This window comes from Paraburkholderia sp. EB58 (genome assembly GCF_050436665.1).
Taxonomy (GTDB): domain Bacteria; phylum Pseudomonadota; class Gammaproteobacteria; order Burkholderiales; family Burkholderiaceae; genus Paraburkholderia.
In genome coordinates this window covers 1-55,990 of the sequence record NZ_JBNDMQ010000023.1, presented here as the reverse complement: position 1 = coordinate 55,990, position 55,990 = coordinate 1, and the positions used below count along the sequence as shown (strand labels likewise).

The 55,990-nt window shown below is 62.8% G+C and carries 56 protein-coding genes (1 of these 56 cut by a window edge); 27 read left to right on the top strand and 29 right to left on the bottom strand.

Features of this window, described 5'->3' with window-relative positions; genetic code table 11:
• The 5 genes from P3T40_RS28570 to P3T40_RS28550 form a co-directional block, all read right to left on the bottom strand.
• A protein-coding gene (locus tag P3T40_RS28570; protein ID WP_429271068.1) for an ABC transporter permease crosses the window boundary here: on the bottom strand, positions 1–742 show its 5' portion. 62 nt of this gene lie to the left of the window's left edge; only the first 742 of its 804 coding nucleotides appear in the window; its start codon is at positions 740–742; its stop codon lies off the left edge, out of view.
• On the bottom strand, positions 739–1,677 hold the full coding sequence (locus P3T40_RS28565; RefSeq protein WP_429271067.1) for an ABC transporter permease: 939 nt from the start codon (positions 1,675–1,677) through the stop codon (positions 739–741). Before P3T40_RS28565 ends, P3T40_RS28570 begins: the two co-directional genes overlap by 4 nt.
• 219 nt (positions 1,678–1,896) lie before the next feature.
• Positions 1,897–3,009, bottom strand: a complete 1,113-nt coding sequence (locus tag P3T40_RS28560; RefSeq protein WP_429271066.1) for an ABC transporter substrate-binding protein — start codon at positions 3,007–3,009, stop codon at positions 1,897–1,899.
• 105 nt (positions 3,010–3,114) lie between these two features.
• The gene (gene ugpQ / locus P3T40_RS28555; RefSeq protein ID WP_429271065.1) at positions 3,115–3,900 is read right to left on the bottom strand and encodes a glycerophosphodiester phosphodiesterase; all 786 of its coding nucleotides are present in this window, start codon (positions 3,898–3,900) and stop codon (positions 3,115–3,117) included.
• Positions 3,901–3,975: 75 nt separating this feature from the next.
• Complete coding sequence (locus P3T40_RS28550) at positions 3,976–4,110, bottom strand: hypothetical protein (RefSeq protein ID WP_429271064.1); 135 nt, start codon at positions 4,108–4,110, stop codon at positions 3,976–3,978.
• Positions 4,111–4,327: 217 nt separating this feature from the next.
• On the opposite strand from P3T40_RS28550, the gene P3T40_RS28545 reads away from it, so the two are divergent.
• Positions 4,328–5,101: a DeoR/GlpR family DNA-binding transcription regulator gene (locus P3T40_RS28545; protein WP_429271063.1), complete on the top strand. Its 774-nt coding sequence runs from the start codon at positions 4,328–4,330 to the stop codon at positions 5,099–5,101.
• Between the two features lie 4 nt (positions 5,102–5,105).
• Here P3T40_RS28545 and P3T40_RS28540 read toward each other — a convergent pair whose 3' ends face one another.
• Positions 5,106–6,773, bottom strand: a complete 1,668-nt coding sequence (locus P3T40_RS28540; RefSeq protein ID WP_429271062.1) for a Na/Pi cotransporter family protein — start codon at positions 6,771–6,773, stop codon at positions 5,106–5,108.
• A 207-nt stretch (positions 6,774–6,980) separates the two neighbouring features.
• Between P3T40_RS28540 and P3T40_RS28535 the strand changes: the two genes are divergently transcribed.
• The gene (locus P3T40_RS28535; protein WP_429271061.1) at positions 6,981–7,664 is read left to right on the top strand and encodes an HAD family hydrolase; all 684 of its coding nucleotides are present in this window, start codon (positions 6,981–6,983) and stop codon (positions 7,662–7,664) included.
• Between the two features lie 60 nt (positions 7,665–7,724).
• On the opposite strand, the gene P3T40_RS28530 is transcribed toward P3T40_RS28535, so the two are convergent.
• The 3 genes from P3T40_RS28530 to tauA all read right to left on the bottom strand — a co-directional run bounded on the left by P3T40_RS28530 (position 7,725) and on the right by tauA (position 10,522).
• Complete coding sequence (locus tag P3T40_RS28530; protein WP_429271152.1) at positions 7,725–8,537, bottom strand: ABC transporter permease subunit; 813 nt, start codon at positions 8,535–8,537, stop codon at positions 7,725–7,727.
• Positions 8,538–8,626: 89 nt separating this feature from the next.
• The gene (locus P3T40_RS28525; protein WP_429271060.1) at positions 8,627–9,424 is read right to left on the bottom strand and encodes a taurine ABC transporter ATP-binding protein; all 798 of its coding nucleotides are present in this window, start codon (positions 9,422–9,424) and stop codon (positions 8,627–8,629) included.
• 75 nt (positions 9,425–9,499) lie between these two features.
• The gene (gene tauA / locus P3T40_RS28520; protein WP_429271059.1) at positions 9,500–10,522 is read right to left on the bottom strand and encodes a taurine ABC transporter substrate-binding protein; all 1,023 of its coding nucleotides are present in this window, start codon (positions 10,520–10,522) and stop codon (positions 9,500–9,502) included.
• A gap of 131 nt (positions 10,523–10,653) precedes the next feature.
• On the opposite strand from tauA, the gene P3T40_RS28515 reads away from it, so the two are divergent.
• Positions 10,654–11,247 (top strand): hypothetical protein, encoded by a 594-nt coding sequence (locus P3T40_RS28515; protein WP_429271058.1) that lies wholly within the window; start codon positions 10,654–10,656, stop codon positions 11,245–11,247.
• Positions 11,248–11,298: 51 nt separating this feature from the next.
• The gene (locus tag P3T40_RS28510) at positions 11,299–11,439 is read left to right on the top strand and encodes a hypothetical protein (protein ID WP_429271057.1); all 141 of its coding nucleotides are present in this window, start codon (positions 11,299–11,301) and stop codon (positions 11,437–11,439) included.
• Positions 11,440–11,554: 115 nt separating this feature from the next.
• Here P3T40_RS28510 and lipA read toward each other — a convergent pair whose 3' ends face one another.
• The 3 genes from lipA to P3T40_RS28495 all read right to left on the bottom strand — a co-directional run bounded on the left by lipA (position 11,555) and on the right by P3T40_RS28495 (position 13,809).
• Positions 11,555–12,559: a lipoyl synthase gene (lipA, locus tag P3T40_RS28505; protein ID WP_429271056.1), complete on the bottom strand. Its 1,005-nt coding sequence runs from the start codon at positions 12,557–12,559 to the stop codon at positions 11,555–11,557.
• 13 nt (positions 12,560–12,572) lie between these two features.
• Complete coding sequence (gene lipB / locus P3T40_RS28500) at positions 12,573–13,385, bottom strand: lipoyl(octanoyl) transferase LipB (protein ID WP_429271055.1); 813 nt, start codon at positions 13,383–13,385, stop codon at positions 12,573–12,575.
• A gap of 97 nt (positions 13,386–13,482) precedes the next feature.
• Positions 13,483–13,809, bottom strand: coding sequence for a DUF2917 domain-containing protein (locus P3T40_RS28495; protein WP_429271054.1), 327 nt, complete (start codon positions 13,807–13,809; stop codon positions 13,483–13,485).
• A gap of 98 nt (positions 13,810–13,907) precedes the next feature.
• Here P3T40_RS28495 and P3T40_RS28490 point away from each other — a divergent pair, with 98 nt between their 5' ends.
• Complete coding sequence (locus P3T40_RS28490; protein WP_429271053.1) at positions 13,908–14,864, top strand: transcriptional regulator GcvA; 957 nt, start codon at positions 13,908–13,910, stop codon at positions 14,862–14,864.
• Positions 14,865–14,925: 61 nt separating this feature from the next.
• On the opposite strand, the gene P3T40_RS28485 is transcribed toward P3T40_RS28490, so the two are convergent.
• The 9 genes from P3T40_RS28485 to P3T40_RS28445 form a co-directional block, all read right to left on the bottom strand.
• Positions 14,926–15,195 (bottom strand): DUF493 family protein, encoded by a 270-nt coding sequence (locus P3T40_RS28485; RefSeq protein ID WP_429271052.1) that lies wholly within the window; start codon positions 15,193–15,195, stop codon positions 14,926–14,928.
• Between the two features lie 88 nt (positions 15,196–15,283).
• On the bottom strand, positions 15,284–16,507 hold the full coding sequence (locus P3T40_RS28480; protein WP_429271051.1) for a D-alanyl-D-alanine carboxypeptidase family protein: 1,224 nt from the start codon (positions 16,505–16,507) through the stop codon (positions 15,284–15,286).
• A gap of 323 nt (positions 16,508–16,830) precedes the next feature.
• Positions 16,831–17,475: an alpha/beta hydrolase gene (locus tag P3T40_RS28475; RefSeq protein WP_429271050.1), complete on the bottom strand. Its 645-nt coding sequence runs from the start codon at positions 17,473–17,475 to the stop codon at positions 16,831–16,833.
• An 8-nt stretch (positions 17,476–17,483) separates the two neighbouring features.
• Positions 17,484–17,807: a (2Fe-2S) ferredoxin domain-containing protein gene (locus P3T40_RS28470; RefSeq protein WP_429271049.1), complete on the bottom strand. Its 324-nt coding sequence runs from the start codon at positions 17,805–17,807 to the stop codon at positions 17,484–17,486.
• Positions 17,808–17,917: 110 nt separating this feature from the next.
• Positions 17,918–19,069, bottom strand: coding sequence for a VanZ family protein (locus P3T40_RS28465; protein WP_429271048.1), 1,152 nt, complete (start codon positions 19,067–19,069; stop codon positions 17,918–17,920).
• A 31-nt stretch (positions 19,070–19,100) separates the two neighbouring features.
• Complete coding sequence (locus P3T40_RS28460; RefSeq protein ID WP_429271047.1) at positions 19,101–19,736, bottom strand: ABC-type transport auxiliary lipoprotein family protein; 636 nt, start codon at positions 19,734–19,736, stop codon at positions 19,101–19,103.
• A gap of 18 nt (positions 19,737–19,754) precedes the next feature.
• Positions 19,755–20,717: an MlaD family protein gene (locus P3T40_RS28455; RefSeq protein WP_429271046.1), complete on the bottom strand. Its 963-nt coding sequence runs from the start codon at positions 20,715–20,717 to the stop codon at positions 19,755–19,757.
• Between the two features lie 16 nt (positions 20,718–20,733).
• Positions 20,734–21,612 (bottom strand): ABC transporter ATP-binding protein, encoded by an 879-nt coding sequence (locus tag P3T40_RS28450; RefSeq protein ID WP_429271045.1) that lies wholly within the window; start codon positions 21,610–21,612, stop codon positions 20,734–20,736.
• Positions 21,609–22,742 carry an MlaE family ABC transporter permease gene (locus tag P3T40_RS28445; protein WP_429271044.1) on the bottom strand — a complete coding sequence of 378 codons (1,134 nt, stop codon included), beginning with the start codon at positions 22,740–22,742 and terminating at the stop codon, positions 21,609–21,611. Before P3T40_RS28445 ends, P3T40_RS28450 begins: the two co-directional genes overlap by 4 nt.
• A gap of 117 nt (positions 22,743–22,859) precedes the next feature.
• Here P3T40_RS28445 and P3T40_RS28440 point away from each other — a divergent pair, with 117 nt between their 5' ends.
• Genes P3T40_RS28440 through P3T40_RS28430 form a run of 3 tightly spaced genes read left to right on the top strand, consistent with a single transcriptional unit; the run spans position 22,860 to position 24,909 of the window.
• A complete protein-coding gene (locus P3T40_RS28440; RefSeq protein WP_429271043.1) occupies positions 22,860–23,765 on the top strand; it encodes a biotin--[acetyl-CoA-carboxylase] ligase in 906 nt (301 codons plus the stop codon).
• On the top strand, positions 23,762–24,622 hold the full coding sequence (locus P3T40_RS28435) for a type III pantothenate kinase (RefSeq protein ID WP_429271042.1): 861 nt from the start codon (positions 23,762–23,764) through the stop codon (positions 24,620–24,622). The genes P3T40_RS28440 and P3T40_RS28435 overlap by 4 nt, the downstream gene beginning before the upstream one ends.
• A gap of 47 nt (positions 24,623–24,669) precedes the next feature.
• Positions 24,670–24,909, top strand: a complete 240-nt coding sequence (locus P3T40_RS28430) for a hypothetical protein (RefSeq protein WP_429271041.1) — start codon at positions 24,670–24,672, stop codon at positions 24,907–24,909.
• 38 nt (positions 24,910–24,947) lie between these two features.
• Here the strand turns inward: P3T40_RS28430 and rfaE2 are convergent, their stop codons facing one another.
• From rfaE2 to P3T40_RS28400, 6 genes are all read right to left on the bottom strand, one after another.
• A complete protein-coding gene (rfaE2, locus tag P3T40_RS28425; RefSeq protein WP_429271040.1) occupies positions 24,948–25,430 on the bottom strand; it encodes a D-glycero-beta-D-manno-heptose 1-phosphate adenylyltransferase in 483 nt (160 codons plus the stop codon).
• 153 nt (positions 25,431–25,583) lie between these two features.
• Entirely contained in the window at positions 25,584–26,456 is an 873-nt protein-coding gene (locus tag P3T40_RS28420; protein WP_429271039.1) for a ferritin-like domain-containing protein, read from the bottom strand.
• Positions 26,457–27,096: 640 nt separating this feature from the next.
• Positions 27,097–27,852, bottom strand: a complete 756-nt coding sequence (locus P3T40_RS28415; protein WP_429271038.1) for a PhaM family polyhydroxyalkanoate granule multifunctional regulatory protein — start codon at positions 27,850–27,852, stop codon at positions 27,097–27,099.
• A 106-nt stretch (positions 27,853–27,958) separates the two neighbouring features.
• Positions 27,959–28,798 (bottom strand): enoyl-CoA hydratase/isomerase family protein, encoded by an 840-nt coding sequence (locus P3T40_RS28410; RefSeq protein WP_429271037.1) that lies wholly within the window; start codon positions 28,796–28,798, stop codon positions 27,959–27,961.
• Positions 28,799–28,884: 86 nt separating this feature from the next.
• The gene (locus tag P3T40_RS28405; protein WP_429271151.1) at positions 28,885–30,006 is read right to left on the bottom strand and encodes an ABC transporter substrate-binding protein; all 1,122 of its coding nucleotides are present in this window, start codon (positions 30,004–30,006) and stop codon (positions 28,885–28,887) included.
• Positions 30,007–30,286: 280 nt separating this feature from the next.
• Entirely contained in the window at positions 30,287–31,279 is a 993-nt protein-coding gene (locus tag P3T40_RS28400; protein ID WP_429271036.1) for a fumarylacetoacetate hydrolase family protein, read from the bottom strand.
• 187 nt (positions 31,280–31,466) lie between these two features.
• Here P3T40_RS28400 and P3T40_RS28395 point away from each other — a divergent pair, with 187 nt between their 5' ends.
• The 7 genes from P3T40_RS28395 to P3T40_RS28365 all read left to right on the top strand — a co-directional run bounded on the left by P3T40_RS28395 (position 31,467) and on the right by P3T40_RS28365 (position 39,883).
• On the top strand, positions 31,467–32,348 hold the full coding sequence (locus P3T40_RS28395) for an IclR family transcriptional regulator (RefSeq protein ID WP_429271035.1): 882 nt from the start codon (positions 31,467–31,469) through the stop codon (positions 32,346–32,348).
• 145 nt (positions 32,349–32,493) lie between these two features.
• Positions 32,494–33,984, top strand: coding sequence for a DUF3108 domain-containing protein (locus tag P3T40_RS28390; RefSeq protein ID WP_429271034.1), 1,491 nt, complete (start codon positions 32,494–32,496; stop codon positions 33,982–33,984).
• Between the two features lie 208 nt (positions 33,985–34,192).
• Complete coding sequence (locus tag P3T40_RS28385; protein WP_429271033.1) at positions 34,193–34,981, top strand: alpha/beta fold hydrolase; 789 nt, start codon at positions 34,193–34,195, stop codon at positions 34,979–34,981.
• Between the two features lie 117 nt (positions 34,982–35,098).
• Positions 35,099–35,356 (top strand): BTH_I0359 family protein, encoded by a 258-nt coding sequence (locus P3T40_RS28380; protein ID WP_074263200.1) that lies wholly within the window; start codon positions 35,099–35,101, stop codon positions 35,354–35,356.
• Between the two features lie 288 nt (positions 35,357–35,644).
• Positions 35,645–36,715 carry a homocysteine S-methyltransferase family protein gene (locus P3T40_RS28375; RefSeq protein WP_429271032.1) on the top strand — a complete coding sequence of 357 codons (1,071 nt, stop codon included), beginning with the start codon at positions 35,645–35,647 and terminating at the stop codon, positions 36,713–36,715.
• A gap of 51 nt (positions 36,716–36,766) precedes the next feature.
• Positions 36,767–39,493 (top strand): methionine synthase, encoded by a 2,727-nt coding sequence (gene metH, locus P3T40_RS28370; RefSeq protein ID WP_429271150.1) that lies wholly within the window; start codon positions 36,767–36,769, stop codon positions 39,491–39,493.
• Positions 39,494–39,679: 186 nt separating this feature from the next.
• Complete coding sequence (locus P3T40_RS28365; protein ID WP_429271031.1) at positions 39,680–39,883, top strand: acid-shock protein; 204 nt, start codon at positions 39,680–39,682, stop codon at positions 39,881–39,883.
• A 252-nt stretch (positions 39,884–40,135) separates the two neighbouring features.
• On the opposite strand, the gene P3T40_RS28360 is transcribed toward P3T40_RS28365, so the two are convergent.
• Positions 40,136–40,462 (bottom strand): DUF1840 domain-containing protein, encoded by a 327-nt coding sequence (locus P3T40_RS28360; RefSeq protein WP_429271030.1) that lies wholly within the window; start codon positions 40,460–40,462, stop codon positions 40,136–40,138.
• Positions 40,463–40,847: 385 nt separating this feature from the next.
• Here P3T40_RS28360 and argS point away from each other — a divergent pair, with 385 nt between their 5' ends.
• The 5 genes from argS (at position 40,848) to P3T40_RS28335 (ending at position 46,902) form a co-directional block, all read left to right on the top strand.
• Positions 40,848–42,638, top strand: a complete 1,791-nt coding sequence (gene argS, locus P3T40_RS28355) for an arginine--tRNA ligase (RefSeq protein ID WP_429271029.1) — start codon at positions 40,848–40,850, stop codon at positions 42,636–42,638.
• A gap of 79 nt (positions 42,639–42,717) precedes the next feature.
• A complete protein-coding gene (locus tag P3T40_RS28350) occupies positions 42,718–43,470 on the top strand; it encodes an SPOR domain-containing protein (RefSeq protein ID WP_429271028.1) in 753 nt (250 codons plus the stop codon).
• Positions 43,471–43,632: 162 nt separating this feature from the next.
• Complete coding sequence (locus P3T40_RS28345) at positions 43,633–44,271, top strand: thiol:disulfide interchange protein DsbA/DsbL (protein ID WP_429271027.1); 639 nt, start codon at positions 43,633–43,635, stop codon at positions 44,269–44,271.
• Between the two features lie 16 nt (positions 44,272–44,287).
• Entirely contained in the window at positions 44,288–45,058 is a 771-nt protein-coding gene (locus P3T40_RS28340; protein ID WP_429271026.1) for an SDR family oxidoreductase, read from the top strand.
• A gap of 248 nt (positions 45,059–45,306) precedes the next feature.
• On the top strand, positions 45,307–46,902 hold the full coding sequence (locus tag P3T40_RS28335; protein WP_429271025.1) for an ABC transporter substrate-binding protein: 1,596 nt from the start codon (positions 45,307–45,309) through the stop codon (positions 46,900–46,902).
• 95 nt (positions 46,903–46,997) lie between these two features.
• Here the strand turns inward: P3T40_RS28335 and P3T40_RS28330 are convergent, their stop codons facing one another.
• Positions 46,998–48,068, bottom strand: coding sequence for an MBL fold metallo-hydrolase (locus P3T40_RS28330; RefSeq protein WP_429271024.1), 1,071 nt, complete (start codon positions 48,066–48,068; stop codon positions 46,998–47,000).
• A gap of 146 nt (positions 48,069–48,214) precedes the next feature.
• Between P3T40_RS28330 and P3T40_RS28325 the strand changes: the two genes are divergently transcribed.
• From P3T40_RS28325 to P3T40_RS28295, 7 genes are all read left to right on the top strand, one after another.
• A complete protein-coding gene (locus tag P3T40_RS28325) occupies positions 48,215–48,640 on the top strand; it encodes a MerR family transcriptional regulator (RefSeq protein WP_429271023.1) in 426 nt (141 codons plus the stop codon).
• Positions 48,637–50,484, top strand: a complete 1,848-nt coding sequence (gene aceK, locus P3T40_RS28320) for a bifunctional isocitrate dehydrogenase kinase/phosphatase (RefSeq protein WP_429271022.1) — start codon at positions 48,637–48,639, stop codon at positions 50,482–50,484. The genes P3T40_RS28325 and aceK overlap by 4 nt, the downstream gene beginning before the upstream one ends.
• Before the next feature lie 82 nt (positions 50,485–50,566).
• Positions 50,567–51,343: a carbonate dehydratase gene (gene can, locus P3T40_RS28315; RefSeq protein ID WP_429271021.1), complete on the top strand. Its 777-nt coding sequence runs from the start codon at positions 50,567–50,569 to the stop codon at positions 51,341–51,343.
• Entirely contained in the window at positions 51,336–52,541 is a 1,206-nt protein-coding gene (locus P3T40_RS28310; RefSeq protein WP_429271020.1) for an acetyl-CoA C-acetyltransferase, read from the top strand. Before can ends, P3T40_RS28310 begins: the two co-directional genes overlap by 8 nt.
• A 99-nt stretch (positions 52,542–52,640) precedes the next feature.
• Positions 52,641–53,318, top strand: coding sequence for an SDR family oxidoreductase (locus tag P3T40_RS28305; protein ID WP_429271019.1), 678 nt, complete (start codon positions 52,641–52,643; stop codon positions 53,316–53,318).
• A 75-nt stretch (positions 53,319–53,393) separates the two neighbouring features.
• Positions 53,394–53,846: a YchJ family protein gene (locus P3T40_RS28300; RefSeq protein WP_429271018.1), complete on the top strand. Its 453-nt coding sequence runs from the start codon at positions 53,394–53,396 to the stop codon at positions 53,844–53,846.
• A 600-nt stretch (positions 53,847–54,446) separates the two neighbouring features.
• The gene (locus P3T40_RS28295) at positions 54,447–55,748 is read left to right on the top strand and encodes a dienelactone hydrolase family protein (protein ID WP_429271017.1); all 1,302 of its coding nucleotides are present in this window, start codon (positions 54,447–54,449) and stop codon (positions 55,746–55,748) included.
• The last annotated feature ends 242 nt before the right edge of the window (positions 55,749–55,990 follow it).

Genomic DNA, 55,990 nt, shown 5'->3' with positions numbered 1-55,990 from the left:
GCCCCATCGAGGCCCAGGTGATGGCGAACGCGATAATCGCGAGCGCCGACGGTTCATACGCGCGGTTCGCGCCGATTAGCTGCAGGTACGGTCCGAACGCCGGCCGGTCGAGCAGGCTCGCCAGCGTGAACTCGCCGATCACCACCGCGAAGGTGAGAAAGGCGCCGGACAGAATGCCGGAACGGATATTCGGAAATATCACCTTGAACAGGATGGTCGGCCAGCTCGCCCCAAGACATTCGGCGGCCTCGGTGAGCGAACGCACGTCGACCGCCGCGAGACCCGCGTCGACCGCGCGGTACATATACGGCAGCGACAAGGTGACGTAGCCGAACACCAGCAGCAGATCGGTGGCGCGCTCGTTGCCGGTGAGCGGCAGGATCGAGCTGCTGTTATAGATGCGTAGATAGCCGAACACGATCACGATCGCCGGAATCACCAGCGGCAACAATGTGATGAACTCCACCACCGGCCGCAGCTTCGGCAGACGCAAGCGGACCCAGTACGCCGTCGGCACCACCAGCAGCACACCGACCACGATCGTCAGGACTGCCATCAGCATCGAGTAGCCGAACGAGGCCTGAAAACGCGGATCGGTCAGCACGACACGATAAGCGTCAAAGCTGTATTCGCTGCGCCGCATGCGCAGACTGAACTCGAGGGTGGCCGCAAGCGGAATCAGAAAATACAGCGAGCCCACGATCATTGCGGTCCATGCGCCCGCACGCGATTGGCTATTCATCGACGTCCCCTCTCAGCACGCGAGCGCAGCCAGATGTAGCCGCCGTTCGACAGGCCCGTCACCAGAATCATGCCAAGCGCCAGCGCGTAGCCGAGATTCTGGTTATGCAATACGTCGCCGCGAATCTGTGCGTACAAGAGAATGGTCACGATGTTCAGCGAACTTCCCGTGAGCGCATAGGCCGTCGCGACCGCACCGAACGAGTTGGCGAACAGCAGCAGGGTCGCGCCCAGCACGCTCGGCCACAGAACCGGTAACGCGACATAGCGCCAGTACTGGAACGACGTGCCGCCGAGGCAGTCGCAGGCCTCGCGCCATTCGCGCTTCAGACCGTCGAGCGCCGGCGTGACGATCAGGACCATCAGCGGAATCTGGAAGTACAGATACGTCACCGTCAGACCGGTGAAACTGAGAATGCTGAAGCCCGTCGAGTACAGATTGATGCCGACGTATTTCTTCAGCAATACCGTGACTAGACCGACGCGCCCCAGCGTGCAGATGAAAGCAAACGCGAGCGGCACGCCGGCAAAATTCGAGGCAACGCCGGAGAACGTCATCAGCGTCGGACGAATCCAGACCGGCAAGCGACCTTGCACAGCCGCCCATGCCAGCAGCGAGCCGATCACGGCGCCGCCGATCGCCGACGCTGCACTCACCTTGAAGCTGATCCAGTACGCGTCGAGGACGCCCGGCTGGAACAGATCGAGGAAGTTGACCAGCGTGAAGTGCCCCTGGGGATCCTGAAACGCGCCCACCATCAGGAAGCCAGTGGGCAAGATCAGGAACAGCAGGGCAAAAATGAAGAATGGCGCGACGCCTAGCCAGGTCAGGAGCTGGGACGACTGTCCCGGCCCCTTCACGTCGGGCGCAGGCGTGGGCACCGGCGGAACCAGTAGTTCCGGCTGCGCCGACCCGATATCCGATGAAGCGGTCATAGGTCACCCTTGGAGCAATCAGGCTAAAGCCGGGGCCGCGCAGGGCGACGCTCGAAAGCGTTCAGGCGGGTCCGACACACAGCATGCTGGAGCAATAAAAAAATATCCAGATGGAGCGAGGCGGCCACCTTGCACGGCGCCTTGCCGCCATCCGGATTCGAACATCACACTTACTTCAACTTCTTGCTTCGCCTCTTTAAACCAGCGGGATACCCAACCTTATTTCACGTTCGCGCCAACCACTTCGTCCCAGTGCTTCGTGATTGTGTCCTTGTACGCATCCTGCTGCGACAACGTCGGGAACACGGCCGTCTTGTAGGCAGCCGCTGGCGGCAGCTTGTCGAGCAGCGCCTGCGGCACCTTCTTTCCGGCAACCAGCTGGTTGTAGCGGATCGGGTGGCAGTAGCCGGTCAGCCAGCCGATCTGGCCTTCGTCCGAGTACAGGTATTCCATCCACAGCTTCGCGGCGTTCGGATGCGGTGCAAACGCACTGATCGCCTGCACGTAGACGCCCGCTACGACGCCCGTCTTCGGCACCACGACCTGCACCTTCGGATTGCCCTTGAGGGTGTCACGGTCAGCCAGTGCGTTGTAGTCCCAACGCACGATGATCGGCGTCGTGCCTTGTGCGAGGGAAGCGGCCTTACCGATCACCGGCACGAAGTTGCCGTTCTTGTTGAGGTCGGCGAAGTACTTCAGACCGGCGTCAGCGGCCTTGGCGGTATCGCCCTTGCCCGTCGACAGACCCGCCGCGTAGACCGCCTGGATGGCCTGGTTGGCCGAACGCGGATCGCCTGCGAGCGACACGGCGTTCTTGTAGTCGGACTTCAGCAGATCGCTCCAGTCAGCCGGCGCCTTGTCGATCATGTCGGCGTTCACTTCGAACGACAGCACGCCGTAATAGTCGCCGTACCAGTAGCCGTCAGCATCCTTGGCCGAATCGGGAATCTCCTTCCACGTCGACACCTTGTACGGCTGCAGCAGGCCTTCCGTCTTCGCGGTCGGGCCGAACGACAGACCCACGTCGATCACGTCCGGCGCTTGCGGTCCCTTGTTGCCCTTGTTGGCCTTGATGGCTTCGACTTCGTCGCCCGAACCGGCATCCGGATTCAGCTCGTTGATCTTGATGCCATACTTCTTTTCGAAGGCGGCGATCATCGGACCGTAGCCGCACCAGTCATGCGGCAACGCGATCACGGTGAGCTGACCTTCCTGCTTGGCGGCAGCGACCAGCGCATCGGGCGGCGCGGCGGACGCGCTGCCTGCGCCTGCTGCGGCCACACCCGCAACCGCTGACATCGAGATAACACGGCTTAGCCACGTGCGGTTCATAGTATTCCCCATCCTTTGCCTAAAGTTGCTACGTTAGGAAAACTGCCTTTGACGATTGTCTTCGGCGCGCGAACTCTGCAGCGCGCCTGCCATGCTTCTCACACGTTAAGCCAGGTTGCGAGGCGTGGACAGCATGTCGTGCGCAAGCATATCGATGCGATCGGTACAAATCATGTCAACACCCCATTGGGCGAGCAGCCTCGCGCGGTCCGGATCGTTCACCGTGTAGACGAGTACGCGCAAACCCTGGGCGCGAATCTCGGCGACGCGCTCCGCGGTGAGATGCTTATGGGATGCATGCAGCGAGACGCACTCGAGTTCACGCACGATGCGCAGCCAGTCGTCGGGCACCGCTTCGAACAGCATCCCGCGCGGTAGCGTGGGGGCTGCTTCGCGTGCAGCGGCGAGCGCCTCGAATGAGAACGACGACAGCAGCGGCGGTGGCGTCTGATCCTGCCAGAGCGCGAGCGCAGCCCCGGCGACGAGCTGGCCGGTGATGACGTCGCGCCCGGGGCAAGGTTTGATTTCGATGTTCGCGGCGATACCGTCCCGTTTGCAGCGGGCGGCCGCATCTGCGAGCGTCGGCAGGCGCTCGCCTGCGAAAGCCGCGTCGCGCCACGAACCGGCGTCGAGCTTCGCCAGCTCTTGCCACGTATGCTCGGCGGCAGGACCATGGCCATTGGTCGTGCGATCGAGTGTGTCGTCGTGCAGCAGGAAGAGGTGGTCGTCCGCCGACAGCTTGGCGTCGAATTCGACCATGCGATAGCCGTAGCGCTTGCAGGCGTCGAACCCCGCAAGCGTATTTTCCGGCGCGAGCGTGCCGCCACAGCGGTGCGCGACCAGCCGCGGATACGGCCAGTCGGCGCTAGTACGATCAATCCCAGTTCCCACGTCTGTACACCTTAGAAATAGAACGCTGCGCACTTTCGCCATGCCGTCATCGTCAGGATGACGAACCGAACGGTATTATCCCGTCGTCTGGTTGTCATGTTGCAGCACCGCATCGAAACGTGCGGCAACGCTACCCGCCGAGCTTAGTATGGAGCCAGCATACGGCAGATTGCTTGCCAAAAGCGACATCCAGTGTTCGAAACTGGACATTTCAATTCCTTTTCGAACATTCCATGTTCGCATTCGCTACGCATCATCCGATCTGCGAAGGCTAAATTTAAATACACAAATTTGCAAGGCACCAAAAAAATACAACACGAAACGAGTAAAGTAGCGCCGATGACATAGGCCCGACACATAACCGTGTCAGTGATGTCATAGGCGAAAAAACACTGTCCAGACCGACTCACTCGCAAAGGGAAAATGCATGTGGCAGGAAGACCGTCATCAGAGAATTCGCGCGCTGCTATCGACACTGCAACGGGTGTCGACCGAACGGATCATGGCGGATCTCGGGGTGTCGCGCGAAACCGTACGGCGCGACCTGCTCGACCTGGAGGCACTCGGTGAATTGCGGCGGGTGCATGGCGGCGCGATCAAGCCCGCCGACGAAGCGCCCATCGCAGAACGCGCCCACACCCGCGTCAAGTCCAAGACGGCGATCGCCAAGGCGGCGATCGGTGTCATCTCCAGCGGCCAGACGCTGTTTATCGATGCCGGTACGACCACCTCGGCGCTTGCGGAGGAGCTGGCGAAGCTCGCCAATCTCACGGTGGTGACCAATTCGATCGACGTGGCGCTAAAGATGCGTGGCGCGACCGAGCAGCAGGCAGAGGCCGCCAATGAAGTCATTCTGCTGGGTGGCTCGATCAGCGACCGGGCCATGGCGACAGGCGGCAGCACGACGATCCTTGAGATTCATCGCTACCGGGCGGATGTGGCGTTGCTCTCGCCAGTCGGCATCGACCCGCGGCACGGGGCTACCAACTACGATCACGAAGAGACAGAGGTGGCGCGGGCGATGGTCGCCAACGCACAGCGTGTGGTCATCCTCGCCGATTACAGCAAGATCGGCCAGCGCAGCCGCATTTCGTACTGCCAGCCCGAGCAGATCGACGTGCTGATCACCAACAAGAAGGCGGCTGACGCTGCGGATTTCGCGGCCCTGAAGAAGAAGGTCGCGCGGATCATCCTGGCTTAGGCGCTTATTCCGGCGCGTGCAACGTATCGAGGACGCGCTTGCGCAAGCGTGTATCGTGCAGCGCGCCGGCGGCATCGAGCACCGGGTAGGCAGTCGAGCAGAATAGCGAGTTCAACCGCTTCATGTCGCTGATCATGTCCAGGTGCAAGGCGCTGGTCTCGATGCTGCGCAAGGTCTGCCCGGCCAGACGGTCCAGGTGAGCATAGGAGTACAAGCGTTCGAGGTCGCGAAAACGCTCCTTCTCCGCCAGCAAGCGCTCCGCGCAACGCAGATCGTTGTTGAGAAACACCGATAGCCCCAGCTGCAGATTGCTGACGAGGCGCGCGTGCAGATCCTCCAGCTCGCCTAGTCCCTGCTCGGAAAACGACAGCCTATGGGCGATCTTCTTCTCTTCGATGTCGCTCACAATGCGTTCGATGATGTCGCCCGCATGCTCGAGGTTGATAGTGAGCGCAATGATGTCCGTCCAGCGGCGGCTGTCCGCCTCGTCGAGCTGCTCGCGGGAAATGCGCGCGAGGTAACCTTTAACTGCGGCATATAGATGATCGACATCGTCGTCCATCCGGGTCGTCTCGCGCGCCTTGGCCAGATTGTTGTGATGAATCAGCTCGGCAACGTTGTCGAGCATGGTCCGCACGATGTCGCCAATGCGCAGCACTTCGCGTGCTGCGTTCGCCAGCGCCAGCGAGGGCGTGGAGAGGGCTGCCACGTCGAGGTGCAGCGCGCGCAGTTCGCCGTTCTGCGCCGGGCGGTCCGGCAGCAGCCGCGTGCAGACGCGCGCAACCGGGTCGATCAGCGCGAGGCATGCGCAACAGCGCAGCGTGTTGTAGATCAGATGGAACCCGACCACCGCCTCACGCGGATTGCTGATCAGCACCGGCAGGCCGCGCGCCAGCAAAGGCGCGAACGGCAGGATCAACAGTGCGCCGGCCAGCTTGAACACCAGGCTGCCGAGCGCAAGGCGCCGCGCCGCCGCGTTTTGCGCGAGCGTGCCGCTCAACGCCAGCAGGCCGCTGCCGAGATTGGCGCCGATCACGAGACACAACGCCACCTTCAGCGAAATGACGCCGGACGATGCCAGCGTCGCCGTCAATAGCACCGCCGCAAGGCTCGAGTAGGAAATCACCGCGAAGGCCGCACCGACCAGCGCATCGAGCATCGTGTCGCCGGTCAGCGCGCCGAACATCACGCGCACGCCCGCACCCTGCATCATTGGCTGAGCGGCTTCGACTATCAGATGCAGCGCCAGCAGGATCAGCCCGAGGCCGATCGCCGTGCGGCCCGCCTGACCGACGCGCGTCTGCTTGCGGGTGAGGAAGAGCGGCACGCCGACCAGAACGAGGATCGGCGACAGCCACGAGAGGTCCAGCGTCAGCACGCGCGCCATCAGGGCCGTGCCGACGTCCGCGCCGAGCATGATCGCAAGACCGCTGGTGAGGGGCAGCAAGCCCTGAGCCGCGAACGACGTGACGATCACCGCGGTCGCATTGCTGCTTTGCACGAGGCTCGTCACCAGGACGCCGGAACCGAACGCGCGCAAGCGACTGCCGGTGCTGCGGCCGAGGGCACTGCGCAAATCCGCACCGAGAACGCGCAGGATGCCTGTGCGAACGATGTGCGAACCCCACACGAGCAGCGCCACACCGGAGAGAAGGTTAAGCAGAATCAACATAGGCCACTACTCTTCTCAAACCTCCAACCATGACCGGACCCGCGTGCCGCCGCCCGACGACACCCGGAGAAATATGACAGTAGTGTTGCACAATTTTGCCTTATTGTATTTTTGTGTACTTAAATATACGATCTGCCAACATGCGGACATGTGCGCCACACACCGGCAGCGAGCCGGTTTCGAAGCGTTGATGCAAGGAACCCTTAGATGAGTCGTAACCTCGCGCTGTTCGATCTGGACCACACACTGCTGCCGCTCGACAGCGACCAGGCGTGGGCCCACTTCATAGCGAAGCTCGGTGTGGAAGGCGCCGAGCGCCACGCGGAAGAAATCGATGTGTACTACCGCCAATACGTGGCGGGCACGCTCGACATGAACGATTACCTGAACTACACGCTCGCGCCGTTGGCACGCCACTCCCGCGCGCAACTGGATGCATGGCATGCCGCGTTCATGAGCGAGGTGATCGTGCCGGCAATCCGGCCCGCCGCGCGCGAACTGATTCAACGACATCTCGATGCTGGCGACCTGTGCTGTATCGTGACCGCGACGAATGTGTTCGTGACGGCGCCGATCGGCAAAGCACTGGGCTTCGAGCATCTGCTCGGCATCGAACTCGGCACTGAAGGCGGCGATCCGCTCGCGCGTTATACGGGCACTGCAGTGGGCGTACCGACTTTCCGCGAAGGCAAGATCGTGCGTACGGAGAACTGGCTCGCTTCGCTGGGGTATGCGCTGAAGGACTTTCCGAAGAGCTACTTCTATAGCGACTCGATCAACGACGTGCCGCTGCTCGAGCGTGTCACGCATCCGGTGGCGACCAATCCGGACCCACGGCTGCGCGCGATTGCGCAGGAGCGGGACTGGCCGATTATTGAGTTGTTTGCGTGACGGTTGCGCGATTGAAGGGCGGTTGAACGGGCGCCGTGCCCAACCGCTTGCCTGGTGGTCCTACACGCGTCCCTTCCACGGTACCAGCCGCCGTTCCAGCGCACGCATCCCCAGGTCGAAGATCCATGCGATCAGACCGATCAGCACGATCCCCATCACCACCACATCAGTGCGTAGAAAGCTCGATGCGTTCAACACCATCTGCCCCAGGCCCGCAGTCGCCGCCACCATTTCTGCGGCAACCAGAGTGGTCCAGCCAAAGCCGATCGCAATCCGCAGTCCGGTCAGAATCTCCGGCAACGCGGCCGGCAACACCACGTAACGCACGATCTGCGTGAACTTGCCGCCGAGCGAATAGGCCGCATGAATCTGCTCGACGGTCGCGCTGCGTGCTCCGGCGCGCGCCGCCATGGCGATTGGCGCGAAACAGGCGAGGTAGATGACGACGATCTTCGCCGTCTCGTCGATGCCGAACCAGATCACTACGAGCGGCAAATACGCGAGCGGCGGCAATGGCCGGTAAAACTCCAGCGGCGGATCCAGCAGCCCGCGCGCCACCCGGCTCACGCCCATCAGAATGCCGACCGGCACAGCGGTGACGGTGGCCAGCGCAAACGCGCCGAACACGCGCAGCGCGCTCCACGCGAGATGCTGCGATAAGGGCAGTCCGCCCTGGATGCGTCCATGGCAAGCGTCGATGAATGCGGCCCACACGGCCTCAGGCGTCGGCAGGAAAAGCGGCGGTAACCACTGCAGGTGCGTGGCGATCCACCACAACGCGGCAAGCGCGCACACTGACGCAATGCTCAACGCAGCAGTCGGCCCTTCGCCCGGCATGCGCCATGCACGCACTGGGCGGCCTTTCTTCGTCACCGCCGACGCAGCCGGGACAGGAAATGCCTCCGTCACGGTGGCGCCCGATTGAGCCACCGGTATCTGGCTAAGCGAATCATGTGAAACAGTCACAACAGCACCTCTTCCGGCGCACGCTGATGTAAGCGACGCACCAGCCGTTCACGCCACTCGATAAACTCGGGCGACGACTTCACCGCCCGCGCATCACGCGTCTCGAGAAAGCGTCGGGCGAAAGGCAAGTCGTAGCTCTCGGCGATACGGCCCGGCCCCGGTGTCATCACGACAAGGCGCGTCGCCAGAAACAGCGCTTCTTCAACGCTGTGCGTGATGAAGAACACCGTCTTGTGCGTGCGGCCCCACACGTCGAGCACGAGTTCCTGCATCGACTCGCGCGTCATTGCATCGAGCGCGCCCATTGGCTCGTCCATCAACAGCACTTCGGGATCGCTCGCCAACGCGCGCGCAATGCCCACGCGTTGCTGCATGCCGCCCGACAACTCATAAACGCGTGAGTGCGCATGGTGCTCCAGACCCACCAGCGCGAGCATTTCGCGTGCGATACGGTGGCGCTGCGCTTTCGGCACGTGCTGAAAGCGCAAGCCGAGCGCGACGTTGTCGAGCACGTCGAGCCATGGCATCAGCGCGTACTTCTGAAACACCACGCCGCGATCGGCGCCGGGGCCGTTAACCAGTTCGCCGTTCAGACGAACTTCGCCGCCGGTCGGCTGGATAAAGCCGGCAATACAGTTGAGCAAGGTCGTCTTGCCGCAACCCGACGCGCCGAGCGCCACGACGAACTCGCCGGACTCGATACGCAGATCGACATCGGCAAGCGCAACGTTCGGCGCCGCGCCTCGTGCACCTTCGTAGGCGACATGCAGTCGCCGGATCTCTAGACCACTCATCTGAAAACCTGTTGGTTCGGAAAACCAGGCGGCGCCGGTGCTGCATCCAAACGACACACGGCGCGTCCCGTCTTCCTAGTGTGCCGCCTGCTGAACAAAGCGCGGATCGATGCCCGCCGAGTAGTCCGGCAGCACGTTCTGAATCGTTCCTTGCGTCTTCAGGAACGCCGCCGTCGCAGCCAGCGATTTCGCCGCTCCGGATTGCGCACCGCCACCCAGCCAGGTGTTCGACGCCTGCTGAGCCGGCGACGGGAATGCGTATAGCGCAAGGCTCGCCGGCACGTCCTGGGCATTCGCTCCGGACTCCTTCGCGACCGCAGCGACTTCCGGCGAAGTCGCGTTCCACGTCGACGTGTGATCGCGATAGTTGGCATCGCTCGCTGCGAGCACCTTGACGAAGCGCGCGACAAATTCCGGATTCTGCTGTGCAAATTTGCGATCGACCACGAAGCCGTCGAAGGTCGCCTTACCCGTTTCCTGCGCAACCTGGCCCGAGGTAATCAGGACCTTGCCGTTCTTCTTCACCTTGGCGAGAACGGGATCCCAGATGTAGGTTGCATCGATGTCGCCGCGGTCCCACGCGGCCGCGACTTCTTGCGGGCGCAGGTTGACGATTTTCACATCATTCGGGTTGACGCCCGCGGCCTGCAGCGCAACCAGGGTATGGAAATGCGAGGTCGACACGAACGGCACGCCAATCTTTTTGCCCTTGAGCCCGGCGAGACTTGTCACACCGGAGCCGTCGCGCGCCACCAGCGCTTCTGCATCGTTGATGTTGTCGAGAATCCAGAACAGCGAAATATCGACGCCTTGCGAAAGACCTGCTGCGATCGGGCTGGAACCGGCCTCACCGAGTTGCACCGAACCCGAGGCCAGCGCGCGGACCACCTCTGCGCCGCTGCCAAGCTGACGGTAGACAACCTTGTACCCGGTCTCCTTCTCCACTTCGCCGGTGGCCTGCGCGTAGCGCCATGGCACGACCATGTCCTGATAGGCGATCACAACTTCTTTGGTGTCGGCGTGGGCGGCGCTCGCAAAGGGAGCGGACACGGCAAGCAGCGTCACGAGCGCGGCGAGCGGGCGGAAGAATCGGTTCATCGAGAAGCCCCGTTTTAATAAGGTGTTAGCGAGGCTTTCGACTATAGGGAGTTTGGACACGGGTGGTTCTAATGAATTCGAGATTGCTAATCACGCTGTTTGAGCATTGCTTTTCACGCTGAGTCGGATGAATGCGTCTGCTGGAACACGCGCGCGGGGGTTTGCAACGGAGGGTGGCAGAGTCGCGTGCGGAGCACAAGTTGGCCGTTCGGTCGATTGACCGGTTTCGGCTGTGGACGGGATCATCGGCTGGTTCTCTTTACTACGCCGCTGAACCCATGGTCGATCTTTTAACTCACTTAAGCTGGTTTCTGTCCAACGTCGGTGTGCCGGTTCTCGCGCCTATCGCCCTGCTGCCGCTACTGAATTTCTCGCTCGCCTATCGTGAGATTGCCGGCGATGTTTTGAAGACGGCCTTGCGGCACGGCCAGCTGTTCTGGACGGTCATCGCGATGAGTGCCGCCGCGTGCTACGAGTTGGGTTGCGCGCTCAATCAATCCACGTACACGAGCAGCCATTCATGGATATGGGTTGGACTGGTATGGCACGCGGCTTTCATCGTCATATCGTCTGTTGTCGTAGTGTTTGGCGCTGCCGACGCAAGGAAATATTTCAGTGAGCTGGAAAGCGCTGACACCCCTGACAGAAGGCTGGTGTGGGCGCCGATCGTTACAACGGCAATCGTCGCGACAACCTTCTCCGTATCTCATTTTTCGCTAACCTAAATATTTATCCTGATCGAGCTATAATGACACCCGATTAAGGGAGAGCCTAACATGCCTAATCTTATTGACTACCTCCTCGAAAACGACGATGTTCGACGTCGCATCATGATGTACCTCATCTACTTCATGTGTATCGGTGGTGCGACTTACTCGGTCAGCCTGCTGATTGCCCGGCTCTTCTTCTGGCACTAACGAGCGCAGGCAGCAGCGCTCTGAGCGGCGGCTCACCATCTCGGGCTAGCCACAGCCGCAAAAAAGCCCGCATCAAGTGCGGGCTTTGCATCAAACCAAACTACCGGGAATAAGCTCAGACCACGCCAGCCCCATGTGCCTGCAGGTCTGCGTGATAGCTCGAACGCACCATCGCGCCAACGGCCGCGTGCGTGAAGCCCATCTTGTACGCTTCTTCCTCATACATCTTGAACGTATCGGGATGCACGTACGAACGAACCGGCAGGTGATGCTCCGACGGTTGCAGGTACTGGCCGATCGTCAGCATGTCGACGTCGTGCTCGCGCAGATCGCGCATCACCTGAAGAATCTCTTCTTCCGTCTCACCCAGGCCGACCATCAGACCCGACTTGGTCGCGACATCCGGATGCAGCGCCTTGAAGTCCTTCAGCAGCTTCAGCGAGTGTGCGTAGTCCGAACCCGGGCGCGCTTCCTTGTACAGGCGCGGCACCGTTTCCAGATTGTGGTTCATCACATCGGGCGGAGCGGCATTGAGAATGCCAAGCGCGCGATCCAGACGGCCGCGGAAATCCGGCGTCAGGATTTCAATGCGCGTTTCCGGCGACAGCTCGCGGGTCTGACGAATGCATTCCACGAAGTGGGCGGCACCGCCGTCGCGCAGATCATCACGGTCCACGCTGGTGATCACCACGTACTTCAGCTTCAGCGCCGCAATCGTGCGCGCCAGATTACCCGGTTCGTCTACATCCAGCGGATCCGGACGGCCATGGCCGACGTCGCAGAACGGGCAACGGCGCGTGCACTTGTCGCCCATGATCATGAACGTGGCCGTGCCCTTACCGAAACACTCGCCGATATTCGGGCAGCTCGCCTCTTCGCAGACCGTATGCAGGTTGTGCTCGCGCAGAATCTGCTTGATCTCGTAGAAGCGCGAATTGCCGGTGGCCGCTTTTACGCGAATCCAGTCCGGCTTCTTCAGCTTTTCGATCGGGATGATCTTGATCGGAATGCGCGCGGTCTTGGCCTGCGCCTTCTGTTTCGCCGTAGCGTCATAAGCGGCGGTCGCTGCAGCAGCATCAGTGGCGGCAGAGCCGGCGAGGTTCGCGGTAACGTCAGTCATTCGTTCGATCCAGTCAGGCGGTCACGACACCGGCCTGCGGTTGGGCGACGGCCGCGGGAGTGCCGTCGATGTTTGCGGTGAGGCATGCAGCAAAGGTCCGAGCCACCTCATCCCAGTCGGCGGCGACGCCAAGCGTGGCCATGTCGATGGTTTCGAGCCCGGCGTAACCGCATGGGTTGATGACCAGAAACGGCCGCAGGTCCATTCTCACGTTCAGGCTGACCCCGTGATAACTGCAGCCCTGGCGGATTTTCAGGCCCAGCGCGGCGATCTTGGCGCCGGCATGCGGCCCCACATCCGGACCGGGCGCCACGTAGATGCCTGGGGCGCCCGCCCTGCGTTCTCCGGCGAGATTATACGCCGCGAGCGTGTCAATCACGGCCTGCTCGATCCGCGTGACCAGCTCGCGCACCATCAGCTTGCGGCGGCGCAGGTCGAGCAGCAGGTAGGCGACGACCTGTCCAGGCCCGTGGTACGTGATCTGGCCGCCCCGATCGACTTTCACGAGCGGAATGCCGCTGTCGGCAGCCAGCAGGTGCGCCGGGTTGCCGGCCTGACCGAGCGTGAAGACGGGAGGATGTTCGACCAGCCAGATTTCGTCCGCGGTCTCGCTGTCACGCTCGTCCGTGAAGGCGCGCATGGCGTCGAAGCTGGTTTCGTACGGTTCGACACCGCGCCAGCGGAGCGTCAGCGCGGGGAAGGACGAAGCTTCGGAGAGTGGCTCGGCGCTTGCAGCAACGCAGAGATCGGCGGCAACCGGCGCCGCCTGATCGTCAGGAGAAGGCGCGGCAGACAGGGAAGGCGGGAAAACCGGCGTGGCACACATGATGCCGGTAGTTTACCGAAATACTGAGATCCCCGCCGGAGCCGCTCCGAATGGCCACTATTCCGGCCGCAGCGGCTCATGTGCCCCCATAGCCGGTTCAAACGGTCCGCCACCCATCTCGCGAACGCAAGCCTACCCGGTCTGCGAGCCGCACCAGCCAGTCAAACGCCCGCAAATCCACGCGCGCCGGCACGGCGAATGCCACCCGCGCCTGCGCCCCGCTCTCGACGCTCAGCCAGAGCCGTTCGCCGCGCCGCAAACGCAGCGTGTGGCCCGGTTGGAGCCAGTAGTCTTCGGTATCGTCGCTGCGGGTCACCCATATCGCTCCGCCGCTCACTGCCAGCCGGGTGCTGCGCGCCACCTTCATGGGAACCGTTTCACCAGCTTTGATTTCAAACGTGATGCTAGAGGAAATTTCTCGCATGATGCCCTCGCAAAAAGCTGTTTCGTGACTACAATCCTAGGCGTAGCAAGGGTTTACGCAAAACGATCAAATTTCACCTATATGTGAGAAAAATTGCGATGGACCTTCGACAGCTCCCAGGGCTAAACGCCGTTAAGGCGTTCGAGGCCGCAGCCCGGCACGAGAGTTTTTCGCGCGCCGCAGACGAATTGTTCGTCACGCACGGCGCGGTCAGCCACCAGATTCGCGCGCTCGAAGCGGAACTGGGTGTGACGCTCTTTGCCCGCGACGGCAAACGCGTGCGCCTGACCGAGGTGGGCCGCCGTTATGCCGGGCAGGTGCGCGGTGCGCTGACGGCGCTGGCCGAGGCCACGCGCGAAATCCGCGCCGGCGACCGCGAGCGGCGTCTGGTGGTGTCGATGCTTTCGTCGTTCGCGGCACGCTGGGTAACGCCGCGCATCGGCAGCTTTATCGAGGCGCACCCGCAGTGGGATCTTGAGCTGCTGTCCACCAATTCGCTGGCGGACTTCGCCCGCGACGACGTGGATGCGGCGATTCGTTTTGGTTTCGGCAAATATCCGGGCTTGCACGCAGAGCTTCTGCTCGAGGAGATCTTCTTTCCGGCCTGCGCGCCGAATTTCAACGGCGGCCACCTGCCGAAGGTGCCGGCGGACCTCGCCAACGTCCCGCTGCTGCGTTCGGACGACGAATTGTGGCGCCCCTGGTTCGACGCCGCCGGTCTCGCTGACTGGCCCGAGCCGAAACGCGGCGTGCTGTATCAGGATTCGTCGAACCTGTTGCAGGCGGCGATCGACGGCCAGGGTATCGCGCTCACGCGCCGCTCGCTGGCGATGCAGGAAATCGCAGCGGGGCGGCTGGTGCGGCTATTCGATGTGGATGGCCCGAGCCCGTGGCATTACTACTTCATCTGCCCGCCACACATGATGCAGGCGGCGCGGGTGCAGGCGTTTCGGGATTGGGTGTTCGAGGAGGTGGGGCGGTTCAAACTGCTCTTCGAGCAGGCCTGCTCGGCAGGGCCGCAAAACAGGGCGGACGTGTTGCGCGTCGCACCCTGAACCCGGTCGGGACGCGACGCGCCCCGCCAGCGCTGATTCAATAACTCAATGATTCACTGACTCACAGCACCACTTTCACCATCGGATGCCCGGTGAGCGCGCGATAGATATCGTCGAGATGGGCGCGGCTGGTTGCCCGCACCGTCACCGTCAGGCCGGTGTAATTGCCGCCGCTCGACGGCCGCGTCTCGACGCGCGACGGGTCGACCGCTTCATCAAACTGCTTGACCACCGTCACGATCGTCTCGGCAAATTCGGGATGTGACTTGCCCATCACCTTGATCGGGAAATCGCACGGAAACTCAAACAGCGAATCGTTATCGGCTTGCATCTTTCACTCCTCAACTACGGCTCCAGCAGCATGACTGCCGGAGCCGTTAATCACGTACCTGAGCACGCACCCGCGCACGCACCTGCGCTTACTTCTTCTTGTTGAACATCAGCATCAGCGAATCCCACACGCGGCCCACCACGCCGGCTTGCGGCACGGCCTGCAGCGCGACGATCGGGAACTGCGAGATCACCTTGCCATCCGACACCAGCTTCACCGTGCCGACCTGCTGGCCATCGGCGATCGGCGCGATCAACGGGTCGATATGCTCAACTTGCGGCTTGGCCTTGTCGGCAAGCCCCTTCGGCACCGTGATGTACTGGTCAGCCTTCACGCCAATCTTGACCGTGTCTTCCGCGCCTTTATAAACGCGCGGCGTCTCGATCACCTGGCCGGCCTTGTACAGACGCACCGTGTCGTAGGCGCTGTAACCGTAGTTCAACATCTTCAGGCTGTCTTCGACACGGTCGTGCTCTTTCACTTCACCCATCATCACCGAAACGAGGCGGCGCGACGCATCCGACGCGCCCGGCAACGGACGCTTGGCACTCGCGATCAGGCAATAACCGGCCGCCGCGGTGTGACCGGTCTTCAGACCGTCGACCGTCGGATCGATCCACAACAGGCGGTTGCGGTTCGGCTGCTTGATCTTGTTGTAGGTGAATTCCTTGACCGAGAAGATGTTGTAGTAATCAGGGAAGTCACGAATCAGGCGTGCCGACAGGATCGCGAGGTCGCCCGCGCTCGTGTAGTGCTGCGCATCGGGCATGCCGTTCACGTCGGCGAAATGCGTATGCGTCATACCTAGGCGCTGCGCCTCGGTGTTCATCATGCTGACGAACTGCGACTCGCTGCCACCGACCAGTTCGGCCAGCGCGATAGCGGCGTCGTTGCCCGACTGGACGATCATGCCGTAGACGAGGTCGTGCACGGACACCGGCTTGTTCGCCTCGATGAACATGCGCGATTCGTCCGTCTTGACGCGGCGCACCGCTTCGCTCGGGTTGACGATCTGCTCCATCGTAATCTTCTTCGTCTGCAGCGCTTCGAAGACCAGATAGGCGGTCATCAGCTTGGTCAGCGACGCCGGTTCGACGCGCTCATCGGCATTGCCGGAGGCGAGCACCTGGTTGCTGGTCGCGTCGACGAGCACCCACGAGCGCGCGTTCACCGCCGGTGGCGGGACCTGCGCGAACGCCGCCGTGCTCGCCACCAGCGTGGCCGGCAGCAATACACCGAGCGTCACCGCACGGCTGATGGTATGGGGAACGAAGGACGAGAGTGACGAAAAGCCGGAGGTGGAAAAACGCATAGGATCGATTCGGGCAGAAATATGCATCGCGCCCGGGGGCGCGCAGTTTGGAAGAGCCGGTCGGCGAGCGCTGGCTGCGTAAAAGCAACGCGGCGCCCGTTGGACTTCCGGCCACACGATCGGTTCGCGCAACGCGCCCCACAATCCGGCGGTGCAATCACCCAACGGCGCACGACAACGCGCCTTCACCGGATGGGCCGCGCTGCGCCCAAAAAAGAGCGCTCATTATACGCGCGCCGGGGAGGCAACTTTGCGCCTGTCGTGTCGATAAATTTTCATTTGACGCATACCTGTACCCCGGAAAACGCGCGCAGCCCCTCTGACTACCGCCACGCGTCGACGATGATGCGCTTCAGGACGTGCAGTTTGCGGTGCAGAAAATGCTCGGCGCCGGGGATCACGACGACCGGCAATTCCTGCGGCCGCGCCCAGTCGTAAACCGATTGAATGGGGACCGTATCGTCAGTTTCACCGTGAATCACGAGCGTATTTTCGGGCACAGGCGCCACTTCCCAGCGGCTTGCTGCTGTGCCGACGAACACGATCCGCTCGATCGCCTGACCTTCTTCGACAAGCCGCGCCGCCACATGCGACAGCACGAAGGTACCGAACGAAAAGCCGGCGAGCACAAGGGGCAGATCGGCCTGCCCCGGCTGCGCCCGCATGTAATCGAGTACGGCGCGCAAGTCGTGGCGTTCGCCGATACCGGCGTCGTGTTCGCCCTCGGTTTGACCGACGCCACGGAAGTTCGAGCGATATGTCACGTAATTCAACTGCACGAGCGTGCGGACCAAGGTCACCGCGACCTTGTTATCCATCGTGCCGCCGAACAGTGGATGCGGATGCGCAACGAGCGCAATGCCGCGTGGCGCCGCGCCGTTCTCGCGCGTTTCATCGGGCAGATCGAGCGCAACCTCGATCTTGCCGACCGGACCATCGATCAGGAACTGTTTCGTATGAACATTCATGGCGCCGCTTACCCGTCGATTCTCAAACGCTCGACGACCTTGCCGTTCGCAAGATGCGATTCGACGATTTCGTCGATGTCGCTCTCATCGACATAGGTGTACCAGGTGCCTTCCGGATAGACCACGACTGTCGGGCCTTCCTCGCAACGGTCGAGACAACCCGCCTTGTTGATGCGCACCTGGCCCGGACCCGCGAGACCAAGTTGCTTCACGCGCTTTTTCGCATGCTCCTGCATGGCCTGTGCATTGCAGTTCGCGCAACTCGGGCGCTCGGCACCGGGATCGCGCTGGTTGAGACAGAAGAAGACGTGGTACTTGTAGAAAGAGTCCATGGTGTCCGGGGCGAGACTGAAAGAGGTGAAGGCTCGATGACCACCGGGATGGGCGAGCAACGTGGCGCTTCTGTAGTGGGTCGATTATAGCGACGGGGTGAGGCACGCGCTCAGACGTGCCGGCGCCTGAGCCATGCGCGCTCCGCCGAAAACGCCAGCCAGACCAGCGCCGCATACGGCCACGTCCATGCGAGCCAGTGCGCCAGTCCGTTGAAGTGCAGATAGCGCCCTTGGCGCCAGTCCGCGAGCGTCGCATCGAAATAGGGATTGACCGGTAGCAGATTGACGAGCAGCAGCGCGATCATCAGCGCCGCGCCTGCGAACGCAGCCCGCCAGCGGCGCGGCAGCCGCAGTGCCAGCAGCATCGCCAGCGTGCCGCCCACGAGGCCTGCGACTGCGCCGGGCGTCGCCCAGTTGAACACAAGCCCCGCTTCCGATTGCAGAAACGTCGCGCCGATCTTGATGAATACCGTCAGCGCGACAAGCACCAGCAACAGCCGCACGCGCGGCGCCCGCTCGCGCATTGGCAGCGACGCGAGTGCGCCAGCGGCAAACAGGGCCAGCGTCGAGATCAACGCCTCCCATCCGTCGTCCGGGAGGCCGGCGCCGAGATGTCCGGGCCACGTCTCGACGTGCCAGGCAGAGGGAAGCCAGGCGAGTAGCGCGTCCCGCATGGTCGAATCGGCACGCAGCCACAGCGCACGCGGCCAGTCGCCGAGGCCGAACAGGCGCGGCGAAGGAAACATCGTCGCGAACGGCCATAGCGCAGCGAGACAAACCAGCGCAGCGCTATCGCGTCTGAACCACAAGAGACGCACGCGCCGCAACAGGCCGCGATCGAGAAAAGCGCCGGTGGCTGGCGCGATCAACGCAGCGCCAAGCAGCGCGCCGAACGCATTCGCGGCCAGATCGAGATTGGAGGCCACGCGAGTGGGCAGCCACGTCTGGACCGCTTCCATGGTGCCCGACAGCAGCACACCCAGCCCGAAGGCGAGCGCCACGGCCGCTGCGCCTCGCCAGCGCGGGTAGACCGCTAGCACCGCCAGCGCGCCGAACGGCATGTAACCGAGGATGTTGGTGACCACATCGAAAGCCGTCAGATACTGCGGCAGCGGATCGGTCAGATAAGCAAACGGGCTGAGCCCAAGCGAGCGCCAGCCCGAAAACGGATACCAGGAACCATACACAATCAGGGCGCTATACAAGCCCAGGACCTGTCTTGCCAGCACCGACGGCCGGCGCTGCCGTATCTTGCCGCTCACGCTACGCCCCGCTGCGTGCGTGGCGTGCCGGTCATTGCGCGGCGACGAGCGCCTGCGCGCCAAGCCACGTGGAGATCTGCGCGACGAGGTCGTCGCTGGCCGCGGCAAGCGCTTGCGCGCCGCCTGCGGCGTCCGCCGAACTGGCCGGCGCGCTCGCCGTGAAGGTGCGCTGCGCGAGGACCTTGCCACGGTGGATCAAGGTGGCCCGCGCGGTGACGGCGCCATGGCTTTGTGTCTGACTGTCGAAAATCTGTTCGAACTCGTTCAGATCCACCTTCAGCACCGGCGCGCTCACGCCGTCCGCACCGGTCAACACGGTGCCGCGCTGCGAGAGTGCGTCGCGCAGGCGCTGCGTCAACAGCTGGGACGGCATCATGGTCCAGCGGCTGTTCGCATACGACGCCGTTTGCTGCGCGTCGGCGTAGCTCAGACGGTAGATCAGCTTGTCGGAAGCGAGCGTCTCCGGTGCGGTGACGTCCAGCACCTTGACCGCCGGCAGCGGTCCGGAAGTGGCCGCCTGCGGGACCGGGCCCAGGTCGTAGCGGACATTGGAGAGCGCTGCCGGGTTGCCTGCGCAACCGGCCAGCATGCCGAACGCCAGCGCGACAGCCAACGCGGCGCCAGCCGGATACAAACGGTGGATTGAGTGCTTAAGCGAGCGTGCCATGACAATCTTCCTTTCAGATCACTTTGCCGAGTGGGCCGCGGGCCACGTGAAGCCGGCCTCGCCCGGACCGGGCGCCACCGGCGGCGCGCCGAACAGCACACTGCGCGGACTGGTGCTGAACGTGTCGGCGGCGCGATCCACCGAATGCACGGCGGAGCGCACATCGTCAGCCAGCGAATTAACGCGCGGCAAGGTGTCGTAACCAACGCGCGCCGAGAGCTCCTGCACTGAGGCATTCATCGCGGTCAACGCGTCGCCTGCCTGCTGCGCCGCCGTGCCGACCTTGTTCAGATTGGCTTCAAAGGGGCCGTCCGACCGGTTCAGGCCGGTGATCAACTGATTGGTGGACGTGAGCGTTCGATCCAGTTGATCGATCGTCTGCGGCAGCTTGCCGGCGGCCGGCGCCATCTGCTTCGTGAGTTCCGTGACGCCGTCGGCGGCGTGCTGCAGGCTTGCCGCTGTGTTCAGCAACTGGTCGCGCATTTCCGGCGACAGCACGTCGTTCACGTCGTCCGCGATGCGCTCCAGCTTGCGTATCAAGACGTCGCCACGCTGCTGCAACTGGTCGAGCAGGCCGGGACGCATCGGCAGTTGCGCCACCTGTTTCTCCGACGACACCAGCGGTGTCATATCTTTCCCCGAATCGTCGAGCTGGATGAACGCAATGCCCGTTACGCCCTGAAAGCCGAGGCTGCCGAAGGTGGAATGCGTGATCGGCGCGTGCGTGTCCACCAGGATGCGGATCAGGATCTGCCCCGGATGCGCGCGGTCGAACTTGATGGACTGCACCTTGCCCACATCGAGGCCACGATAGCGTACTGCGGCGTCCGTATAGAGCCCGGTGACGTTGGTACGCGCAATCAGATCGTACGGCACGCGCACCGAACGGTCGACGTTGAACAGAAAGGCCGCCGCCGCGATCGCCACCAGCAGCGCCACCGTGAAGAGCCCAGCCCAGAAGGCGTGCGATTTGTTTTCCATTGTCAGGTTCCCTGGTTCACAGCGGCAGTTCGGACGACGCGGGTTCGAGCGCCGCGGGCGGCAGCTTGGCGCGGCGCTCCGGCGGCAGCGCCTGGAGCGCGCGGCGGCCGCGCAGGCCGAGGAAATACTCGCGGATAAACGGATGATCGACGCCTGCGGCTTCCTCGACCGGGGCCGCGACCAGCACCTTGCGATCGGCCAGTACGGCGACGCGAGTGGACAGCGCGACCATCGTGTCGAGGTCGTGCGTCACCATCACAACGGTCAGGCCGAGCGCGCGATGCAGCGTGCTGACCAGCTCGACGAACTCGTCCGAGGCTTGCGGATCGAGCCCGGCAGTCGGCTCGTCGAGAAACAGCAGCTCCGGTTCGAGTGCGATCGCGCGGGCGATGCCAACCCGCTTGATCATGCCGCCCGACAGCGCCGAGGGCATCTTCGACGCATGCTTGCAAGGCAAACCCACCATCTCGAGCTTCAGCATGACGATGTCACGCAACAGGTCCTCAGGGATCTTGCCGAGCTCGCGCAGCGGCTGCGCGATGTTGTCGAACACCGAGAGCGACGAGAACAGCGCGCCGCGCTGGAACAGCATGCCGGAGCGGCTGCGCATCAGAAGCGCGGTTTCCGGGGAGATGGTCGAAAGGTCCTCGCCGAACAGCTTGATGGTGCCGGACGTCGGCCGTTCGAGCCCGAGGATCTGGCGCACCAGCGTGGTCTTGCCCGAACCCGAGCCGCCGACGATTGAAACAATCTCGCCGCGCCGCACCTCGAAATTCAGGTGCTGATGCACGATGTTGCGGCCGTAGCGTTTGGTCAGATCGCGCACCTCGATCACCGGCTCGGCGATCGAGGGCAGCGGCTGGCCGCGCACGGATTCAGTCAGCGGCGTGCTCATCCTAGCCCCACGTTCTGGAACAGGATCGCGAACACGGCGTCGGCGAGAATCACGACCGTGATCGACGTCACCACCGAGGTCGTCGTGCCCTCACCGAGGCTCTGCGAATTCGCCTTGATACGGAACCCGAAATGGCAGCCGACGATGGCAATCAGCATGCCGAACGCCACGCCCTTGCCAAGGCCGATCCAGAGGTTCGCGACCGGCACCACGCTCGGCAGCGCGCGGAAGAAATAGCTCATGTCGATGCCGAGCACTATCTTTGCGGCGAGCGCACCGCCGGTCAGCGCGACGATGTTGGTCCACATCACGAGCAGCGGCATCGCCACGCCGAGCGCGAGCACGCGCGGCAGGATCAGCCGCAGGCCATGCGGGATGCCCATGACGCGCATGGCATCAAGTTCCTCCGTGACGCGCATCACCCCGATCTGCGCGGTGATCGCCGAGCCCGAACGGCCGGCCACCAGAATCGCCGAGAGCACGGGGCCGAGTTCGCGAATCACCGACAGTCCAAGGATGTTGACGATGTATTGGTTCGCGCCGAATAGCCTCAATTGTTGTGCCGACAGGTAGCTCAACACGATGCCGATCAGGAAAGCAACCAGCGCGATGATGGGCAGCGCCTTGGCGCCCGCGTTGTAGACGTTCGCCGAGATTTCGGTCCACGGCGTGATCTTCGGATTGCGCAATATCGCGAGCAGGTCGAGTACGACACGCCCGAACATTGCGATGCCGCCGTACAGGTGTTCGAAGAAGGAGAACAGTCCGAGGCCGAGCCGGGTGAACGGGTCGTACCGCACTACAGGTTCGGGCGTATCGCGCATGGTATCGAGCAAGGCGATGCGCTGAAAAATGTCGCGCTGCGTATCGTTCAGTTCAGTCAGTTGGGGCGGCAGCTTGTGGCCCCATACGCGCCAGAGCGCCTGGCCGCCGACGTGGTCCATGCGCTCGATGCGCGATAGATCCCAGTGCATCCCCTCGACGCCGATGAGCGAACGCAGACGGGGCACGACCTTGCCGGTAGCGCGGTCACGCGCGAGCGCAAGCGCCGTCCACTCGCCGGAGAGCCGGACGATCTTGCCTTGGCTGCCTGCCGCGACTTCGAGGCCGGGCGGAGTGTCGTAGTTCAAGGATCGCTGGATTCTGGTTATCGGATCAGGGGCCATTGTAACGAACGCGGCGCGAAGGAACGGTCCTCTTGCGCTCCAAGTGGGTCTTCGTTGCCCCCTGTCGCTACAATATGCAGCATGAACGCTTCCAAGTCCTCATCCCATGCCGGCCCGACCGGCGACTGGCGCATCGACCGGGATCGCGCCGTCGCGCTGTTCGGTGCTCACGCGCACGACTGGCCGATCGAAATCGTCGAGGAAACCGGCTCCACTAACGCCGACCTGATGGCGCGGGTCAAGGCGCTGCCGCGCAAGTCGACCGCGCTGCCGCGGCCGATCGTGCGCGTCGCCTATCTGCAGACCGCCGGACGCGGCCGGCGCGGGCGCACGTGGTATGCCGAACCGGGCAATGCCCTGCTGTTTTCGGTGGCGTGCGTGTTGCCGCGGCCGCTCGAGGGACTCGCGGGCCTGAGTCTCGCGGTGGGCGTGGCGCTCGTCGACGGGCTGCGCTCGCTGCCGGTCGCAGGACCCGGGCAGATTGCGCTGAAATGGCCCAACGACGTGCTGCTGGAAGGCGACAAGCTCGCCGGCATCCTGATCGAAACAGCATGGAGTACCGAGTATGCGAGCGCCGTGGTGATCGGCATCGGCACCAATGTAAAAGGCGCGGACGAACTGGCGGCCAAGGTCAGCGCACTGAATGCTAACGTGCCGCCGCAGGCGCGCGGCACGGTGCCGACCGCGCTCTCGCGTGCGCTGCCCAATGCCAATCTGACCGATACGCTCGCGGCCGAACTGAACGCGCTCGAGCCTGCGCTCAAACGCTTCGGCGCGGAAGGCTTCGAGCCCTTCCAGGCGCGCTGGAACGCTTGTCACGCCTATGCGGGCCGCGAAGTGGTGCTGCTCGAACAGGGTGTGGAAATCACGCGCGGCGTGGCGGCGGGCGTCGACGAAAGCGGGCAGTTGCTGCTCGACACGGCATCGGGACGCGAGGCCATCGCCACCGGCGACGTCTCGTTGCGTCTGGCCGACGGCACTGCATGAGCGGCGCGCCTTTTCTGCTGATCGACGCGGGCAACAGCCGCGTCAAGTGGGCGCTGGTACAGGCGGACGGCACGCAGATCCATGCGGGGGCGTTTGCGCATGGCGGCGTGGGTGGAGGCGCTTTGACGACCCCGGACTGGTCGCAACTACCGCTCCCCGCCAGCGCATGGATTTCCAACGTAGCGGGAGAAGCTGTCGCGCAGCGTCTCGCAGCCTTGCTCGACACGCACTGGCCCGCCCTGCCGCGCACCACGATTCGCGCCTGCGAGCGGCAATGCGGTGTGACCAACGGCTATACGACACCCTCTGCACTCGGCAGCGACCGCTGGGCCGGGCTGATCGGTGCACGCGCGGCGTTTCCCGGCGAGCCGCTGCTAATTGCGACGTTCGGCACCGCCACCACCCTGGAAGCGCTGCGGGCCGACGGTATGTTCGTCGGTGGCCTGATCGCGCCCGGCTGGTCGCTGATGATGCGCTCGCTCGGCGAGCACACGGCGCAACTGCCCACGCTCGATGCCAACGCGGCGCGCGGTCTGTTGACGCCCGGCGCCGGCAACAGCACCGCGCAAAGCAACGGGCCGCCAGCCGGCCACGAATTCAACGGCCCGTTCTTCGCCACGGACACGCCTCGTTCACTGTCGGCGGGTTGCGCGCTGGCGCAGGCTGGCTTGATCGAAAGGATGTGGAACGACCTGCAGGCTGCGTGGGGCGTGCCGGTACGCCTCGTCGTGGGCGGGGGCGCCGCCGACGAAGTGACAGCCGCACTCAAAGTACCGCATACTCGCCACGATTCGCTCGTGCTGTCCGGTCTCGCGCTGATTGCCGCCGATGCAGGCGCACCGGCGAGCCACAGCTGAGCCCCGCGCCTGATGCACGCCGCACCTTTTAGACGGAGACTCCAACGATGCTGCGCTGGCTGATCGCTATTCTGTTTCTTGCCAACCTGCTCGCGTTCGCGACGCTGCGCGGCATATTCGGCCCGTTACCCTACGCGGGCGCGCGCGAGCCGGGTCATCTGAATCGCCAGATTCACCCGGAAACACTGAGGGTGCAGCCGGTTTCGGCCGCCGAGGCGGCCGATCTCGCGGTGGTCGGCGGACCGGCGCCGGCTCCGGCAATTGCCGCGTCGGAACTGGGCCAATAAAGTTAGCAAACTCGCTGGCGGTCGTTCAGCCGTGCGACTCAACCCTGCGCGCGGACCTTCTTGAGAAGTGCGGTCGTCGAGCGGTCGTGCTCGAACGGAATCGCCAGCGCGCGGCCGCCCCAGCCGCGCACCAGCGCCGACTCGGGGAGCTTATCCATGTCGTAGTCGCCACCCTTGACGAGGATGTCAGGGTGCAGCGCTTCGATCAACGACACCGGCGTCTGCTCTTCGAAGCACACTACCCAATCGACACTTTCCAACGCCGCAAGCAAGGCCATCCGGTCGGCTTCGTTGTTGATCGGCCGGTCGTCGCCCTTGCCGAGCCTGCGCACCGAGGCATCGCTGTTCACCCCGACAATCAGGCAGGCGCCGAGCGCCTTCGCATCGGCCAGATAGGTGACGTGACCACGGTGCAGGATGTCGAACACCCCGTTTGTGAACACCACCGGCCCAGTAAGCGAAGGACGCAGTTGGGCAAGGGCCTCGCGGGTCATGAGCTTGCGTTCGAAAGTAACGGCCATGGGGAATCGGAGAAAAGAAAGGAATGGAGAAGGCGCTGCCGCCACGATACACGTCATGCAAACGGCCCGGCAGGCTTGCACCTGTCGGGCCGTTCTTTCACACGTTGCGTGTCACCTGGCGCCTCGCGCCAATGCAAAACGCCCGGGGGACCGTCAGGCCGGCTGTTCAGCCGACTTCTGATCGGCCTGCAGACGCGCGACCACTTCCTTGCGATAGCGGTTCAGTTCCTGCGCCGTATTGAAGGTACGCTCGAACAGGATGGACAGGTTGTGCAGGATGCGTTCGACCACCTTCTTTTCCCAGCCGTCGTCGAAGCGGATCTGCTCGTCGAGCCAGCGCTCGAGCCACTCCGGATCGGGAAGGCGCGACTGGATCGTGTCACGCGGGAACAGTGCCTGATTCACGTGCAGGTTGGTCGGGTGCAGCGGCTTTTCTGTGCGCCGCGCCGATGCCATCAGCACGCCGATCTTGGCGAACGCAGCACGCGCGACGTCGCCGCAATTCGTCATGGCCTTCTTCATGTAGCGCAGGTAAGCGCCGCCATGACGCGCCTCGTCGCGCGAGATGGTTTCGTAGATGGCCTTGATGACCGGCTCCGTATGCCATTCGGCAGCACGACGATACCAGTGGTTCAGGCGAATTTCGCCGCAGAAGTGCAGCATCAGCGTTTCGAGCGGGGGCGCCGGATCGAATTCGAAGCGCACGGCGTGCAGTTCTTCTTCAGTCGGGCACATTTCCGGCTTGAAACGGCGCAGATACTCCATCAGCACCAGCGAGTGTTTTTGTTCTTCGAAGAACCACACGCTCATGAAGGCCGAGAAATCGCTGTCATGATGATTGTCGCGCAGGAACATTTCCGTTGCGGGCAACGCAGACCATTCGGTGATCGCGTTCATCTTGATCGTCTTGGCCTGTTCATCGGTCAAGAGCGATGCATCGAATTTATCCCAGGGAATGTCTTTCTCCATGTCCCATCGAACGGATTCGAGCGATTTATAAAGTTCCGGATAAAGCATGGTGTTCATAGTCCCACCCCTGTTCTGCGCATTGCGACGTCTGTTTTGTGTCTTTTGCAACTCTTGCTAACGGCGAACGAAACACACGCGTTCGCGAGCCAAGCATTCAATTTTACGCGGGAATCAGCCACGCAGATGCACCCTGCGGCAAAGAAGTCCTGCGGCATGTGTGCGCACGCTAAACACCGCGGTGTCGCGCCACGCGGCCACCCATGCGCGAACTTACCCAACGCAACCGGTGCAGCCTGCCAGATGAAAGCCGCTATCCAGCCCCGCGCCGGTCGAACCGGTGGCAAACGGGCGGCGGATTGATTGTTTTCGGGGCGCGCCCAAGGGCCAAACAAGCTTACATCATGATAGCACGCGGGCCTGACGCCCCTTCCTTACATAGGGTCACAAGCATGTGGCCCCTTGATCGATCTCAATAAAGTAGCGGAGGTTCGTGTTCTGCCTGTGACGAAGGTCGAACGCAATGCGTGTGCCCGGCCGGGATCGGTGGTGTGATGCGCGGGACGTGGGCGCTACCTCGCGCGCAATCCCGGCAAGCGACTGTAGCGCGCCCGCCTGGTAGGCGGCGCGTGCGCCGCCGCCCATCAGAACTAGCCCGAGCCGCACGCTCAAGACACGCTCTCTGTCATGCCAGCCCCTCTCACTCAGGCTGCGAAGGCGTCTTCTTCGTGGCGCGCGGCCGGCTCGGCGTGCCGCTCGACGGCCGGGCGGCAGACGCCCGCTTCGTTGCGGACTCCTTCGCAGACGGCTTGGCCTCGTCAGGGCTTTCGGCGGCGCCGGCTTGCGCCGCATCTTCTTCTGGTGCCGACGACTCAGCGGCTGCCGCCGCGCCGGGCTGCGTCATCGCAAACTGCGCGATCTGGTTGAACTGCGACTGCAGCAGGTTCCACCAGGCGGATGCATCGAAACCTGGCGCGTTCCCATCCTCGCCCGCTTCCGGCTCCGCACCGCCCGCGGCTTCGGCGCGCGGCGCAGCGGCCGGTTCGGGACGTGGCTTCTCTGGCGCTGGGGTAGGCGCGGCGGCGGCCGGTTGCGCCATCGACTGCTGCGCGAAGGCGCCGAACGCGCGCAGCGTCGCGAGCGTAGCGCGCTGCACTTCAAGCGCCTGAATCGCCGACTGCAGCATGTTCAGATTCAGCTTGAGCCACTGTTCGACCGCGCGCATGTCGGTGATGCGCTTGTCGAGTTCTTCGACGTTGGTAAGCGGCGCCATCATGTCGGACATCAACGACAGCGACGGTCCGAGGCCCGGAGTCGCGCCCGCCCCTGCGCCGCCCTGAAAGGCCGAGCCGAACGGAGTGAGCCGCATCATGTCCCACATGCGGTCCATCATTTCACCGGGAGGAAAACCCGGGAAGCCGGGAAAGGGCGGCGTGGAGCCAGGGGTATCAGTCATGCGTTTCTCCTCGCAGCAGACAGGGATGGATTGGGAGCAGTACCGGACGCGTTTCGTCCGATCATACCCCGCGAAATGGGCTTGTCACATGTGCAGCGCAGGGCGTCTAGCGGTCCCCGCGAAAATCCGGTGCGCGCCGCTCGCGCAGTGACGTCACGCCTTCGCGCACATCCGGACCAGCGAAGCCCATGAACTCGAGCGCGAGCGACGTATCGAAGGTCGGTCCTGCCGAACGCAACCAGTTGTTCAACGCGTACTTGGTCCAGCGAATCGCCGTTTGGGAGCCGTGCGCGAGTTTCTCCGCCACTTCAAATGCTTTGGGCAACAGATCATGTTCGTCGACCGCCAGCGATACGAGACCGATTCGCTCGGCCTCTTCACCGCTGACCGGTTCGCACAAAAGCAGGTAGTACTTGGCCTTCGCCATGCCGCACAGCAGGGGCCACACGATCGCCGCATGATCACCTGCTGCGACGCCGAGGCGCGTATGACCGTCGATGATGCGCGCGCTCTTCGTCGCAATCGAAATATCGGCGAGGAGCCCCGCCACCAGGCCCGCGCCGACTGCCGGCCCGTGCATGGCGGAGACGATCGGCTTGCTGCAATTGATCACGTTGTAGACGAGGTCGCGCGCCTCGCGCCAGACGCGGGTGCGAACCTCGAAGTCGGTCGCCATCTGCTCGACGAGCTGCAGATCGCCACCCGCCGAAAAGCCCTTGCCTTCGCCGCGAATGACCGCGACGCGTGTGTCGGGATCCCGGTCGATATCGCGCCAGATTTCGGCAAGTTCGCGATGCATCCGCGCATCGGCGGTGGCCAGTGCGCTCTTGTTGGCGCCCTCGCCGCTCATGATGACTTCAAGGATGCCATGCGGATGCCGCCGCAAACGCAGCGACTGGTAATGCGCGTAGAAGACGGGGTCGTTGATCGGGGATTCGTGAGACATGGCTGTCAGTCCAGTAGATCAGAAACGCGATAGATCGATACGTCAATGTGAACGCGACGCGGCACGTGGTTCGCGCTGCTGCAGATTCAATCTGGTTGATAAACCCACTTGCCGTTGCTGATTTCCACCATCACGCGAGCGCGCTGGTCGAGCCCGAGGTGATCGGTCGAACTCATGTTGACGACACCATTAGTGTCCGCCAGACCGTGCGTCGCTTCCAGTGCATCGCGCAACGCATGGCGAAATTCCGGCGTGCCGGGTTGCGCGCTTTTCAATGCGACAGGCACAGCGTTCGACAGCAGCATCCCCGCATCCCACGTGTACGAGCCGAAGGCCGACACGCTACCGGCACCGTGCAGCGCTTCGAAGCGCGCGATGTAGTCGAGCGCGAGGCGCTTCGCCGGATGGTCAGCCGGCAGTTGCGCCGCGACCAGCACTGGACTGGCGGGCAGGAAGGTGCCATTGCAATCCACACCGCAGACCCGCAGGAAGTCGTTATTGCCGACCCCATGGTTGTGATAGATCAAGCCCTTGTAGCCGCGCTCCTTGAGCGTCCGGGGCGGCAACGCGGCGGGCGTCCCTGCCGCGCCTACAACCACGGCATCCGGATGAGTGGCGAGGATCTTCAACACCTGGCCCGTGACGCTTGGATCGGTACGGTTAAAACGCTCGCTGGCCACGATGCTGATGTGATGGAGCTCGGCGAATTTCGCCACCTCGGCGTAGAAGGTTTCGCCAAGCGCATCGGCCTGGCCAATGTAGGCGATGGTCTTGACGCCATGCGAACTGGCATGCGCTGCGATCGCGGAAGCCATCATCGCGTCGGTTTGCGGCGTCTTGAACATCCAGTGACGCTTCGCGTCTACCGGCTCGATGATCTTCGCCGACGACGCCAGCGAGATAGTCGGCGTCTCGCCTTCTGCGATTACGTCGATCATCGCCAGCGTGTTAGGCGTGATCGAGGAACCGATGATGGCGTCGACGTGTTCTTCGGAGATCAGCTTTTTGGTGTCCTGAACGGCTTGAGTGGTGTCCGAGGCATCGTCGAGCACGATGTACTCCACCTCCTGGCCGCCCATGGTCTTCGGCAACATCGCGACGGTATCGCGGGCTGGAATGCCGAGCGACGCAGCTGGGCCGGTCAGCGAAAGCACCAGGCCGATCTTGACCTGCGCCAATGCAAAGGCCGGCCACCCGGTGCAGAGCATCGCGACGAGGCGCGCTGCCCGATTACGCAGCGAGTTGGGCAATATAGGCTGCTTCACCGGATGGATACGCTGGCGTACGAGCGCAAAGTCAAACGCACGCGCAAACACAGGCGCAAACGAGCGGAATGGCATGCATGTCTCCTCACCGCGGTTTTGTCGTTATGTTCCACTTCGCCCTTGTTGGGCCAGGCAGCGCCGGCTCGCCGCGCCGTGGCCGTCAAGCGTCTGTCAGTGTAGCGGCGCCCGACCGCTCGGCTATCGGGCGAAACCCTTTCGGTGGTCAGCGTGCCGCATCCAGCGGCGCGATACCCTGCTCGATCGACCCGAAAATCGATTTGCCAGCTTCGTCGAACATCTCGATCTTCACCGTATCGCCGTATTTCATGAACTCCGTCTGCGGCGAGCCGTGCTCGATGGTCTCGAGACAGCGCTTCTCGGCGATACAGCAATAGCCGCGCTTCGCGTCCTTGTTCGAGACCGTTCCAGAGCCGACGATCGACCCGGCGCGCAGGTTGCGCGTCTTCGCCGCGTGCGCGATCAACTGGCCGAAGTGGAACACCATGTCGGTGCCGGCGTCCGGCTGGCCGACTTTCTTGCCGTTCCAGTGGACGATCATCGGCCGGTGTACGCGACCTTCGCGCCAGTGCTCGCCCAGTTCGTCCGGCGTGACGGCAACCGGTGCGAACGAGGTGGCCGGCTTGCTCTGGAAGAAACCGAACCCCTTGGCCAGCTCCGCCGGAATCAGGTTGCGCAGTGAAACGTCGTTGACCAGCGTGACGAGACGCACGCCCTTGAGCGCCTGATCGGGAGTTGCGCCCATCGGCACGTCGGTGGTGATCACCGCGACTTCGGCCTCGAAATCGATGCCAAAGTCCTCCGAGGCGCACACCACATCGTCCTTCGGGCCAATAAAGTCGTCGCTGCCGCCCTGATACATCAGCGGATCAGTCCAGAACTCCGGCGGCATTTCCGCACCGCGCGCGCGGCGCACCAGTTCGACGTGGTTCACATACGATGAACCGTCTGCCCACTGGAACGCCCGAGGCAGCGGCGCCATACAGTCCTTCGCCTCGAACGGAAACGCATTGCGTGCACGGCCCTGATTGAGCGCGTCATACAGATCCTGCAGTTGCGGCGCGTAGAAGGTCCAGTCGTCGAGCACGCGCTGCAGCGTCGGCGCGATCGCATCGGCGATGGCCGCAGTGTGCAGGTCGCGGGACACGACGATCAATTGGCCGTCGCGCGTGCCGTCCTTCAGCGTGGCAAGTTTCATAAGGGAATGAGCCGTGTTAGTGACGATAGAGGGAATCTATTCTACGATGGTGAATCGCTGCGCCCAAATGGGCCAGCCCAAATAGGTGATTTGGGGCTGCAGAACGGCGCCGTTTGCGGTATTCCCTGCGCCGCCGCACTGGCACCTTTACATTCGATTTACCGACTGCGCATTACGCGCCTTGCTTATGCCTTCACTTGCCCGCTCCGGCGCGATCTCGTCCGACGCCGAACCCGCCGATCTGCTCGACTCCGCGGATGACGAAGCCGCTGAGGTCGGCGAGGAGAAACTGCGCTCGGGCATCCAGTCGATCGAGGTGGGCTTTCGCCTGCTCGACGTTTTGACCCACGAGCCACGCGCGATGATGCTGCGCGACCTCGCGCAACGCGCTGGCATGAGCCCGGCCAAGGCGCACCGGTATCTGGTGAGTTTCCTGCGCCTGGGTGTAGTCGCGCAGGATCCGTTGTCCGGGCGCTACGAGCTCGGCGGTTTCGCATTGCAATTGGGGTTGGCGCGGCTCGCGCGGGTCGACGGCGTGAAGCTGGCGCGGATCGCGCTCGCGGAACTGCGCGACCGCCTCGACCTGACGGTGGGCATCGCCGTATGGGGCAACCAGGGGCCGACCGTCGTGCACTGGATGGAATCGAGTCACCCGGCGAAAGCGTCGCTCAAGCTCGGCGATGTGATGCCATTGCTCAGTTCGGCCACCGGCCTGCTGTTCGCGGCCTATCTCCCGTCCAGCAAGACCGTCGCGATGATCGAGCGTGAACTGGCCGATTCGCGTCGCTGGTCGCACACCGGTGGCCCGCGCACGGCCGAAGAGGTCGAGCGTGTCCTCGTGGACGTCCGCGCCCATGAAGCCGCGCGCGTAGAAGGCATGCTGCTGCCGACAATCCACGCGTTCTGCATGCCGGTCTTCGACTCGACCGGTGATCTTGCACTCGGGCTGATTGCGCTCGGCCACGAGGGGGCTTTCGATATCCAGTGGGACGGCGAGATCGACACAGCGCTGCGCGAGTGTGCGCGCAAATTGTCGTACGAACTGGGGTACAGTCCGGCGCCGCGTTAGGATGTCGGGGTACGCAGCGACCTCGCTGCGGAACATCGCCCGCGGCCCGACGGTCGAACCCGTTCGCTGCGTCCGTCCCGCGCGGGGATCTGCCTGAAGCGGCACGCCCCGTCACATTTTTGATCCGCCAGAACCGCTCTGCCCGATGTCGTATCCGACCGCCGTCAGCCGTTCCGACCGTACGCTGCCTCACGCGACGCACCGCCGTCCGCGTGTATGGCGCTGGCTCGTCGTGCTCATGGTCGTGCTTTGCCTGCATTGGATTGCGGCGCAGTGGGTCGAACGCAATCGCGAGACGTTCACGTCCGAGAATGCGGTCCACGTGCCGGTTCAGATTGCCCTGCTGACACCCGAACGGATCGAACGCAATCCGACCGAAGCAGCGCCGCGCCCAACGGCCCCGTCCGAGCACAAGGCCAAAGTGGCCGCCAGCAAGCCGCGCGAACATGTACTGACCGCGCTGCGCCCCGGGCCCGCGCCTGTCGCAGCGGCATCTGCCCCTGCCGCAGAAGCCGCTTCCGAGGCAGCGAGCGCGGCCGCGGCGTCCGCATCAACGGCAGCCAGCGCCGTCGCAGCGGCAAGCGGGCCGGCCAGCGGACACGCTCCCGTCGTGCAGGCGGCGCCTGGCGTGAAGTTCTCGGTGCCGCCATCGGGCGATCTGCAGTACGACACGTTCTATAACGGCGTACGCAACCAGCCGGGCACGATCCATTGGTCGAGTGACGGCAAGACCTACGAGATGGTCGTGTCGGTCCCGGTCCCGTTCATCGGCACGTTCAGCTATTCGAGTCACGGCCATGTGGACGCGTTCGGCCTCGCGCCGGACCAGTACATCGAAAAGCGCGGCCACCGGGCTGAGGACGTGTCGATCTTCAACCGCACCACGAAGCAGATCGCGTTCACCAAAACGCCTACGTCTTTGCCGCTCACCGATGGTGCGCAGGATCGCTTCAGCATGGTGATGCAACTGGCGAGCCTCGTGCGCGGCGATCCGGATGCCTACAAGCCGGGCGTCACCCGTCAGTTTTTCGTTGTCGATAACGATAGCGGCGAAATCTGGCCGATTGAAACGATCGGCGACGAATCAATCCGCACGCAACAGGGTTACGTCACTGCGCGACATTTCATGCGCCTGCCGCGTCATGCCGGCGATCAGCGGCGCATCGACGTGTGGCTCGCGCCGGCGCTCGGCTGGTTGCCCGCGCGGATCTTGCAAACTGAGCCGAACGGTACCGAAATCCAGTTGGTCTGGAGCGGGCCACTCAACCCACCGGGGGGCAACGGCAATGCGAATTCATCGGAACACAGTGGTAACGCTGCGGCTTCGGCTGACGACACGGAAGCGGGTTCATCTGTGAACGCTGCGGCAAGTTCATCCGCTGGTGACAATCCAGCTGCAGCGGCGAGCCCAGCCGCTAGTCAAGGCGCAAACACGGGCGCCACTACCGCGCCGAATCCGGCCTCGAGTTCACCAGCCAACTCGCCCGCGAACGTCGCCACAAGTCCCGCGAATACCACGTCCGCACCATCTGCGACACCGGCAATACCGGTCGCAACACCGCCAATACCGCCTGCAACACCGGCCGCCCCGTCCACAGTCGACCCCGCTCCAGCCCCCGCGCCGGAAAAGCCCTAAAGTCGAGCAGGTATTCGGCAATTTGCCGAAACTTACCCACGCGCCACGACTCGCACGACAAGCGGCGCCGTTCCACTTTCCTCGTTGGGAACAGAGTTTGCTGACTCTGTCGCTCACCGTACATCACTCACCACGCATCACCGTTTATTACGGGAACAACAAGCGCCGCGCCTAGCCCCTCCACCGCATTTCCTTTGAAGGAGCCTGCATGCAAGTGAACATCAACGGTATCGACACGCGCTATGTTCTGAGCAACGAAGGCGGCGGCCCCTGGCTGACGTTCATCCATCAACTCGGCGGCGACCTGTCCGTGTGGGACCAGTTCGCCGGCTACTTCCGCGACGACTTCACTGTGCTGCGTTACGACGTCCGTGACCACGGCGCCACAGGTGTGCCCGACAGGCCGTTCAGTGTCGCGGACCTGGCCCACGACCTCGCCACGCTGCTCGACGCGTTGGGCGTCCCGCATACGCATCTGGTGGGCATGTCGATGGGCGGCATGATCGCGCAGCAGTTTGCACTCGATTACCCATCGCGCATCAATACGCTCACCTTGGCCGACACAAGCTCGGGCACCGCCCCCGAGAATCGTGCCGTCTGGGACCAGCGCGCGCAAGCCGCACGCCGTGACGGCATGGCTTCGCTCGTGCCTGCAACCATGAGCCGCTGGTTGACGCCCGATTTCCAGGCGGCACATCCAGAAGCGGTCGAACAGATCCGCGAGGTGCTGCAAGACACGCCGCCCGAGGGCTACGCGCTCGCCTGCGAGGCCTTGCGCGACTTCAATGTGCATGAACGCCTGAGTGGGATTCGTCTACCTACACTCACGGTCGCCGGCCGCCATGATGCGGGAACGCCACCTGCTGCAACAGAATTGATCGCGAAATCAATTGAAGGCGCACAATACGAACTGCTGGATGCTGCACATCTGGCACCGATCGAACAGTCTCACCGTTTTGCTGCGTTGCTTGAAACGTTTCTCGAAGCACGGGTCTAACTTGAAGGTCCGGATTTTTACCAGCGTCACTCCGGACCCACCCCTTGAATTCCACACCATACGCTCCACCTATGGCGCAGGAATGGCCAGGAGCCAACGGAAATAAGGAGTGTCGCCATGCAGATGATCTACAACAGCCCCAACTATTGTGTCGTCGAGTTCCCGCCGCAGGACGGTCCCCTCGCCATGAAGTCAGGTGGTTACGAGATCGTGGACAAGAATATGCAACGCGAGATCTACATTGACGGCGCAATGGCGGCTCGCTTTCGCGAGCACGTCACCAAGCTGATCGAAGAAGAACCGTCGCTTGACGAAGTAGACGAATTCCTCGGCCAGTTCGACAGCCTGATGCACCAACCGGTGATTCTCCACTAACACGCACGCCCCGGCGACACGTACTAAAACCCCCGTCCGGCTTGCCGGGCGGGGGTTTTGTTTTACCGGCGGCTGTCCCGCTGGTACGCGATGCGCGTTTTGTCAGCGGATTGGTGAGTATCACGCAATACTGGTGCGAGACGGCATCTTTTACCGCCTGTCACGCGTGCCGCTCGTAACCCGAGCTCGTAGAGTCCCTATCACCGCGCGCTCGCGGCCGGCGAGGCCGTTGCGCAGCGGATACAATGACAGGTTTCCTGAAAAAACTGGCGCAAGCCCACTTCTGCCATGAACCAGCCAGCCCCCACCGTCAGTCCAGCCCGCCCCGCCGCAGCCTATACGCGCGGCGCGGCGCTGCCCGCGCTTCTGCAATCGCGCATCCTGATTCTGGATGGGGCGATGGGCACGATGATCCAGCGCTACAAGCTCGACGAAGCCCGCTATCGCGGCGAGCGCTTCAAGGACTATGGCCGCGACATCAAAGGCAACAACGAACTGCTGTCGATCACGCAACCGCAGATCATCAGCGAGATCCACGAGCAGTATCTGGCGGCGGGCGCCGACATCATCGAAACCAACACCTTCGGCGCGACGACTGTTGCGCAGGCCGACTACGGTATGGAAAGCCTCGCGATCGAGATGAACCTCGAATCGGCGAAGCTGGCGCGCGCGGCCTGCGACAAGTACTCGACCCCGGACAAGCCGCGCTTCGTCGCGGGCGCGATCGGACCGACGCCGAAGACGGCCAGCATCTCGCCTGACGTGAACGATCCAGGCGCACGCAACGTGACCTTCGACGAACTGCGCACTGCGTACTACGAGCAGGCCAAGGCATTGCTCGAGGGCGGCTCGGACCTGTTTCTCGTCGAAACGATTTTCGACACGCTCAATGCGAAGGCTGCGTTGTTTGCGCTCGACGAGTTGTTCGAGGACACCGGCGAGCGTTTACCGATCATGATTTCCGGCACCGTCACCGATGCATCGGGCCGCATCCTCTCTGGGCAAACAGTCGAGGCGTTCTGGAACTCGCTGCGTCATGCGAAGCCGCTCACCTTCGGTTTGAACTGCGCGCTCGGTGCGGCGCTGATGCGCCCGTATATCGCGGAGCTGGCGAAGCTGTGTGATACGTACGTCTCGTGCTATCCGAACGCGGGCTTGCCCAATCCGATGAGCGACACGGGGTTTGATGAATTGCCGGCGGATACGTCGGGGCTCCTGAAGGAGTTTGCCCAGGCCGGGCTTGTGAATATCGCGGGTGGGTGCTGTGGTACGACGCCTGAGCATATTGCGGCGATTGCCAAAGCGCTCGCCGAAGTCAAGCCGCGCAAATGGCCGAACCAGTACCGCGACGCCGCTTGAGTTTGACTGTCGCCGCCCCGTTAAAGTAAAAGACGCACGCAACCGAACCGCATACACGCCATGACCGATCACACCATGCGCCTTTCCGGCCTCGAGCCGTTCAACGTCACGTCCGGGACGCTCTTCATCAACGTCGGTGAACGAACCAACGTGACCGGCTCGAAGGCGTTCGCACGAATGATCCTGAACGACCAGTTCGACGACGCAATCGCGGTCGCGCGGCAGCAGGTCGAAAACGGTGCACAGGTCATCGACGTCAACATGGACGAGGCCATGCTCGATTCGAAAGCGGCCATGGTCCGCTTCATGAATCTGATCGCCTCGGAGCCGGACATCGCGCGCGTGCCGATCATGATCGACTCATCGAAGTGGGAAGTGATCGAAGCGGGTCTGAAGTGTGTGCAAGGCAAGGCGATCGTCAACTCGATCTCGCTGAAGGAAGGCGAAGAAGCCTTCCGTCATCACGCCAACCTGATCCGCCGTTACGGCGCGGCTGCCGTCGTGATGGCCTTCGACGAAAAAGGCCAGGCCGATACGTACCAGCGCAAGACCGAGATCTGCAAGCGCTCGTATGACTTCCTCGTCAATGACGTCGGCTTCCCGCCCGAAGACATCATCTTCGACCCGAACATCTTCGCGGTCGCCACCGGCATCGAAGAGCACAACAACTACGCCGTCGACTTCATCAACGCCACGCGCTGGATCAAGGAAAACCTGCCCTACGCAAAAGTGAGCGGCGGCGTGTCGAACGTGTCGTTCTCGTTCCGCGGCAACGATCCGGTACGCGAAGCGATCCACACCGTGTTCCTCTATCACGCCATCCAGGCGGGGATGGACATGGGCATCGTCAACGCCGGACAGCTCGGCGTGTATGCCGACCTCGATCCCGAACTGCGCGAGCGCGTTGAAGACGTGGTCCTCAATCGCCGCGATGACGGCACCGACCGGCTGCTCGAGATCGCCGACAAGTTCAAGACCGGTGCAGCGAAGAAGGAAGAAAATCTCGAGTGGCGTAATCAGCCGGTCGAGAAGCGTCTGTCACATGCGCTGGTGCACGGCATCACCAATTTCATCGTTGAAGACACCGAAGAAGTGCGCGCGAAAATCGCCGCTGCCGGCGGGCGCCCGATCAACGTGATCGAAGGCCCGTTGATGGACGGCATGAACATCGTCGGTGACCTGTTCGGTCAGGGCAAGATGTTCCTGCCGCAGGTGGTGAAGTCGGCGCGCGTGATGAAGCAGGCCGTCGCGCATCTGATCCCGTACATCGAAGAGGAAAAGAAGCTGATGGCCGAAGCCGGGGCCGACGTGCGTGCCAAGGGCAAGATCGTCATCGCGACGGTGAAGGGCGACGTGCACGACATCGGCAAGAACATCGTCTCCGTGGTGCTTCAGTGCAATAACTTCGAAGTGGTCAACATGGGCGTGATGGTCCCGTGCAACGACATTCTCGCCAAGGCGAAGGTCGAAGGCGCGGACATCATCGGGCTGTCCGGCCTGATCACGCCGAGCCTAGAGGAAATGGCCTACGTCGCCTCGGAAATGCAACGCGACGATTACTTCCGCATCAAGAAGATTCCGCTCCTGATCGGCGGCGCGACTACCTCGCGCGTGCACACCGCCGTGAAGATCGCGCCACACTACGAAGGGCCGGTGGTGTACGTGCCGGATGCGTCGCGCTCGGTATCGGTGGCGTCGAGCCTGCTCTCCGACGAAGGCGCCGCGAAGTACCTGGACGACCTGAAGTCCGACTACGACCGCATTCGCGATCAGCACGCCAACAAGAAAGCGCTGCCGATGGTCACGCTCGCAGAAGCGCGTGCCAATAAGACCAGGATCGACTGGGCGAACTATCAGCCGGTCAAGCCGAAGTTCATCGGTCGCCGCGTCTTCAAGAACTTCGACCTGAGCGAACTGGCGAACTACATCGACTGGGGTCCGTTCTTCCAGACCTGGGATCTGGCCGGCCCCTACCCGGCCATTCTCAATGACGAGATCGTGGGCGAATCGGCGCGGCGCGTGTTCTCGGATGGCAAGTCGATGCTCGCGCGCCTGATCCAGGGCCGCTGGCTGCAGGCCAACGGCGTGATCGCGATGTTGCCGGCCAACACCGTCAACGACGACGACATCGAAATCTACACCGACGAATCGCGCTCGGAAGTCGCGCTCACCTGGCGCAACCTGCGTCAGCAAAGCGTGCGGCCGGTAGTGGACGGCGTGATGCGGCCGAACCGCTCGCTTGCCGACTTCATCGCACCGAAGGATTCGGGCGTGGCCGACTACATCGGCATGTTTGCAGTGACGGCGGGTCTTGGCGTCGACGTAAAGGAAAAGCAGTTCGAAAAGGATCACGACGACTACAGCGCGATCATGCTGAAGGCTTTGGCCGACCGCTTCGCGGAAGCCTTCGCCGAAGCGCTGCATGCCCGCGTAAGGCGTGACCTGTGGGGCTACGCCAGCGCCGAAACGCTCTCCAACGACGACCTGATCGGCGAAAAGTACCGCGGCATCCGTCCGGCGCCTGGCTACCCGGCCTGCCCGGACCACCTCGTGAAGCAAGATATGTTTGATGTGCTCCATGCAACCGAGATCGGCATGAGCGTGACGGAATCGCTCGCCATGCTGCCGGCGGCCAGCGTCTCCGGTTTCTATCTGGCGCACCCGGACAGCACCTATTTCTCGGTCGGCAAGATCGGTCAGGACCAGTTGGAAGACTACGCGCAGCGCATGGCGCTGTCGAAGCAGGACGCAGAACGGGCGCTGGCGCCGCTGCTGTAAGCGGCGGCTTGAGGCGGCTTGGCGCCCAAACAAGGTGCAAGCCCGCCCCTACTATATCGGGAACGTAAGGCTGAATATTTCCAGCAAGCGGGTTTTCGGCTTTGTAGACTGCAAGCGCTTTACCTGCCAGACGCGGCCAGAAAACGCGTCGGCTCAACTACTTGCAACCGTCACGGAGAATCTCGCATGAAAAAGCTGACGTTCATTTTGGCTGGTCTTTCGCTTGCAGTCGGTACTTCGGCCGCCTTCGCCCAGACGGCGGCTCCGGTCGCCAGTAGCTCGGTCAGTTCCTACTCGCCGCCGACCCAGAAGCACGTCAAGAAGCCCAGGAAGGCGAAGGTGAAGAAGGGTGCTTCTGCCCCGGCCGCTCCGGCCGCCGCCAGCCAGTAAGCCACGCCGGCTCGAGGGTTTGGGCGGTTGGCCACAGCCGGTCGTCGCCCACCGTTGGTCCCCTGGTTCGCACTGGGATCGGCACGATACCCGGCTTATGCAGCCGCATAAAAGAGAAGAGCCCGCTCGAAGCGGGCTCTTCTCTTTGGTCTTTCTCGATTCGCAAGGGGACGTTCCGCCGCGCGTCACGACCAAGCGCCGCGCACGACCGCCCTCGGAGCGCCGGTCAGACGCGGCGGCGCAGGCGCTCGTTCAGACGCCCCACATGATGTCCGCGTTTTCCTTTTGCGCCTCGCGCAGCATGTCGAGGAACGGAAACGCGCGTTGCGCGAGGCCGATCGGAATCTCGTGGTGTTCGTGGCCGTCTTCGCCCTCGTGGAAATGCCCGTCGTGCTCGGCACGCTCCTGCTTGTCCGAACTGATCGCCGATTCCAGTTTGGTGATCGCTTCGGGCAGTTCGTCGTGCATGATGACTCCACGCTCACCGAGACGTTTGCCGACGATGCCGACCAGATACTGCGCCAGGTTTTCCAGCATCACCACATCCGGAGCGGCGCGGCATTTGAAAGTAATCAGCATGACTGTTCCCTTTTTCATCTTGTTGGATTTACGCGCCGATGGCCGTGGGACGACCGTCTGCGCGCGTTTCGTTGGCACGCCGGCACAGAGCGGCGGCCACGGCCCTTGGTGGGCATCTCATTGGACATATTAGCACCTGCTAAAATCCGTTCTGACGGAAAAGCGCGCCGCACTGTGCAGGACAGTGGCTCGCACGGCCGATCGGTGCTGGTCTGCCCCCGCCTCACGGCCCGGCCGGCGCTGACGTGGCCATGCCGCTGCCGCGCTACCACTGGCGCCGCCCACACGGCAACGCGCACGCTTTCCAAGCCTTTGACGGACTGGCTTCGCGCCTCGCGCGGCCGCTCCCGTTTCACCGCACTGCCTCACTGGACTCGCAACAAGCATGCTGCCCGCACATAAACACACTCTCGAATCACTGCTCGCCGACACCGTGAAGCAGGTCGCCGAGGCGACCCAAGGCGCAACCGAAGCCGCCTTCGTCACCCCCACCATCACGCTGGAACGCCCGAAAGTCGCCGCGCACGGCGATGTTGCCTGTAACGTCGCGATGCAGCTGGCTAAGCCGCTGCGCGCCAATCCTCGCCAGCTCGCCCAACAGATCGTCGATGCGGTGCTCGCGCATCCACAGGCCCAAGACCTCGTGCAGAGCGCCGAAGTGGCCGGCCCCGGCTTCATCAACCTGCGCCTCTCGCCCGCTGCCAAGCAGGCGGTGATCGGCACCGTGTTCGCGGAAAAGGAAGCCTTCGGCCGCTCGCAGCGCGATGCCGGCAAGCATGTGCTGGTCGAATTCGTTTCGGCCAACCCGACCGGGCCGCTGCACGTCGGCCACGGCCGCCAGGCAGCGTTGGGCGACGCGCTCTCGAACGTGCTGGCTTCGCAGGGCTACGACGTGCATCGCGAGTTCTACTACAACGACGCGGGCGTGCAGATCCACACCCTCGCCGTCTCCACCCAGGCGCGCGCCCGCGGACTGAAGCCGGGCGACGCCGGCTGGCCGGAATCGGCCTACAACGGCGACTACATTGCGGACATCGCGCGCGACTACATGAACGGTGAAACGGTCGGGGCGAGAGACGTCGAGGCGGTCAAGGGCGAAGGCGACGTCGACAACCTCGACGCCATCCGCCGCTTCGCCGTCGCGTATCTGCGCCACGAGCAGGACATGGACTTGCAGGCGTTCGGCGTGAAGTTCGACCAGTACTACCTCGAATCCTCGCTGTACTCGGAAGGCCGCGTCGAGAAGACGGTTGCGGCGCTGATCGCCGCCGGCAAGACCTACGAGCAGGAAGGCGCGCTGTGGCTGCGCACCACGGACGACGGCGACGACAAAGACCGCGTGATGCGCAAGACCGACGGCACCTATACGTACTTCGTGCCGGACGTTGCGTACCACGTCGCCAAGTGGGAGCGCGGCTTCACCAAGGTCATCAATGTGCAGGGCTCGGACCACCACGGCACTATCGCGCGGGTGCGCGCCGGTCTGCAGGGTCTGGGCATCGGCATTCCGAAGGGCTATCCCGACTACATCCTGCACAAGATGGTTACGGTAATGCGCGATGGTCAGGAAGTGAAGATTTCAAAGCGGGCGGGCAGCTATGTGACCGTGCGCGACCTGATCGAATGGTCGGGTGGTGCAACGCCGGGCTCGGAGACCTCGCCCGATCTGCTCGACGAAGCGACGATTCGCCGCGGCCGCGACGCCGTGCGGTTTTTCCTGATCTCGCGCAAGGCCGATACAGAATTCGTTTTCGACATTGACCTGGCGCTCAAGCAGAACGACGAGAATCCGGTGCACTACGTGCAGTACGCCCACGCGCGGATCTGCTCGGTCATCAGCGAAGCGAAGACGCGCTACAACACCGACGAGGCGATCCTGCCGACGGTGGACGTGTCGCTGCTCACCAGCGAACGCGCCATGGCGCTGCTGCAGAAGCTCGCGGAATTCCCCGACATGCTGGAACACGCCGCCGACGAACTCGCGCCGCATGCGGTCGCGTTCTATCTGCGCGACCTCGCGGGCGAATTCCACTCGTTCTACAATGACAAGGCCGAACGCGTCCTGGTCGACGACGAAGCGGCGCGCAACGCGCGTGTCGCGCTGCTCGCCGCCACGCGCCAGGTGCTGGCAAACGGCCTTGCGATGATCGGCGTCTCTGCTCCCGAAAAGATGTAAGTCCTCCGGCACGACATGCACTCGGCCGTCGTTATAATCGACGGCCGTTCCAGGATTCTTTTTGCAGGTGATTTATACGATGGCAAAACCACGCCGCACAACAAAGCAGTCGAAGCAAACCGGGGGTACTTTTCTCGGCATCGTACTGGGCCTGATTGTCGGCCTGGCAATCGCGGTAGTGGTGGCGCTGTATATCACCCGGGCGCCTACGCCGTTTGTCGCCAAGGTGGCGCCGCCCGCGGCGTCCGACACCAGCGCGAGCGAAGCGCAATACGATCCGAACCGTCCACTGCAAGGCAAGACGCCTGGCCAGCCGGTGCCGCAGGCTGCCCAGCCGGCGCCGCCGAACACGGCGCCGCAGCCCCAAGCGCCGGGCATGCTGCAGGAACCGGAGATTGTCGAAGTGCCGCCGGCCAGTTCGGCCAACGCGAATGGCGTCGCGGTGGCACCGAAGCCTGCTCAGGATAACGGCGAGTCCGCTCAGGTGAAGAAGCCTCAGCAGGCTACCAGCGCGCCGACCAGCACCGCCGCGGCCCCCGCGTCGAATGCCGCCAAGCCCGGCTCCGGCGCAGCGCCTTCCGCTCTCGATGCGAACAGCGGCTATTTCCTGCAGGTTGGCGCCTATAAGACGTCGGCGGACGCCGAGCAGCAGCGTGCACGCCTCGCCTTCCAGGGCTTCGAATCGAAGGTTACCCAGCGCGATGCCGGTGGTGTGACGTACTATCGCGTGCGCATCGGGCCGTTCTCGAAGTTCGACGACATGAATTCGGCCCGCCAGCGCCTGTCCGACGCCGGGGTCGACACCGCCGTCATCCGCTTCACCAAGCAGTAATGTTCTGTCATGCGCCGCCGCTGAACCTCAGCGTGCGGCGCGAGTCACAAGCACGGCAGAGGCCTGCCGCCAAACTCTCGTAACGGTGACAGCCATGCGTTTCACCGCACCGCCGCGCCACACCCGCACCACCGTTACTCCGCCTAATTGGGTCAACAAGACATGAAAAAACTGCTGAGCATTCTCTTCCTTTCACTCGGCCTCGTCAGCGCGGCCGTAGAGGCATCGCCGGCGGCACCCGTCGCGGGCAAGGACTACACCGTCCTGTCGCCGGCGCAACCGGTCGACGTGCCCGCAGGCAAGATCGAAGTCACCGAATTTTTCTGGTACGGCTGCCCGCATTGCAACGAATTCAACCCGTACCTCGAAGCATGGGTCAAGAAGCAAGGCCCGGACGTTGTGTTCAAGCGCGTGCCGGTGGCGTTCCGCGACGACTTCATCCCGCATTCGAAGATGTACCATGCGCTCGACGCGATGGGCCTCGCGCAGCAGCTCACGCCGAAGGTCTTCAACGAAATCCACGTCAACAAGGACTATCTGTTGACGCCGGAAGATCAGGTCAAGTTCCTCTCCAAGAACGGTGTCGATCCGAAGAAGTACATGGACGCGTACAACTCGTTCTCGACGCAAAGCGAGATCCAGCGTGACAAGAAGCTGCTGGACGACTACAAGATCGACGGCGTGCCAACGCTGGCTGTGCAAGGCAAGTATGAAACGGGTCCGGCTGCGACGAACAGCCTGCCGGGCACGATCCAGGTGCTCGACTACCTCGTCGCCCAGATTCGCGCGAAGAAGATGTAAGACCTGGGGCGCCGGTATGAGCAGAGCCATGAAGGTTTTCATCACCGGCGCATCCAGTGGCATTGGCCTCGCGCTCGCCGCCGAATATGCGCGGCGCGGCGCGATTCTCGGCCTCGTTGCCCGTCGCGGCGACGCACTCGCGAGCTTCCAGCAGTCCCATCCCCAGCATTCCATCTCGATCTACCCCGTCGACGTACGTGACGCCGATGCGCTCGCTGCCGCGGCCGCGCAGTTCATCGAACAATACGGCTGCCCCGACATCGTGATCGCCAATGCCGGCATCAGCCGTGGCGCCGTCACCGGACAAGGCGACCTGCGGGCCTTCCGCGAAGTCATGGACGTCAATTATTTCGGCATGGTCGCCACGTTCGAACCGTTCGCCGCTGCCATGATGGTGGCGGGCAAAGGCGCGTTAGTCGGCGTAGCGAGCGTGGCCGGTGTACGCGGATTGCCGGGTTCGGGCGCGTACAGCGCTTCGAAGGCTGCGGCGTTCAAGTATCTCGAGGCGCTGCGCGTCGAGATGCGGCCCAAGGGAGTCAACGTGGTCACGATCGCCCCCGGCTATGTCCGCACAGCGATGACCGCGCATAATCCGTATCGCATGCCGTTTCTGATGGATGCCGACCGCTTTGCCGCAAAGGTTGCCGACGCGGTTGAGCGCAACACCTCGTTTGCGGTCTATACGTGGCAGATGCGCGTCGTCGCAGCGCTATTGCACGTGCTGCCGCGCTGGCTCTACGACCGCGCCTTCGAAAAGGCCCCACGCAAGCCGCGCGCCGCCGACTAGGCCGACTATCTGTCGCGGTATGCTTCCATGGCTTTAGCACATTGAGAGCATCAAGAGCATCGGCGGCGCCAAGCTGCGTCCATATGGATATGCCGATTGGTTTGTTGTCGGCACAACCACCCTTCGATAAGCTTTCGCCCTGGCGGGCTGGCGCAGGCACGGCCTGCGCCAGCCCTGAAAACGTATCACAATAAAGTCGGTGGTCCGCGCGGGCCGTTTGCGTGACCGCGCTTGTTATGGGAGATCCTATGCGCATTAAACTGCCCGTCGCCGTAATTGCCGCTCTACTCGCCGCAGCGCCTGCGCTCGCACTGGCCAAACCGCTGACCGTCTGCACGGAATCGAGCCCGGACGGCTTCGATGTGGTCCAGTTCAACTCGCTCGTCACGACCAATGCGTCGGCGGACGTGATTTTCAACTCGCTGGTCTCGTACGACGAGGCTGCGAAGAAGGTCGTACCGGCACTCGCCCAGAGCTGGGACGTGAGCCCCGACGGTCTCACCTACACGTTCCATCTGCGCCCCAACGTGCAGTTCCAGACCACTGACTACTTCAAACCCACCCATGCGCTGAACGCCGACGACGTCGTCTTCACCTTCAGCCGGATGCTCGACGACAGCAACCCGTGGCACAAGGTGACGGGCGCGAGCGGTTTCCCGCACGCTCAATCGATGGGTCTGCCGAAGCTGATCAAATCGGTCTCGAAGGTCGACGAGAACACGGTCAAGTTCGAACTGAACCAGCCGGATGCAACGTTCATCTCGATCCTGACGATGGGCTTCGCCTCGATCTACTCGTCCGAATACGCCGATCAGTTGCTCAAGGCGGGCAAACAGGTCGACCTGAATGCCAAGCCGATCGGCACCGGTCCGTTCGTGCTGAAGAGCTACACGAAGGACGCCGTGATTCGCTATGACGTGAATCCTTCGTACTGGGGTCCCAAGCCGAAGATCGACCGCCTGATCTACGCGATCACCCCGGACGCGACCGTGCGGGCACAGAAGGTCAAGGCCGGCGAATGTCAGATCGCCCTGTCGCCGAAGCCGCAGGACGTGACCGACGCAAAGACCGACAAGTCGCTCACCGTTGTCCAGACGCCCGCGTTCATGACCGCCTTCGTCGCGCTGAACACGGACAAGAAACCGCTCGACAACCAGAAGGTGCGCGCCGCGCTGAACATGGCGTTCGACCGCACGACGTATCTGAAGACCGTGTTCGACAACACGGCAACGGCGGCTGTGAATCCGTATCCGCCGAACACGTGGAGCTACAACAAGTCGGTCAAGCCGTGGCCGTACGATCCGGTGAAGGCGAAGAACCTGCTCGCCACAGCGGGCTTTCCGAACGGCTTCTCGACGACCATCTGGGTGCGTCCGGCGGGTAGCGTGCTCAACCCGAATCCGAAAGCCGGCGCCGAACTGCTGCAGGCCGACTTTGCGAAGATCGGCGTGAAGGCAGACGTGAAGGTGATCGAATGGGGCGAGCTAATCAAAGAGGCCAAGCTGGGCCAGCACGATTCGCTGTTCATGGGCTGGGCCGGGGACAACGGCGATCCGGATAACTATCTGACGCCGCTCTTTAGCTGCAACGCGGTGAAGTCCGGCATCAATTTCGCGCGCTTCTGCGATGCGGACCTCGACAAGCTGATTGCCGACGGTAAAGCCACACCGGATCAGGCGAAACGCGCCAAGGCGTATGAAGCGGCGCAGCAGATCATTCACGATCAGGCGCTGTGGATTCCGCTCGGTTATCCGACCGCCGCGGCCATCACACGTTCGAACGTGAGCGGCTATCACGTGAGTCCGTTCGGACGGCAGAACTTTACGACGGTGGTGGTGCAGTAATAGCGCAATGCCGTTTGCCGAAGGCAAAAACCAACAGGCCCGGTTGCATTGCACCGGGCCTGTTTTATTCTTGGCGAATTCGAAATGCAAACGCCCTACGGCGCAAACCGGATCACCCCGTCAGCATCCTCCGTGCGCTTCAGCTCGCCCGCAAGCCAAAGCAAATGCAAGTGCGCGAGTGCCTCACCCATGGCAAACGTCATCTGATGGATATCGAGCTGCCGCTTGAACATCAGCGGCACGATATCCGCGGCACTGCGCGGCTTTTCCGCACAGGCTTCGCGCACTTCGGCGAGCCGCGCATCGTGATGCTCGCGCAACTGCGTAATCCGCGTGCGCACGCCGCGAAACGGCTTGCCGTGCGACGGAAGTACCAGCGTGTCCTCGGCCATCGTCTCGTAACGGCCGAGCGATTCCAGATACAGCGCGAGCGGGCTGCCCTCGGGCTCCATATCGAACACCGAGACGTTGGTGGAGATACGCGGCAGCACCATGTCGCCCGAGATCAGTACGTCATCCGCCTCGTTATGCAGCGCGCAGTGTTCCGGCGAATGGCCGTAACCGGTCACGACCCGCCAGGTCTTGCCGCCAATCGCAATGGCTTGCCCTTCGCGCATGCGCCGATACTGCCCCGGCACCGTCGGCACCAGATTCGAGTAGTAGCTGGTGCGATTGCGTAGCTTATCGAGCGACGCCTCGTCGGCCAGGCCATGCCGCGCGAAGTGACGCGCTGCGCCCGCGCCGCCTGCGTTCGAGCCGTCGCCCGCCGCCATCACCCGAGCCTGCATGTACTCGCCGAGCGTCATCCACAAACGCACGTCCCAGCGCTGCTTGTCGCCACCCGCGCAGATCCAGTGCGCGAGGCCAATGTGATCGGGATGGCAATGCGTAACGATCACGCGCAGCACCGGCAAGCCGTCTAGCACCGTATCGAACACCCGCTCCCAGTTCGCCTTGATCGTGTCCGAGGTAATCCCGCAATCAACAACCGTCCAGCCTTGCTGGCCGTCGATCTCGTCGCGCAGCAACCACAGGTTGATATGGTCGAGCGCGAACGGCAGCGGCATGCGCAGCCAGAACACGCCCGGCGTGACTTCGAACGCATGGCCGGGTTCCGGCAGGGTGTCCTTGAACGGATAGTCGAGTTGGTGTTCGAGAGCATTCATTGTGGGTGTCTTCCTCCGCCGGCCGCGCGGCAATAGCCGTCACTTCGCTGCCGCGCGCCATGGTTGCGCTTTACTCAAGTTGACGATAACGTAAACGTCGATTCTATCGTCCAATCCGTTTTTCTGCCCGGCCGCGGGACGTCCCAATGAACACGCAATACACCATCACCGAGCTCGCGCGTGAATTCGACGTCACACCGCGAGCGATCCGTTTCTACGAAGACCAGGGTTTACTCTCACCGAGCCGGGAAGGTTCGAGCGGCCTGCGGCGCGTCTATTCGGGCCGTGACCGCACGCGCCTGAAGCTGACGCTGCGCGGCAAACGACTCGGCTTCACGCTGTCGGAGATCCGCGACCTGCTCGACCTGTACGAATCACCGACCGATACCGTGCCGCAATTGCACGCCTTTCTCGACACGGTGACCCGGCATCGCGAAGTGCTGGAGCGTCAGCTCGAAGACCTGAACGCCACGCTCGAAGACCTCGCGCAATACGAAGCTCAGGCGCGCGCACTGCTCGAAAGCGGTGCACGCGAGCCGCATGGTTTGGTGTCCGATGCACGCTCGACATGAATCACTTTCCTAAACTGCTATCGTCGCAAATCGGCTTCGACGTCGCGCAGACGATGCTCGAAGGCTTCGATCGGCATTACCGGATCTTCCGCGACGCCGCGATCCGCGCGAAGGCGCTATTCGAAGCCGGCGACTGGCATGCCCTGCAGCGTCTGGCGCGTGAGCGCATTACTTCGTATGACGAACGGGTCGAGGAATGCGTCGAGCTGCTCGAAGACGAATACGACGCGGAGAACATCGACGACGAAGTCTGGCAGCAGATCAAGCTGCACTACATCGGCCTCCTGACCACGCACCGGCAGCCCGAGTGCGCGGAGACGTTCTTCAATTCGGTGTGCTGCAAGATCCTGCACCGCTCGTATTTCAACAACGACTTCATTTTCGTGCGGCCCGCCATCTCGACCGAATACATCGAGAACGACGAGCCCGCTGCCAAGCCGACCTATCGCGCGTATTACCCCGGCAAGGAGGGGCTCGCCGCGACGCTGGAGCGCATCGTCACGAACTTCCAGCTCGAGCCGCAGTTTGAAGACCTGCAGCGCGATGTCGGCTGCGTGATGCAAGCCATAGAAGACGCGTTCGGCACTTTTATTGAAGCGGCCAACTTCCAGATTCACGTGCTGTCGTCACTGTTTTATCGGAACAAATCGGCGTACATCGTCGGCCGCATCATCAACGGCGATTCTCTGCTGCCGTTCGCGGTGCCGCTGCATCACGTAAAGCCCGGCCTGCTGGCGCTTGATACCGTGCTGCTCAAGCGCGACCAGTTGCTGATCATCTTCAGCTTCTCGCACTCGTATTTTCTGGTGGACATGGAAGTACCCTCCGCCTACGTCGAGTTTCTCGGCACGATCATGCCGGGCAAACCGAAGGCGGAAATCTATACCTCGGTCGGCCTGCAGAAGCAGGGCAAGAATCTGTTCTATCGCGATCTGCTGCACCACCTGTCGCATTCGAGCGATCCGTTCATCATCGCGCCCGGCATCAAGGGGCTCGTGATGCTGGTGTTCACGTTGCCGTCGTTTCCGTACGTTTTCAAGCTGATTAAGGACAACTTTCCGCCGCCGAAAGAAACCACACGCGCGCTGATCCAGAGCAAATATCAGCTCGTTAAACGGCACGACCGTCTGGGGCGTATGGCCGACACGCTTGAATATTCGAGCGTGGCGCTGCCGCTCGCGCGGCTCGACGAAGCGCTGTTGCGCGAACTCGAAAAAGAGGTGCCGTCGATGATCGAATACGAGGGCGATAACCTGGTGATCCGTCATCTGTACATCGAACGGCGAATGGTGCCACTCAACCTCTATCTGCAAAACGGCAGCGACGAGGAGGTCGACCGCGGCATCAAGGAATACGGCGACGCGGTGAAGGAGTTGATGCAGGCGAACATCTTCCCCGGCGACATGCTGTACAAGAACTTCGGCGTGACACGTCATGGCCGCGTCGTGTTCTATGACTACGATGAAATCGAATACCTGACCGATTGCAACGTGCGCGCCGTGCCGCCTCCGCGCAACGAGGAAGACGAGATGTCCGGCGAGCCGTGGTATTCGGTCGGCCCGCACGACATTTTCCCGGAGACTTACGGCACCTTCCTGCTCGGCGACCCACGTGTGCGCCGCGCCTTCATGCAGCACCACGCAGACTTCTTCGATCCCGCGCTGTGGCAACGGCATAAGGATCACTTACTGAAAGGCGAACTGCCGGACTTCTTTCCCTACGACAGCAGCGTGCGCTTTTGCACCCGCTACCCGGAGCGCTTCGCTTCTGCAGGCGATGCGAATGCAGCCGGCAATGCAAACGACACCACGGCAGCGCGCGAAGCTGCTGTGCGCGCGGCGTGAGCGATCATGGCTTCCGTTCACCGTCCGCCCCTCCTATAACGACATCGACCAACCGATCGGTCCAGTAACTACCTGACGCACCATGAACTCAAACGCCTCTTCTCTGCCCAATCCGCTTGCCCATCTGTTCGACAATAACGACAAGTGGGTGGCTCGCAAACTGTCCGAGGATCCGGAGTATTTTTCGCGGCTCGCCCACCAGCAGACGCCCGAATACCTGTGGATCGGCTGCTCGGATTCGCGCGTGCCAGCCAACCAGATCATCGGTCTGCCGCCGGGTGAAGTGTTCGTGCACAGGAACATTGCGAACGTGGTCGTGCACACCGACCTGAACTGCCTGTCGGTGATCCAGTTCGCGGTCGACCTGCTGAAGGTCAAGCACATCATGGTGGTCGGCCACTACGGCTGTTCCGGCGTCGCCGCGGCCCTGCACGGCCGGCGTGTCGGGCTCGCGGATAACTGGCTGCATCACGTGCAGGACGTGCGCACCAAGCATGCGGCGCTGCTCGAGGAATGGCCGATGGGTGAAGCGCGCCATCGCCGTCTGGTGGAGCTGAACACGATCGAACAGGTCGTCAACGTGTGCCGCACGACCATCGTCAACGACGCGTGGGCGCGCGGCCAGGAACTGACGGTGCATGGCTGGGCCTACGGCGTGCACGACGGCAAGGTGCGCAATCTGGGCATGATGATCGGCGAGCCGGGCGTGCTCGATGAAACGTATACGCGGTGCGTCGCTGCCGTCTCGGCGAGCGGCGCGCACAAGACAGACAACGACGTGGTCGCCGCCGATGCGGCCAGGCTCGGCGATGTGCCGGCCGTCGTCGAAGGTGTAATCAAGGAGCTAAAACATGAGTGAGACAAAGCGTGACAACCAGGCCGATCCGATCGTGATCGTATCGGTCGCCCGTACCCCGATGGCCGCGTTTCAGGGCGATTTCGCCACGCTGACGGCCACGCAACTCGGCGCCACCGCGATCGAGGCCGCAGTGCAACGCGCGGGCCTCAAGCCTGAGCAGATCGATGAAGTGGTGATGGGCTGCGTGCTGCCTGCCGGCCTCGGTCAGGCGCCCGCTCGCCAGGCAGCGCTCGGCGCAGGTCTGCCGCTCTCAACAGGCAGCACGACCGTGAACAAGATGTGCGGCTCCGGCATGCGCGCGGCAATGTTCGCGCACGACATGCTGGCCGCGGGCTCGGTGGATGTGATCGTCGCCGGCGGCATGGAAAGCATGACCAACGCGCCGTACCTGCTGCCCAAGGCGCGCGGCGGTATGCGCATGGGCCACGGCCAGGTGATTGACCATATGTTCTACGACGGTCTCGAAGACGCGTACGAAAAGGGCCGTCTGATGGGCACTTTCGCCGAAGAATGCGCGGCATCGTTCGACTTCACCCGTGAGGCGCAGGACGCCTTCGCGGTGGAGTCGCTCAAGCGGGCCAAACGGGCGAACGAAGACGGTTCGTTCGCGTGGGAAATTACCCCGGTCAAGGTGGAGAGCCGCAAGGGCGACGTGACCGTCGAGCGCGACGAACAACCGTTCAAGGCGAACCTCGAAAAGATTGCCACACTCAAGCCCGCTTTCAGCAAAACCGGCACGGTGACCGCAGCGAACTCGTCGTCGATTTCGGACGGCGCGGCGGCGCTCGTGATGATGCGTGAATCGACCGCGAAGCAACTCGGCGTGACGCCGCTCGCATGCGTGGTCGGCCATTCGACCTTCGCTCAGGAACCGGCGAAATTTACTACCGCGCCGGTCGGTGCGATCCGCAAGCTGTTCGAGAAGAACGGCTGGCGCGCGGACGAAGTCGATTTGTATGAGGTGAACGAAGCATTTGCCGTGGTCACGATGGCGGCGATGAAAGAGCATCGTCTGCCGCACGAGAAGGTCAACGTGAACGGCGGCGCGTGCGCGCTGGGTCATCCGATCGGCGCATCGGGCGCACGCATTCTGGTGACGCTGATCGGCGCGCTGAAGCATCGCGGATTGAAGCGCGGCGTCGCGACGCTGTGCATCGGCGGCGGCGAAGCGACCGCGATGGGGATTGAACTGATGTAAAGCGTGACGCGTGCGCCTGCTCGTCGTGTTTGGCGGTGTTTGCCACGGGCGAGTGAGGCGCATGCCGCACACGCGTGCTTTGAATCATAAGGTGAGCGTATGAAAACAGCGTTGATCGTAGGTGCGTCGCGTGGCATCGGCCGTGAGTTTGCGCGCCAGTACAAACAAGCCGGCTGGCGCGTGCTCGCCACGGCGCGCGACGAGGCGGCGCTCGGGGCCCTCGAGGAACTCGGCGCCGAGACGTTTTCGCTCGACGTCACCTCACAGACGGAAATTGCCGCACTCGGCTGGAAGCTCGATGGCGAACGGCTCGATGCCGCGATTCTGGTGGCGGGAATTTACGGCCCGCGAACGGAAGGCATCGAAACCATCACCGCCGAAGACTTCGACGAGGTGATGGTGACCAACGTGCGCGGCCCGATGCAACTGTTGCCTATCCTGCTGCCGCTCGTCGAAGACGCCAACGGCGTGCTCGCGGTGCTGTCGAGCAAGATGGGCAGCATCACCGAGGCGACCGGCACCACCGGCTGGCTGTATCGCGTAAGCAAGGCGGCGCTAAACGACGCGCTGAAAATCGCCTCGTTGCAGACCCGGCGCGCGGCTTGCGTCGCGCTGCACCCGGGCTGGGTACGCACCGATATGGGCGGCGCCGAGGCGGCGATCGATGCCGAGCGCAGCGTGCACGGCATGCGCCAGGTGCTGGCCCAGGCGGCGGCCGCCCACGAATCGTTTAACGGCCGCTTCTATCAATACGACGGTACAGCGCTCGACTGGTGAGGAAACGAAGCGGGGCGGTAACTGATCCGGCACGCCACAAAATCCTCATCGCACGCGGTTTGAACTGAAGATTCAATGAACAACTCATTGTTGACGACGCAACGACCATTCGAATGCCCTTGCGGCGGCGCTGCACCTAACCTTCGCAGCGGCGCGAAACCACCCCGCTTCGCGCTTTGCTGTGGCCGTTACATTGACGGCGGCGAGAGCGCGCCCACGGCGCTCGAACTAATGCGCTCGCGCTATAGCGCGTATGTACTCGGCGCGAGCGACTATTTGCGCGCCACGTGGGCGCCGCAGACGCGCCCGGCCGATCTCGACGCCAACCCGGATGCCCCCGATGCGCCCCGCTGGCTAGGATTGCAGATTAAGGCATTCGCTCCGCAAGACGAAACCCACGCCGAAGTCGAATTCATCGCACGATATAAAGTGGCTGGCCGCGCTCACCGCCTGCACGAACTCAGCCGCTTCATCCGCGGCGACGATGGCCGCTGGCGCTACGTCGACGGCGACGTCAACGAGACCTAAATTCACCGCCTCGACGATGTACGGTAAGGATATGAAAGGATTCCGTACGTTTGTCACATCAGTAATCGCACGTTCGCATATGCCCCTCAAAATGGCGCCGGGACGTGTGTTGGCTGTCTACCACATTGGCCTTTTCGGTCATTTCTCCCGCCCTCTCCGCTCTCCAAGGTGCACGCAGGGATTCAACGCGTCTGCCACGTGTCGAGCACTACGAATTTTTTGTCGCGGGTTCTCCTCAATTGCACAAACACAAATTGTCGTGCCAGGATCGCCCTGTAGGTTTTGTAGCGACACGTTGTGAGGGTGCGGTCCAAACCGTCCCCGCAAAGATGGGCAGAAGCCACGCCGGCTCTTGATACTTCGCGTTTCGGCGGCAGGTTCATGTGACATCGTGTGTCGCTCATCATCGGCGCGTGGGGTCGCGTCGGCCAGCTGGTGGGTTCATCCCGTGCGATCTCGATCCGCGTGTGTGCGCTAAGCGCGCAACGCATGCGAGTGTCTTTTTGTGCCGCAAATCTTGCCGAAAGGCAATTGTCAGCGGAACGAAAAGACGGCAGACGATGCAGGTTTTAAGGACGTACTTCAAGGTAGGTGCTGCGAATGGGTTGCAGAAAGTTTTTGACGATCGGTGCGATGGTATGTACATGGGCGGGATGTGCCGTGTCGTTCGCGCACGCCGATCCGCTTGCCGATTCGCAGGGTGGCCCCCTGACGCGCGCCGAGGTCCCCCGCATCGCACTGGACGACGACACTTACCTTCCCCGCGCCAGTCTCAACGAGCAGATCATCCGCGTTCCGGTGGACGCTGGCGCCACGATCACGCTTGAAACGACGGTTTACAAGCCGGACGGTCCGGGACCGTTCCCGATGATCGTTTTCAATCACGGCAAGATGCCAGGCGACCCGCGCATGCAGGCGCGCAGCGACCCGCTGCCGTTTGCGCGCGAATTCGTGCGGCGTGGCTATGTGGTGGTCGCACCGAACCGCCAGGGTTTCGCGCAATCGGGCGGCACCTACGAGCAGGACGGGTGCGACGTCGAGCGTAATGGGTTGGGCCAGGCGGGCGACGTGGCTGCGACGGTCGAGTTCATGTCGAAGCAGTCTTATGTCGACGCGCAACACATTGTGGTGGCAGGGACGTCGCACGGCGGCCTGGCAACGATCGCTTACGGCGTCGAAGCTGCACCGGGCGTGCGGGCGCTGATCAATTTCTCAGGCGGACTGCGACAGGACGCCTGCACCGGCTGGCAGGACAATCTCACGCATGCGTTCGGCGCTTATGGCGAGAAGACGAGCGTGCCGTCGCTATGGCTGTATGGCGATAACGATTCGATCTGGTCGGGGGCGCTGGTCGCGAGCATGTATGCCGCGTATTCGGCGCATGGCGCGAATTCAAAGATGGTGGATTTTGGCGCGTACAAGAATGACGCGCACCGGCTGGTTGGCGATCGCGATGGCGTGCGGGTTTGGTGGCCTGCTGTCGAGGCGTTTCTTGCACGGGTGGGGATGCCTACTGGTGTTCAGTATCAGGTTGCGGATCCGGCGCCGCCTAAGGCTAGCGGATTTGCTGCTCTCGACGCTGTCACTGCTGTGCCTTTTGTTGATGAAGCTGGGCGGAATGGGTATCGGAACTTCTTGCATCAGTATCCTAGCCGGGCTTTTGCTGTTTCTGATTCTGGTGCCTGGTCCTGGGCTGAAGGTGGGGATGATCCGATGTCTGTTGCTGTCGCTAATTGCCAGAAGCAGAGCTCCGATCCTTGCAGGCTGTATGCGGTGAATGATTCTGTTGTCTGGAAGGATGCTTCTTCGTCTTCGCAGACGGCTAGTGCTGAGGTTTCTGGTGCTGGTGGCTCTGCCGGTGAGAAGGCGGATGATAAGCGGGCGTTGGCTAGTAGGGAGTAAGCTTTTTCTTCTTGCTGCGCAGGCTTTTTTTTGCCTGCGGCGCCTTGGTTTTTGGTTGTTTGCCCTGCGGTGTTGGCCTTTCCTTGCTGTCCTATCGGTCTGTTAGCTTCGCCCCTGTGCGGGGCGGCACCTACTTTTCTTTGCCGCCGGTGTGTGTCAAGGTAGTTGTCGCGTGAACCGCTATGCTGCATGTTTGTACATTTCGGCCGAGGCCCGGGTTCGCTCCGGATTCAGATAGACCG

Excerpts from the sequence above, each read along its gene's own strand:
- P3T40_RS28565 (WP_429271067.1), bottom strand. The coding sequence starts at position 1,677 with ATGACCGCTTCATCGGATATCGGGTCGGCGCAGCCGGAACTACTGGTT.
- P3T40_RS28560 (WP_429271066.1), bottom strand. The coding sequence starts at position 3,009 with ATGAACCGCACGTGGCTAAGCCGTGTTATCTCGATGTCAGCGGTTGCG.
- P3T40_RS28550 (WP_429271064.1), bottom strand. The coding sequence starts at position 4,110 with ATGTCCAGTTTCGAACACTGGATGTCGCTTTTGGCAAGCAATCTGCCG.
- P3T40_RS28545 (WP_429271063.1), top strand. The coding sequence starts at position 4,328 with ATGTGGCAGGAAGACCGTCATCAGAGAATTCGCGCGCTGCTATCGACA.
- P3T40_RS28540 (WP_429271062.1), bottom strand. The coding sequence starts at position 6,773 with ATGTTGATTCTGCTTAACCTTCTCTCCGGTGTGGCGCTGCTCGTGTGG.
- P3T40_RS28535 (WP_429271061.1), top strand. The coding sequence starts at position 6,981 with ATGAGTCGTAACCTCGCGCTGTTCGATCTGGACCACACACTGCTGCCG.
- P3T40_RS28525 (WP_429271060.1), bottom strand. The coding sequence starts at position 9,424 with ATGAGTGGTCTAGAGATCCGGCGACTGCATGTCGCCTACGAAGGTGCA.
- tauA (WP_429271059.1), bottom strand. The coding sequence starts at position 10,522 with ATGAACCGATTCTTCCGCCCGCTCGCCGCGCTCGTGACGCTGCTTGCC.
- P3T40_RS28515 (WP_429271058.1), top strand. The coding sequence starts at position 10,654 with ATGCGTCTGCTGGAACACGCGCGCGGGGGTTTGCAACGGAGGGTGGCA.
- P3T40_RS28510 (WP_429271057.1), top strand. The coding sequence starts at position 11,299 with ATGCCTAATCTTATTGACTACCTCCTCGAAAACGACGATGTTCGACGT.
- lipA (WP_429271056.1), bottom strand. The coding sequence starts at position 12,559 with ATGACTGACGTTACCGCGAACCTCGCCGGCTCTGCCGCCACTGATGCT.
- lipB (WP_429271055.1), bottom strand. The coding sequence starts at position 13,385 with ATGTGTGCCACGCCGGTTTTCCCGCCTTCCCTGTCTGCCGCGCCTTCT.
- P3T40_RS28495 (WP_429271054.1), bottom strand. The coding sequence starts at position 13,809 with ATGCGAGAAATTTCCTCTAGCATCACGTTTGAAATCAAAGCTGGTGAA.
- P3T40_RS28490 (WP_429271053.1), top strand. The coding sequence starts at position 13,908 with ATGGACCTTCGACAGCTCCCAGGGCTAAACGCCGTTAAGGCGTTCGAG.
- P3T40_RS28485 (WP_429271052.1), bottom strand. The coding sequence starts at position 15,195 with ATGCAAGCCGATAACGATTCGCTGTTTGAGTTTCCGTGCGATTTCCCG.
- P3T40_RS28480 (WP_429271051.1), bottom strand. The coding sequence starts at position 16,507 with ATGCGTTTTTCCACCTCCGGCTTTTCGTCACTCTCGTCCTTCGTTCCC.
- P3T40_RS28475 (WP_429271050.1), bottom strand. The coding sequence starts at position 17,475 with ATGAATGTTCATACGAAACAGTTCCTGATCGATGGTCCGGTCGGCAAG.
- P3T40_RS28470 (WP_429271049.1), bottom strand. The coding sequence starts at position 17,807 with ATGGACTCTTTCTACAAGTACCACGTCTTCTTCTGTCTCAACCAGCGC.
- P3T40_RS28460 (WP_429271047.1), bottom strand. The coding sequence starts at position 19,736 with ATGGCACGCTCGCTTAAGCACTCAATCCACCGTTTGTATCCGGCTGGC.
- P3T40_RS28455 (WP_429271046.1), bottom strand. The coding sequence starts at position 20,717 with ATGGAAAACAAATCGCACGCCTTCTGGGCTGGGCTCTTCACGGTGGCG.
- P3T40_RS28450 (WP_429271045.1), bottom strand. The coding sequence starts at position 21,612 with ATGAGCACGCCGCTGACTGAATCCGTGCGCGGCCAGCCGCTGCCCTCG.
- P3T40_RS28440 (WP_429271043.1), top strand. The coding sequence starts at position 22,860 with ATGAACGCTTCCAAGTCCTCATCCCATGCCGGCCCGACCGGCGACTGG.
- P3T40_RS28435 (WP_429271042.1), top strand. The coding sequence starts at position 23,762 with ATGAGCGGCGCGCCTTTTCTGCTGATCGACGCGGGCAACAGCCGCGTC.
- P3T40_RS28430 (WP_429271041.1), top strand. The coding sequence starts at position 24,670 with ATGCTGCGCTGGCTGATCGCTATTCTGTTTCTTGCCAACCTGCTCGCG.
- rfaE2 (WP_429271040.1), bottom strand. The coding sequence starts at position 25,430 with ATGGCCGTTACTTTCGAACGCAAGCTCATGACCCGCGAGGCCCTTGCC.
- P3T40_RS28420 (WP_429271039.1), bottom strand. The coding sequence starts at position 26,456 with ATGAACACCATGCTTTATCCGGAACTTTATAAATCGCTCGAATCCGTT.
- P3T40_RS28415 (WP_429271038.1), bottom strand. The coding sequence starts at position 27,852 with ATGACTGATACCCCTGGCTCCACGCCGCCCTTTCCCGGCTTCCCGGGT.
- P3T40_RS28410 (WP_429271037.1), bottom strand. The coding sequence starts at position 28,798 with ATGTCTCACGAATCCCCGATCAACGACCCCGTCTTCTACGCGCATTAC.
- P3T40_RS28405 (WP_429271151.1), bottom strand. The coding sequence starts at position 30,006 with ATGCTCTGCACCGGGTGGCCGGCCTTTGCATTGGCGCAGGTCAAGATC.
- P3T40_RS28400 (WP_429271036.1), bottom strand. The coding sequence starts at position 31,279 with ATGAAACTTGCCACGCTGAAGGACGGCACGCGCGACGGCCAATTGATC.
- P3T40_RS28395 (WP_429271035.1), top strand. The coding sequence starts at position 31,467 with ATGCCTTCACTTGCCCGCTCCGGCGCGATCTCGTCCGACGCCGAACCC.
- P3T40_RS28390 (WP_429271034.1), top strand. The coding sequence starts at position 32,494 with ATGTCGTATCCGACCGCCGTCAGCCGTTCCGACCGTACGCTGCCTCAC.
- P3T40_RS28385 (WP_429271033.1), top strand. The coding sequence starts at position 34,193 with ATGCAAGTGAACATCAACGGTATCGACACGCGCTATGTTCTGAGCAAC.
- P3T40_RS28380 (WP_074263200.1), top strand. The coding sequence starts at position 35,099 with ATGCAGATGATCTACAACAGCCCCAACTATTGTGTCGTCGAGTTCCCG.
- P3T40_RS28375 (WP_429271032.1), top strand. The coding sequence starts at position 35,645 with ATGAACCAGCCAGCCCCCACCGTCAGTCCAGCCCGCCCCGCCGCAGCC.
- P3T40_RS28365 (WP_429271031.1), top strand. The coding sequence starts at position 39,680 with ATGAAAAAGCTGACGTTCATTTTGGCTGGTCTTTCGCTTGCAGTCGGT.
- P3T40_RS28360 (WP_429271030.1), bottom strand. The coding sequence starts at position 40,462 with ATGCTGATTACTTTCAAATGCCGCGCCGCTCCGGATGTGGTGATGCTG.
- argS (WP_429271029.1), top strand. The coding sequence starts at position 40,848 with ATGCTGCCCGCACATAAACACACTCTCGAATCACTGCTCGCCGACACC.
- P3T40_RS28350 (WP_429271028.1), top strand. The coding sequence starts at position 42,718 with ATGGCAAAACCACGCCGCACAACAAAGCAGTCGAAGCAAACCGGGGGT.
- P3T40_RS28345 (WP_429271027.1), top strand. The coding sequence starts at position 43,633 with ATGAAAAAACTGCTGAGCATTCTCTTCCTTTCACTCGGCCTCGTCAGC.
- P3T40_RS28340 (WP_429271026.1), top strand. The coding sequence starts at position 44,288 with ATGAGCAGAGCCATGAAGGTTTTCATCACCGGCGCATCCAGTGGCATT.
- P3T40_RS28335 (WP_429271025.1), top strand. The coding sequence starts at position 45,307 with ATGCGCATTAAACTGCCCGTCGCCGTAATTGCCGCTCTACTCGCCGCA.
- P3T40_RS28330 (WP_429271024.1), bottom strand. The coding sequence starts at position 48,068 with ATGAATGCTCTCGAACACCAACTCGACTATCCGTTCAAGGACACCCTG.
- P3T40_RS28325 (WP_429271023.1), top strand. The coding sequence starts at position 48,215 with ATGAACACGCAATACACCATCACCGAGCTCGCGCGTGAATTCGACGTC.
- aceK (WP_429271022.1), top strand. The coding sequence starts at position 48,637 with ATGAATCACTTTCCTAAACTGCTATCGTCGCAAATCGGCTTCGACGTC.
- can (WP_429271021.1), top strand. The coding sequence starts at position 50,567 with ATGAACTCAAACGCCTCTTCTCTGCCCAATCCGCTTGCCCATCTGTTC.
- P3T40_RS28310 (WP_429271020.1), top strand. The coding sequence starts at position 51,336 with ATGAGTGAGACAAAGCGTGACAACCAGGCCGATCCGATCGTGATCGTA.
- P3T40_RS28305 (WP_429271019.1), top strand. The coding sequence starts at position 52,641 with ATGAAAACAGCGTTGATCGTAGGTGCGTCGCGTGGCATCGGCCGTGAG.
- P3T40_RS28300 (WP_429271018.1), top strand. The coding sequence starts at position 53,394 with ATGAACAACTCATTGTTGACGACGCAACGACCATTCGAATGCCCTTGC.
- P3T40_RS28295 (WP_429271017.1), top strand. The coding sequence starts at position 54,447 with ATGGGTTGCAGAAAGTTTTTGACGATCGGTGCGATGGTATGTACATGG.